The organism is Nocardia grenadensis, assembly GCF_050942415.1.
Taxonomy (GTDB): domain Bacteria; phylum Actinomycetota; class Actinomycetes; order Mycobacteriales; family Mycobacteriaceae; genus Nocardia; species Nocardia grenadensis.
Map to the genome: position 1 here is coordinate 1,374,278 of NZ_CP192054.1, position 56,288 is coordinate 1,430,565.

Here is a 56,288-nt window from a genome sequence, read left to right on the forward strand (position 1 = left end):
CCGCGAGTGGCGCCCCGGCCGCCCCGGCGACTCCGCCACCCGCCTTCACGGCGGCGGTGAATCTGTTCGCGAGCCCGGTGCCCGACGAGCCCGCCTCGACCGAGCCGATCGTGTTCGAATCCGCGGTCGTCGCGGCCCCGCTGTTCCTCTCCCCGGACGCCGCGGCGACCGAACAGCTGCGTCGCCGCCGCAAGCCCGAACCGGAACCCGAGCCCGATTCCGGCGCCGAGTCCGATTCGGATGCCGAGAGCGGAGCCGAATCCGAGGACCAATCCGAGCAGGGCGACTCCGACGATCAGCCGCGGCGGCGTCGTCGCGGCCGGCGTGGGCGTGGGCGCGGCCGGGGCGAGCAGGCCACCGATTCCGAGGACACCGACTCCGAGGGGGATGCGGACGCCGACGCCGAACAGGCTACCGACACCGACGACAAGACCGACGAAGCCGGCGAGACCGACGAGTCCGGGACCGACGAGTCCGGCGATGCGGGCGAGGACTCGGAGAGCGGGTCCAGCCGCCGTCGCCGGCGCCGCCGGCGGCGCAAGGTCGCCGGCGAATCCGGCGACAGCGAACCGGCCGACGACGATCCGCCCAATACGGTCGTGCACGAGCGGGAGCCGCGTAACAAGACCCGGACCCGCGCCACCGTCGACGAAGTGCAGGGCATCACCGGCTCCACCCGACTCGAGGCCAAACGGCAGCGTCGGCGCGACGGCCGCGAGGCCGGTCGCCGCCGTCCGCCGATCCTCACCGAATCGGAGTTCCTGGCCCGGCGCGAGGCCGTGGACCGGGTGATGGTTGTGCGGGAAAAGGAGTTCCCCGGCCATCCATCCGCCACCCAGGTAGCCGTGCTCGAGGACAATATCCTGGTCGAGCATTTCGTCACCAGCACCGGATCGGCGTCCATGGTGGGCAATGTCTACCTGGGCAAGGTGCAGAACGTGCTGCCCAGCATGGAGGCCGCGTTCGTCGATATCGGCCGGGGCCGCAACGGCGTGCTCTACGCGGGCGAGGTCAACTGGGAGGCCGCCGGGCTCGGCGGTAAGGAACGCAAGATCGAGCAGGCGCTCAAACCCGGCGACCAGGTGCTGGTCCAGGTCAGCAAGGACCCGGTCGGTCACAAGGGCGCCCGGCTGACCACCCAGATCAGCCTGGCCGGTCGCTTCCTGGTGTATGTGCCCGGTGGTACCTCCACCGGTATCAGCCGTAAACTGCCCGATACCGAGCGCAAACGGCTCAAGGAGATCCTGCGCGAGATCGTCCCGGCCGACGCGGGCGTCATCATCCGGACTGCCTCGGAGGGGGTCAGCGAGGCCGAACTCACCCGTGATGTGGAACGTCTGCAAAAGGCCTGGCGCAAGATCACCGCGGCCGCCGAGAACGAGTCGGGTGCGCCGAAGACCCTCTACGAGGAGCCGGATCTCCTCGTCAAGGTCGTGCGCGATCTGTTCAACGAGGACTTCTCGCGACTGGTGATCGAGGGCGAACGCTCCTGGAACACCGTCGAGAACTACATCGGCACCGTCGCACCCGATCTGCTCCCACGGGTTTCCCGGCACAAGAACAACGGCGTGGACGTCTTCGAGACGTACCGCATCGACGAGCAGCTGGCCAAGGCTCTCGACCGCAAGGTGTGGCTGCCCTCGGGCGGCACCCTGGTGATCGACCGCACCGAGGCGATGACGGTGGTCGACGTCAACACCGGCAAGTTCACCGGCTCCGGTGGCGGCAACCTCGAGGAGACGGTCACCCGGAACAATCTCGAGGCGGCCGAGGAGATCGTGCGGCAGATGCGGCTGCGCGATATCGGCGGCATGATCGTGGTCGACTTCATCGATATGGTCCTCGAGTCCAACCGTGACCTGGTGCTGCGCCGGCTCACCGAGGCGCTGGGCCGGGACCGGACCCGGCATCAGGTCTCCGAGGTGACCTCGCTGGGCCTGGTCCAGATGACCCGTAAGAAGCTCGGTACCGGATTGGTGGAGGCGTTCTCCACCACCTGCGAGCACTGCCACGGTCGCGGGATCCTGGTGCACAGCTACCCGGTGGATCCGTCGGGCTCCGACGAGAGCGGCGCCGGCCGGGGCCGGGAGTCCGGATCGCGACGCCGTCGCAACCGGGACAAGGGCGCCGCGGCGCCCACGGCGCCGCAGCCGTCCATCCCCGAGGTGTCGGAAGAGGACGCCGCGGCCAAGCGGGCGCACCCCGTGGCACTGGCCATGGCCACCCACCATCCGGAGACAGAGCAGGCCGAGCCCGTTCCCGGGGCAGAACAGGCCGCGGAGCCCGCCGCCATGAGCGAACCGGGCGGTTCCGCTACGGCACCGGCAGCGGTCGGGGCCGGTAAGGCCGGTGCGGCCGAACCGCGGCGCCGTCGTACCCGGGTCCGCCGGTCGGCCGGTGCCGCCGGTACCCCGGCGGAGACTCCGGCCGCGGAAGCGAACAGTAGCGGTACGCCCACCGACTCCGGGGCCGCCGAGCCTGATGTCTCCGAACCGGCTGCCGTCGGAGCAACGGCCACCGAGCCGGTCGCGTCCGAAGCCACTCCGGTGGAAGCGGTCGCTACCGAACCGGGCGCGGTCGAGGACAGCGAAGCTGCCGCCCCGGAGCCGGAGGAAATCCCGGTCGGCGCCGACACCGCGGAGGTTCCCGCCGCGTCGTCCACCCCCGGCGCGGGCCGCAACGGTACGGCCGCTTCGGCGAACGGTACCGCTCATCCGGCGGAGCCGGCCGCCGCTCCGGCGACGGAGACGGTGGCGGCTCCCGGGCCGGCCGCCGCGGCAGATCACACCGGAGACGGTGGGACCGAAACCCGCAGCCGTCGGCGCCGGGTCGCCCGGTCGACCGCCGCACCGGCCGCCGACAGCGCGGGCGCGGTCTTCGTCCTGTCGGCCACCGAGCAGCCCGACGCGCCGGTGACCGATTTCACGGCCGATCCGCCGGAGGTCGAGGTCCCGGTGCGCCGGACGCGCCGCCGGGCCGCGGGTCGTCCGTCCGGGCCACCGGTCGACGAACAGCACTGAATCATCGCGCCGGGTGCCCGGCCCGCGGAATGCGGGCCGGGCACCCGGCGCGTCGGTATCGCCGAGCAGCCGTACCCGGAGGTCGGAGGTCCGCGTCAGACCGCGTCCGGTACTCCGGCGGGTGCGCCGGGGCTCGACGCGGGGACCGGTTTGGTCGCATGTACCGGCATCCTGTAATCTTGGCAGTCGCTGCCCGGCGACAGCATGTGCTGTTCCGTGGCCGGTTCCCGATACCGAGAGCCACCAGTGGCCGAGGCGGCGGATTACCAGACCAGTCGTGCGGTGGACCCCGGTGCGAAACCGAGGTACTACCGTGTGAACGAGTGCCGAGCACTATAGGAAGAAGGGCAGCCGACCGATGGCAACGTACGCGATCGTCAAGACCGGCGGAAAGCAGTACAAGGTCGCGGTCGGTGACCTGGTGAAGGTCGAGAAGATCGAGGGTGCGCCGGGCACCTCTGTGGCACTGTCGCCGGTGCTCGTCGTCGATGGCGCCGAGCTCACCACCGCCGCCGACGCGCTCGCGAAGGTTTCGGTCTCGGCCGAGGTGGTCGAGCAGACCAAGGGCCCGAAGATTCGCATCCACAAGTTCAAGAACAAGACCGGCTACCACAAGCGCCAGGGACACCGTCAGCCGCTGACGGTCCTGAAGGTCACCGGCATCAAGTAACCACCCCGCAGGGCCGCGCAGGCCCGCGCTGAAGGAGTATCAGCAATGGCACATAAGAAGGGCGCATCCAGCTCCCGGAACGGCCGCGATTCCAATGCCAAGCGGCTCGGCGTGAAGCGTTTCGGCGGGCAGACGGTGAAGGCCGGCGAAATCCTGGTGCGGCAGCGTGGCACCCACTTCCACCCCGGCGTCAATGTCGGCCGTGGCGGGGACGACACCCTGTTCGCGCTCGAGGCGGGCGCCGTCGAGTTCGGTAGCAAGCGGGGTCGCAAGACCGTCAACATCGTGGTCCCGGAGCCGGTCGAAGCCTGACCGGCTGACGACTCCACCACAGCGAGCGGGTCAGGGTGATAAACCCTCGGCCCGCTTTTCGCGTTTCCACCCCCGGCGCCGCGCGGGCCGGACCCGGCATCGTTTCCGGCGCTGTGCCTTCCCGATCCCGGGACGCACTCTCGAACGCAGCGTCCATCCCACCCCCGAACGCAGCGTCCATCCCACCCCCGAACCCCTGAGGAGGATGATCCGGCCATGGCCAAGTTCATCGACCGTGTCGTTCTTCATGTCCGTGCCGGCAAAGGCGGGCACGGCTGCGCGTCGGTACACCGGGAGAAGTTCAAACCGCTGGGCGGACCCGACGGCGGTAACGGGGGCAACGGCGGAGATGTGATCCTCGAGGTGGACGCCAATGTGCACACCCTGCTGGACTTCCACTTCCATCCGCACGCCAAGGCCGGTAACGGCAAACCGGGCGAGGGCGGCAACCGGGACGGGAAGAAGGGCGGGGAACTGCTGCTGAAGGTCCCCGACGGAACCGTTGTGTTGGACGCCGACGGGGAGGTCCTGATGGACCTGGTCGGGGCCGGTAACCGGTTCGTCGTCGCCAAAGGTGGCCGGGGCGGTCTGGGAAATGCCGCCCTGGTGTCCCGGGCCCGGAAGGCACCCGGTTTCGCGTTGCTCGGTGAAGAGGGCGAGGCCCACGATGTGGTCCTCGAACTCAAATCCGTCGCCGATGTGGGGCTGGTCGGGTTTCCGTCCGCGGGGAAGTCGTCGCTGGTCTCGGTGCTGTCCGCCGCCAAACCGAAGATCGCCGACTATCCCTTCACCACATTGGTGCCGAACCTCGGCGTCGTGAACGCGGGCGATACGACATTCACGATCGCCGACGTCCCGGGACTGATTCCCGGCGCCAGTGAGGGCCGCGGCCTCGGCCTGGACTTCCTCCGGCATCTGGAACGTTGCGCGGTGCTGGCCCATGTGGTCGACCTGGCGACGCTGGAACCCGGCCGCGACCCCCTCTCCGATATCGACGCCCTCGAAGCCGAACTCGCCGCCTACAAACCCGCCCTGCGCGGTGATGTGGGCCTCGGCGACCTCGCCGACCGGCCGCGGGTGGTGATCCTGAACAAGGCCGATGTGCCCGAGGCGGACGACCTCGCCGATCTGGTCACACCCGAACTGCGCGAGCGGGGCTGGCCGGTGTTCCGGATCTCGGCGGTCGCCCATTCCGGACTGCGGCAGCTGACCTTCGCACTCGCCGAATTGGTGCAGGCCTACCGCGACGCACATCCCCCGGCCGCACCGAAGCGGCCGGTGATCCGCCCGGTCCCGGTGGACGATTCCGGGTTCACGGTGCGCGCCGACCCGGAGGAGCCGGGCGGGTTCATCGTGCGCGGGGTCCGGCCCGAACGCTGGGTGCGCCAGACCCAGTTCGACAACGACGAGGCCGTCGGATATCTCGCCGACCGCCTGGCGCGGCTCGGTGTGGAGGACGAACTGGTGCGGCTGGGCGCGGAGCCGGGCGCGCCGGTGACCATCGGCGAGGTGACCTTCGAGTGGGAGCCGCTGATCGCTGCGGGTACCGATATGGTCCCGACCGGCCGCGGTACCGATATCCGGCTCGAACAGACCGATCGGGTCAGTGCGGCCGAACGTAAACACGCGTCGCGGGTGCGGCGCGGTCTGGTCGAAGAGGAAAGCGAGGAGTAGGCGGGTGAACCAGGGCAACCACGGAGCAGGGGCACGGCCGTGACCCAGGTCTCCGCAGAACTGAGTGACGCCCGGCGCGCGATCGCCGGGGCCCGTCGGGTGGTGGTGAAGATCGGCTCGTCCGCGCTCACCAGCCTGACCGGTGGACTCGATATCGCCCGGCTGGACCGGCTCGCCGATGCCATCGAGGCCCGAATGCGGGCCGGTTCCGATGTGGTGGTCGTATCGTCCGGCGCGATCGGGGCGGGGCTGGCCCCGCTCGGCTTGGCCAGGCGGCCCCAGGACCTCGCGACCAAACAGGCCGCGGCCAGCGTCGGTCAGCTCGCGCTGGTCCATGCCTGGGGCACCTCGTTCGCCCGCTACGACCGCACCGTCGGTCAGATCCTGCTCAGTGCCGACGATTTCGCCCGCCGGGAACATCACCGCAATGCGCAGCGCACCCTGGACCGGCTGCGTTCGCTGGGCGCGGTGGCGGTGGTGAACGAGAACGATACCGTCGCCACCGAGGAGATCCGGTTCGGCGACAACGACCGGCTGGCGGCGCTGGTGGCTCATCTGGTGGGTGCCGACGCGTTGTTCCTGCTCTCCGACGTGGCCGGGCTCTACGACGGTGATCCGCGCAAGGGCGATGCGAATTTCATCGGTGAGGTGCGCACCAGCGCCGATCTCGACGGTGTGATCGCCGGGAGCGGCGGCGTGCTCGGCACCGGCGGGATGGCTTCGAAACTGTCGGCCGCCCGGCTGGCCGCGGACGCCGGCGTCCCGGTCCTGCTGGCCGCGGCCGCCGAAGCCGCCGAAGCGCTCGGGACCGGCACGGTCGGTACCGCTTTCGCCGCCCGCCCGGTGCGGTTGTCGGCGCGCCGGTTCTGGGTCCGGCACGCCGCCGACAGCCGGGGCGCGATCCTCATCGATTCCGGGGCGGTCGAGGCCGTGGCCAATGCCCGGCGTTCGCTGCTCGCCGCCGGAATCATCGGCGTCCGCGGTCGTTTCCACGGCGGTGATGTGGTGGATCTCGTGGGCCCGGATCGCACGGTCGTGGCGCGGGGAGTCGTGGAATACGACGCCGCCGAACTCGCGACGGTGCTGGGCCGATCGACCCGGGAGCTGCCGGACGGTATGCAGCGTCCGGTGATCCACGCCGACGACCTGGTGCGCGTCTGACCCGCCGGAACGGCTTCGCCGGTGCGGGTCCGGCCGCCGGGTCAGGCGATACGGCCCAGATGGTCGGCGGTGCGGGTGGTTTCCGGGAGCCGGTAGCGCGGGGCAAGCCGCAGCACCAGCGCGCAGGCGGAGTCGAGGGTGAAGCGATGCCCGACCGAGACGAACAGTGGTTTGACTCCGGGTCGGGTGCGCAGGGCGCGGCCGACGACCTCCCCGTCCACGGTGACCGGGCCGGAATCACCGCGGTCCGGGCCGGGCTCGTGGTATTCGCCGGAGGCCTTCTTCGCGACACCGACACTCGGCAGGTCGGTGAGTACACCCAGATGCGCGGCGAGACCGAAGCGGCGGGGATGGGCCGGCCCGTGACCGTCGCAGACGAGCACATCGGGCTCGATGCGCAGGGCTTCGAGCGCGCGGGTGAGCGGGGGGATCTCCCGGAACGCGAAAAGACCCGAGATATAGGGGAACTCGATACGTTCCCGGACGACGGACCGGTCCACCACGGTCAGCGAATCCACATCCAGCACGGTGACCACGCCTATCGCGATATCGGGATCGCGGTAGGCGACATCCAGTCCGGCGGCCCGCCGGACCGGGCCGTGCTCGTCGAGCACCCGCACCCGGTCGCGCAAGCGCTGCTGCACGGCGACGGCCTCGTCCGCGCTGACCGCCCATTCGTGCATCTGCCGGACCCGTACCATGCCGGCAGCCTATCCGGCCTCGGGGACCACCGCGTAGGTACGCAACCGTTCGGCGGCCCGTTCGTCGGCGAGCTCGGCGCGCAGGTCGGGGTTCTCGTGGTAGAAGCGGATCAGCCAGTATGTGGCCGCCGACCCGATCGAGAGTTTCTCCGCGTGGATACATTTCGTGACCCGGCGACCGGGTTTGCGGCCGGGGCGGGATATGCGGATGGTGCCCTTGGAGTTGTTGCGCGACACCACCTCGAGCTGTTCGATCGAAGTCCAGCTCACCATGTTCGCGATCGAGGTCTTGGTGGGCAACACGATATGCATCGGCGTGAGCACCAGCCGTCGGATCTCCGGACGTCGCGCGTACACACAGAGATAGAGCAGCACCAGCCCGGCAGCGGTGAGAGCCACCCACGGGGGAATCGGCGGGTGCGGGTTCAGGGTGAGCGTGCCGGTCCAGGTGCCGATACCGAAGATCGCGCACAGGGTCGCCAGGCCGAGGAAACAGACCACCAAGGCGACCTCGTAACCGAGGGACCGGCGGATCACCAGCGTGTCCTGCTCATTGGCGAATCGCGCGCCTTCGATCCGGATTCGCGAACGGCCCCGTGAGGTCGCCGAGAGCATCGGCAGGTAGGAGGCGACCCAGGCGGCGGCCGCGATATGGAACGCCGGCTGCAACGGTTGCCCGGAGTCCAGCGCGAGCGCGGCCTGGGCCAGCAGGAAAGTGGCGAGTACGGCTACCAGGAACACCGCCGGATAGGTCCAGCCGTTCAGGTTGCCCCACAGCTCCCGTGGGGGCGGGAAATAGTCCCGGTCCGGAACAGGTCGCGGATCGGCCACCGCGTCCGGCCCCGCAACGGCGTTCGGCTTCGCGGGGGATACGGTGTGCGGCTGGCTTGTCATCGGTACTACCTGTACTTCAGATTCGATCGGGCGCCTGCGATGATATCGGCAATCGAAGGGCAACTCCGCCTCGCGCACCGTGTCGTCTGTGCGTCACCGCTCGGCTCGGCCCCGGACCCGCCCTCGCGTCTCCGTCCCGGCCGGTGCTCGTGGCGTATCGCGCCGCGAGTACCGGCCGGGAGATGTTCGCGTGGTTCAGGCTGCGACGGAGACCGGGGTGAGCGTCCGCGGCGGCCGGAACCGGTCGATCAGCGTCACGACGATCAGCGAGACCACACCCCAGACGGTGAAGGTGGCGAGGTGGGTGCCCACGATCGGCATCGAAGTACGGGACCGAGCGCGCCGATTCGACCGCCGCGGGCATCGGGAGAACGTCGCGCGGTATCCGGAACAGCTGGGGTTCCAGGTAGATCGATATCGCTCCGTGGGAGGCCCGTACGCCGAGGAACATCAGCGCCGCGGGAACTAACCGTCGGCTCCGTATCGGGTTCGTCGGCCGGGCCGAGTGGTGACGGCAGGGCGCCGATAGCGGACGACCGGCACACCGCCGTCGATCGCGATCGTGGCGTCCACACCGTAGACGTCGCGCACGAGTCGTTCGGTGAGGGTTTCGGTGGGGCTGCCGTGCGCGGCGACCCGGCCCCGGTCCAGGATCAGCAGATAGTCGCAGAACATCGCGGCGAGATTGAGATCGTGCAGGGCCACCACGGTGGTGAGAGGCAACCGCGTGACGAGATCGAGGATATCGAGCTGATGGGCGATATCGAGGTGATTCGTCGGCTCGTCGAGCAGTAGTTCACCGGGCTCCTGGGCCAGCGCCCGGGCGATCTGGGTGCGTTGCCGTTCACCACCCGAGAGGGTGTTCCAGTAGCGGTGTGCGTGGCCGGCGAGCCCGGTATCGCGCAGGGCCCGGTCGATCGCCGCTTCCTCATCGCCGTCCTGGCCGAACACGTCGCGGTGCGGAATACGCCCGAGCCGCACCACATCTCGCACGGTGATATCGACCTCGGTGTGCGCGTGCTGCCCGACCATCGCGATCCGGCGGGCCAGCGGGCGGCGGCCGAGGCGGTGCAGGGGGGTTCCGTCCAGGGTGATGCTGCCGCGATCGGGCCGGGAAACACCGGCCAGTAGGCGTAGCAGCGACGATTTACCGGAACCGTTGGGTCCCAGCAGCCCCACTGTCTGCCCGGGTTCCGGGTGGACGGTCACCGCGTCGACAACGAGGTTGCCGCCGCGGGTCCAGGACAGGTCCTGTGCGTGCAGTGTCACCGTGCGCTCCGCGGAGGCGAGGTCCGGTATTCGACTGTCCGGCCGGTCACGGCGCGCTCCGGGTGCGGAACAGCAGCAGGGCGAAGGCGGGCACGCCGATGAGGGCCGTGACGACGCCGACCGGTACCTCCTGCGGCGCGAATACGGTCCGGGCGAGCGCGTCGACCCAGACCAGCAGGATCGCGCCCAGGACCGCGGTCACCGGGATCAACCGGCTGTGCCGGGGCCCGACGAGGAACCGCGCGGCGTGCGGTAGCACCAGGCCGATGAAACCGATCGCCCCGGCCGCGCTGACCAGGACCGCCGTGATCAGTGCGGTGATCACGAGCAGGATCGGCCGGGTCCGGCCGACCGCGACGCCCAGGGTCGCGGCGGTCGACGAGCCGAAGGTGAACGCGTCCAGCGCGGAGGCATACCACCCGCATAATACCAGCCCGGCGGCGCAGACGGCCGCGGTCGTGCCCACATCGGTCCAGCCGGCGCCCGCCAGCGAACCCAGCAGCCAGAACAGGATGCCGCGGGTCCGTTCGGCATCGGCCGAGGACAGAACGATGAACGAGGTGAGCGCGGAGAACAGCTGGGTTCCGGCGACCCCGGCCAGCACCACCTTCGCGGTGCCACCCCCGGCTCCCGCGGCCAGCACCAGCACCAGCCCGAACGAGACGAGTGCGCCGAGGAAAGCGCCGGTGGACAACGAGATCAGGCCGCCACCCACACCGAGGACCGCCACCAGTACCGCACCCGTCGAGGCGCCGGAGGAGATCCCGAGCACGAACGGATCGGCGAGCGGATTACGCAACAGCGACTGCATGACGACTCCGCATACCGCCAGACCTGCCCCGCAGATCGCGGCCAGCAGGGTCCGGGGCAGCCGCAACTGCCAGACGATGCCTTCGCGGATAGGCGAGACGGCCGCGGTACCGGCACCGAGTTTCTCGAACAGCACGGCGTAGACCTCGCCGACCGACAGCTCGGCCGGACCGATCGTGATGGTGAAGGCCATCGAGACGACCAGCACGACCACCCCGGACACCACCAGCGCCACCGTCGCGGGAGCGCGGGCGAGCCGGACCGTGGTGCTCGGTGCCGCCGACCTCACGAACCGTAACCCCACCGCGCCAGGGCGTCGGCGACCTTCTCGATCCCGTCGACCGTCCGGATCGAGGGGTTCAGATCGGCGCCATTGACCACGATGTAGCGCCGCTCGCGGACCGCGGTCAGCTTCGCCGTCACCGGATTCGATTCCAAGAACGCGATCTTGCTGTCCAGTGCGTCCCCGGCGAGGCTGCGCCGGCTCAGGTCGGCCAGGACCAGGGCGGTCGGGTCGCGGTCGAGGACGGTTTCCCAGCTGACCTGCGGCCATTCGTCGGTGGTGTCGTCGAATACGTTCTTCGCGCCGACCGCGTCGGTGATGATCCCGGACGAACCGCAACAGCCCGCCACGTACGGCGTGGCGGTATCGGCGAACCAGTAGGCCAGCGAGACCCGATCCGCCGCGATCCGACCGGACGCGGCAGCGTAGCGGTCGCGGAGGTCGGTGACCAGCCGCTCACCCCGGTCCGGGATATCGAAGATCGCGGCCAGGTCGCGGATCTCCCGGTACACCGAATCCATGGTCAGCGGTGCGGTACGGGCGCCGTCGGCATTGACGCTGATATCGGTTTTGTCGGCGCAATCGGTCGGTGAGAGGTAGGTGGGTACGCCCAGCTCGGTGAACTGCTGCCGGTCGGCCACGCCACCGGGACCGAGGGTGCCGCCGAAGGAGGCGGCGACGAAATCCGGTTCCTTGTCCAGGACCACTTCGAAGGAGGGGCGATTGTCGGCCAGCCGCGGCACGCGCGTGTTGTCGGCGGCCAGGTTCTCTCGGACCGGATCGGTCCAGGTGGCGGTGCCGACCATCCGATCGGCCAGACCGAGCGACAGCAGGATTTCCGCCGACCCCTGATTGAGCGCGACCGCCCGCTGCGGCGGTGCCGCCACGGTGACCTCGACGCCGCAGTTCTCGATTGTCAGCGGATAGCCGGCGGTGGACCCGGCGGCCGGACCGCCCGAATCGGGTGTACCGGCACATGCGGTCATCAGGAGGGTGGATACCACGGCGGTGACCGCCAGGGAAATGGACCGCGTCACGGCGTGGACTCCTTGCGTCTGGGCCTGTGCGCGAGGCCGGGAACCGAGCTCGGCGGATGAGTGATCGGACTTCACCCGCGGGTGTCACCGTTGCGCGCCAGTCCCGGATTTCCACCGGGTTCCCTCATCACGTCGTGACCGCAGAGCGGCCATCGCCCATGCTATCCGACAGGGAACTGGACGTTCGACCGGTTCGAACCGGCCGCGGGCGAATGCGACGGCGATTTTCTGCCAGCGTGCACGCTATGCCCTCACTGATGCTCATAGGGCACGAACGGAAATCACGAAAGGAACGAACATGTCGGAGAAGATCGTGGTGGTCACCGGAGCGACCCGCGGGCTCGGACGCGCCACCGCGACGGCATTCGCCCGCGCGGGTTACCGGGTGATCGTCACCGGGCGCCGCGCGCCGGCGGTGAACGCCGTGGTGGACGAACTGCGGTCGGCGGGGTCGGCGGCCGAGGGCGAAATCCTCGACGTGTGCTCAGCGGACAGCGCGCGGTGCCTGCGTGATTCCCTCGGCGAACGGTACGACCACATCGATGTGCTGGTGAACAATGCCGGCATCCTGCCCGAGGCCACCGCCACCGGCACGGTGAACTTCGCCCACCCCGGCGCGTTCACCGAGACTTTGATGACCAACACCTTCGGCCCCGCCAATGTGATCGAAGCGCTGCTGCCGCTGGTGCGCCGCGCACCGGCCGGGCGGATCGTCAACATCTCCAGCGAGATGGGCTCGCTCACCGAGCAGCGGAACCCGGAGTCGGCGTACTACTCGATGGTGGTCCCGGGCTACCAGGCGTCGAAGGCGGCACTGAACAGCATCACGGTAGGCCTGGCGAAATCGCTCGCCGATACCGCCGTCCGGGTGATCTCGGTATGCCCCGGTTTCGTCGCGACCGAACTGGCGCCCGCGGCGGCCGACGCGCCGACGACGCCGGAACAGGCCGCCCAGGTCGTCCTCGCGGCGGCGGAATCGCCGCAGGTGTGCACCGACGGCTCCTTCGTCGGTGCACAGGGGGCCATCGCCTGGTAGGAGGTGCCGGTCGCCGCCGATCCGCCGCTCCGGTTCCGGGCCCGCGTACGTGCCGCCCCGATCCGGGGCCCCGGTGTGGCGCGGACCGTTCAGCGCTGTGCGCGGCCGGTGACCGCGGCGGCGGCCGTGATTCCCGCGGCGGCATACCGCACGAAGGCCGCGGTCTCGTCGCGATACCGGGTCCAGTCGTCCACCGCCACACCGAGATAGCCGTCCCGCGCGCGGTGCAGCAGCGCGGCGTGCGGGGCCGGCGCCCGGGCGGCGATGCGCTGGGCGGCTTCGGCTTTGGAGACCACCTCCCCGGTCTCCGCGGTGACCCACATCCGGGCCAGCGTCAGGACGGTATTGCGCTCGTCACCGTCCACGCCCGCGATCAATGTGGGCAGGCTCGCCGTGATCGCGCGAACCAGATCCTCCGGCGGTACCGGATCCAGTAACCGATCGGCGGGCGGTCCGGCCAACGCCACGGACGAATCGCGAACCACACCGAGCAGTATCGCCAGATCCGGGTCGGGCGCCGGCGGCGGGACCGCGCCGTGCTCGAACTCCGTCCGCAACCATTCGCCGTACACGAACTCGCCGCGCGGCGGGAAGCGCCACGGTACGACGGCGTCGCGGGCCACCACGGTCAGTTCCACCGGTCTGGCCCCGCCTGTGCGTGGCCACCGTCCCGACTGCCGGAGCAGTCCCTCGGACAGACGCGTACGCAGGTCGTCGTCGAGGGCGACGGCGGTGACCGCCAGGAAATCGAGGTCGCTGTCGTACTGCAGACCGCTGGTCACCGCCGACCCGTACAGGTACAGGCCGAGTAGATCGGCGCCGAACAGATCGGTGACGAATCGCGTGATCGGCCCGGTGTCCGCGGCGAGACCGGTAGGTGGTGTGGGCACGGATCCACGATAGGCGGCGAGGTGCCGACAGCGGCCGGGCACGAGCGGGGCCGGGATGTATCACGCCGAAGACAGCGCCCGCGGTTCGGTTGCGGGTTCCCCTGAAAGGCCTCGTCGCAGTGGGCGAACTCGTGCGAAGGGAGGATCGGAGAATAGGGGTTGTCACGGAGGCGCCGGGCCCGGCAGGTGGTCTAGGTTCGAGTGGGGCTCCGGGTCGGGGTGGGTCGTCGAACAAATCGGAACAGCGAGGTCGTGGTATGGGTGCGGTTCGGACGGTCACCGGTGCTGGGCGAGAGCTGTCCGAACCCGAGAACCCGCGGCCGGTGCGCTGGTCGTGGCCCGCGCGGGTGGCGTTCCGGTTCGGCGTCGTCTACAGCGTGATCTTCTGCGTGATGATCGGGCAGATCCTGTTCGTCTTCACCGGGTTCACCCACCAGTTCCTGCCCGATACCGCACCGATGTGGCCACTGCTGGCGGTGGAGTCGGTGCTGAACTGGGTGGGACGGACGGTATTCGGCATCGACGTGCAGTTGCACCGGGACTCCGGCAGTGGCGACCAGGCGATCATCTGGGTGATGGTGTTCACCGCGCTGGTGGTGGCGGCCCTGGCGGCGACGCTGTGGTCGGTGCTCGACCGGCGGCGCCTCGCGTATCCGCGGGCTGGCGCGTGGTTCCTGATGCTCCTGCGGTGGTGCGTCGCCGGGCAGATGCTGTTCTACGGCATCGCCAAAGCGGTGCCGACCCAGATGCCGCCGCCCCCGTTCTCGGCGCTCGTCCAGCCCTACGGCCAGCTCACTCCGATGGCGGTGCTGTGGTTGCAGGTGGGTAGCGCGCCGGTGTACGAAATCCTGCTCGGGGTGGCGGAACTGCTCGGTGGTCTGCTGTTGCTGGTACCGCGCACGGCCACCCTCGGCGCGATGCTGAGTGTGGTGAGCATGGCGCAGGTGTTCGTGCTGAACATGACCTTCGATGTGCCGGTCAAGATCGTGTCGTTCCATCTGCTGGTCTTCTCGCTGCTCCTGCTCCTCCCACAGGCCCGCCGTTTCGCGGACTTCTTCCTGCTCGCCCGCCGTGCCGACCCCGCCGTGCAACCGCCGTTGTGCACCAGTCGGCGGGGCACGCGGATCGTGGGGTTCGCCGAGGCGGCGGTCGGCATCTGGCTGGTCGTCGGAGTGGCGGTACTCGGCTGGTCGAGCTGGCGGGATTACGGCGGCGGTGCGCCGAAGCCCGAGCTGTACGGGCTGTGGGAGGTCACCGAGTTCCGGATGGACGGCCGGCCGGTACCCCCGCTGCTCACCGACCCGGACCGCTGGCAGCGGCTGGTGATCGAGACCGAGGGTGCGGTGTCGTGGCAGCGGATGGACGGGGCATTGGTGACGGTGCCCGCCCAGGTCGACGCGACCGCGCACACCCTCACGGTCGCCGCCCCGGTCGGCGCCGATCCGGCGGGCATGCCGACCGCCGACTTCGCCTATACCCGTCCGGAACCCGGCGTCCTGCGCTTGGCCGGAGAACTGGACGGACGGCCGGTGACCGTCGAGCTACGAGCGGTGGATCCCGGTGCCTTCCCGCTGAACGGCCCGCGGTTCCACTGGGTGCAGGATTATCCCGCCCGGTAGGGCACAGCGGCGCCGCCTCAAGATCGGGGTGGAATGACCCCGGGCTGATCCGGGGCGCGCTGTCCGGGTACCGGCCCCGTGATACCGGGCTGACCGGCCGGATCCGAGAGCGGCGCCGCGGTCGGACCCGGTGGCGCGGGCGACTCCGGCTCGGCCGGATTCGCGGGAGCGGGCGGTTGTTCGGCGGCGGGCGGTGCCGGTGTGGTATCTCCGGGAGGGGGCTCCGCGGGGGGCGCCGAGCCGTCGGTCGGCTCCGGAACCTCGCGGGCCGGTGGCCGCGGGGGTCCGCCGTCGTTTCCGGGGGACGGCGCGGGGTCACCGTCCGGTGCCGCGGGGCCGTCCGGCGCGGAATCCGCCTCCGGCGTAGGACTTCCCGGCGCGGGAGGCGTCGGGGCCGAGTCGCTCTGTGGCGCCGGTTGATCGGCGGCGCCCCCGGACTCGGTGGCCTCGCCGCCGGGTGCGGTGGAATCCCCCACGGCCGGGGCCGAGTCCGCGCCGACCGCCGAATCGATCCGGTCGCGGGGTGCCGGCGGCGGACCGAGCGGGGGCAGCGGACCCGGGGCGGCCGGCGGTTCGGGCAGCGCGGGCACCGCGGTACCCGCCGCCAGATAGGCGGGTTTGTAGACCATATTCATGGTGAGGATCGCTTCTTGGCGCAGCACCTCCTGCACCATCTGCGCGTCGATCACCTTGGCCGCCTCCAGCAGCCGGGCCAGCGCGCCGACCGGGCCGGAATCACCGGGCGGAACCACCGCGATCTTCACCGCTTCCGCGGCCGCGGCCACCGCACCCAGGCGCAACCCCACCTGACCGAGCACACCGGCCAGTTCCTCCACCGAATCGGCGAAACCGCGGGTGCTGGCGAAGGCGGCGTCGGCGGCCTCCCCGTCCCATTCCATCGCGTTCATCACCCGGTCCGCGCCGGCGCGGGTCAGCGGCAGCGAGGTCTGCAAGGTGGTGGCGGCGTGCACCCAGGTGCCGGACATCCGCAGGATCTCACCGGCATCGATCTGCTGGGTGGCCCGATAGATGTCCTCATGGCGCATGGCTTCGAAATGCTCCATGGCGCTGATGTAATCGGGATCGGTCCCTGTCATGAGGCCTCCTTCGAAGCGAGTACACGCGGTCCGCGGAGGCCGGAGCCGCGGCGGAGGTATCGCATCATCGATCGAGCCTCGCTTCGAGGGCGCGTACCGCGGCGGCGTTCGCGGCGTCGGCCTCGTCGTAGAGCCCGCCGCTGACCAGGAACGCTTCCTTCATCCGATAGGCTGCTTCGATGTAGTGATCGAGCAGGGCGGCGGCGGCGCGAGCCTTGTGCCCGAACCCGGCCTGGAGCTGCTGGGCCGAGATCAGGCCGCCGAAACCATGCGGATCCGAGGCGTCTTCCAGGCGCTGTCGCAAGTAGATGAGCCGATCGGCCTGACGGTCGTAGAGTTCCGCGCAGCGGCGTGCCGCCTCCGGATCGAATTTGACCGTTCCCGCATGGGCTGCCTGGCGGAACCGGACGATCTCGGCGCGGCTTTCTTCGATCTTCATGACTGGCGTCCCCTCCGTCGGTCAGGCCCAGCGTAGCCGGAAGCGGTCGCCCGGGGCAGCCGGTCCGGTGCGATATCGGCTCAGCCGGGTATCCGCTTCTGGAGATGCGCGGCCAGTTGTTCGGGGGAGGCGGGCACCATGTGCACGTTCTCCTCGGTCTTGAGCAGATAGCGGCCGTCGTTCTCGACGTCGAGCCAGGTGTAGTGCAGTGGCGGCGGCGGATTCGGCCGGTCCAGATGGGGTTCGATCCGGATGTGGCCGTCGGCGGTATGTGGGGCGCACAGCAGTTTCCGGATCAGCGGTGCGGCGCGTTCTTCCTGGATGACGGTTTCGGTATCGCGGACCGCCGCGGCCGAGGCGGTGCGTGCCGGGTAGCGACCGGCGGGTGCTTTGGGCAGTAGGGCCGCCAGCCGGGCGCCGAGTTTCGTCCTGTGCCCGATCGAGAGCTGGACCGGTCCACCGAATTCGCGGGTGCGTCCGGGTGCCTGGACCGCCAGGACCGCGCGGTCGTAGACGACGCAGCCCAGTACACGCAGTTCCCGGCCCGGTTCGGGCGTGCCGCCGATGGCGATCACCCGAGTCTGCGGTATGGCGAGAATGCGCAGGCAGGCGTCGAGATCGGGGTCGGGTGGGAACCGCTGGGCGAGTTCGGCGCGCAGGAGCCGGGCGTCGCGTTCGGTGCGCGGCGATTCGAGTACCCGCAGCGGATAGGGGATCCGGTCCAGGTCGGCGCGCCGCCATACATGCGCGAACTCGTCGGGGGTCAGGCTCCAACTCACGCGGAATCACATCCTCACCGAAACCTGCGCGGGCCCTCTCAGACTATCGGTTGTTCCGGGCTGCCCCGACCCCGGTTCGGCCGGGACCGTGACCCCGCGGCCGGACACAAAACCCGAATACCCGGTGGACGAGGTCGTTCTCGGGTTTACTCGTCGGCACGGACGACGATGTCCTGTTGTGGCAGATCGGGTTGGAGGTCGGTTCTTGCGGGTGCTCGGGACGGACGACACCGAGACTGAGATCGTGGCGCGGCGTGGTGCGGCCCGCCGGCCCTACCTGCCGGGGGTACGACTACCGGGATGTGCGGCGGCCGGCGCCGCGGGCGCTTTCCGCCGTGGGAGCGGGCGATGGCGGGGGTGATCCGGGGCGCGGGCGAACCGGTGCCGCCCGGTGAACCGCGGATCTGGGACGGTGCCACCACCGCCGAGACCTTCCCCGGGGCCACCGCGCCGCTGACCTTCACCCTCGCCGCCGGAATCCACGGGCGGGTGTGCCGCGAATACGCGCGTTCGCTCGGTGTCCCGGCCGACCAGCTGGCGCAGTTGGACGCGTGGACGCCCTATCTGCTGGGTAGTTTCCACGGGCGGGTCTATCTCGATCTGCCGCACTGGTATCGGCTGGCGGCGATCGGGCCCGGCCACCGGTTGAATCGCCGCGGGCTGGAGGCGGCGCTGGGCGCGGCCGACCCGTTGCTCGAGGAGATCGCGGAAACCCTGCGACCCTTCACCTTCGAGTCGCGGGTGCGCCGGATCCGATCGCGGATCCGGACAACCGGGGCCTTCGTCCACTGGGCATTGCGGATGGAATCGATGATGCGGGAGTTCCGCACCGAGTTCGACCGCGTCTGTGACCGTTACGAGGCGATGGACTACGTGCACGGCGAGCACGCCTACGCGGAGTACCGGCGCCTGGACCGGGAGCTGATTCTGCTGTGGGGCCCGGTGACGGTGCTGGACGCCCTCGCGCTGATCCTCACCGGCGCCGTGGCCGCGCTGACGGACGCCTATCTGCCGGAGGCACCCGCGTCGTTCCGGTACATGGCACTGCGGCCGCCCGTGGACACCGGATCACCCGGCGCACCCGAGACCCCGGTCGCCGGGGAGCCGGTCGTGACCGGAGCGGACCCGGTGGCCTATCTCGACCGGACCCTGGGCGGTCCGCGCCGATGGCTCTACGACCTGGTGCGGGTGCGGGCGGCGCGTTGTACCGCGCACCGGGAGACCATCCGGTCGAGCCGGGCCCGGGCGGCGGGTCTCATCGCGGCCATGATCCGGGTGATGGCCCGCGACCTCGCCGGACGCGCGCTTCTCGACGATTCCGCCGATATCCGGTATCTCACCGCCGGCGAACTGCGCGACTGCTACGACCGGGTGTCGATACCGGATCTGCGGGCCCGGATCGCGGCACGAAAGGCGGCCCACGTCAGCGGCGAGCTCTCGGCTCCGGTACGTTTCAGTACCGAAGGACCGAATTTCTCGGATAGTGAACTGGCGGAACAGGGTTGGGCGCCGCGCGCCCGGATCGCGGCCGCTCGCGAAGGTGATGTGCTCACCGGGACGGCGTCCGCCGCGGGTGTGGCCGAAGGGACCGCGGTGGTGGCGGACCGATCGGGCGCCCCCGCCCCCGGGGTGCTGGTCACCGAGGATGCCGATCCGCACTGGGTGGCGGCCCTGCCATCGGCGTCGGCCCTGGTGATCGAACACGGTGGCCCGATCACCGTGGTAGCGACCGTCGCCCGGGCACTCGGTGTGCCCACGGTGGTACGGGTGCCGGGATGTACCGCGAAACTGCGGACCGGTATGCGCCTGCGGGTGGACGGATCCGCGGGCACGGTGACGGTGTTGTCCGGGGTGGGCCGGAGATGAGGTGGAACAGATGACCGATCCGCAGACCGCGCGACCTGCCGCGCCGCCACCACCGGACCCGCTGGCGGCGCTGCTGGCGGCGCTCACCCCGGCCGAGGACAAGGCCGGCGCCTACCGCAGCGACACCTATGTGCTCGAATGCGTAGATCAGCTGCGGGGGCTGCGGATAGACCCCGCCGCGTTCGCGTCCCGCCATTCGCTGCTGCTGCTGACGCCCGGCGCCATCGTCTCCCGGGCGGTGGAGCCCACGTTGAAATGGCTGTCCGATAACGGCTTCCGGGTGGTCGACGCGGCCGCCGTGCCGTTGAACCGGCATCTGGTGCGCGCCCTGTGGCGCTACAACTGGAATACCGCTTCGCCGGAGCGGCGCCGGCTCACCGATCTGCTGGCCGGAATATCCGAAGCGCTGCTGTTGGTCGTCACCGGACCCGACGGGGAGTTCCCGGCCCCGGTGCGGCTGGCCGAAGGCGCCGGTCCCGACGATCCGACGCTGCGGCGCCCGGGACAGCTGCGCTATCTGCTCGGACAGCGCGGCACGATGCTCGATCCCGTGCACACTCCGGAAGACCCCGCCGATGTGGTGCGGGAACTGGCCGTCTTCTTCCCCGAGACCCGCCGGGCCGAGGTGATCTCCCGGGCCTACACCGGCGCCGACAGCGCCGAGACCGCCCGGACCCTCGCCGACGCCCTCTACGCCCGAACACCGTGCCGTTCCTTCGACACGACCGTCGCGCTCGATCGCATCCTGCGTGATCTCGATCGGGTGGGCGCTGCCGCGCCGGCGGATTTCGACGCCGGATCCCCCGACGCCTGCGCCGCGCTGCTGACCCGGGCTCTGGGGTCCGGACTGGATATCGACCCGTGGTCGGCGATCGTCCTGGGTGCCGAGGTGCTGCCGATGCGGGCCGGTACCGGGCCACGGACCCTGCGCCCGGTGACCGCGGCCGACTGGCGGACCGGCGCGCGCTGATCCCCCGGCGCGCGCCGACGAGCGTGTCAGCGGTAAGCGGCCACCTGCGAGAATTCGCGAATGCACATCGCGATCGGCCTGGTTGTCCTGGTGGCCTCGGCGGCGGCCGTGGCGGCGCTGGCGCGCCGGGCCGGTATCTCCGAGCCGCTCGCCCTGACCTTGGCCGGGGTCGCCGCGTCGTATCTGCCGTTCGTCCCCGAGGTTCATCTGGAACCGGAGGTCGTGCTGCTCGGCTTGCTGCCGCCGTTGCTGTACACCGCGGCGATCCGCACCTCGCTGGTGGATTTCCGGGCCAATATCGGCGCGATCGCGCTGCTGTCGGTGGGGCTGGTCCTCTTCAGTACGTTCGCGGTGGCCGCGGTGGTCTGGTGGCTGCTGCCGGTGCCGTTCGCTGTGGCCGTGGCGCTGGGCGCGGTGGTGGCGCCGCCGGATGCCGTGGCCGCGACCGCGGTGGCGCGGCGGATCGGGATGCCGCGGCGGATCGTCTCCATCCTCGAAGCCGAGTCGCTGTTCAACGACGCGACCGCGCTGGTGGCGTTGCGGACCGCGATCGCGGCGTCGGCGGGAGCGGTATCGGTATGGAATGCCGGGGGCGATTTCCTGCTCGCCGCCGGTGGCGGCGCGGTGGTGGGGATCGCGGTCGCCTACGCGCTCGCACTGTTGCGGCGGCGGATCACCGACCCCGTCCTGGACACCACCCTGTCCTTCCTCGCGCCGTTCCTGGCCTATCTGCCGGCCGAGGAGATCCATGCCTCCGGGGTGATCGCCGTGGTCACCTGCGGGATGATCCTCGGGCACGGGGCGCCGGTGTGGCAGAGCGCGGCCTCGCGTACCGCCGAACGCATCAACTGGGGCACCGTGCAGTTCATCCTGGAGAGCGCGGTATTCCTCATCATCGGGCTGCAGGTGAACACGATCGTCCGGGATGCGTGGGCGAGCGGGCTGGATCACGGCACCCTGATCGTCACGGCGATCGCGGTCCTGCTGGCGGTGATCCTGGCGCGGCCGGTCTGGATCTTCGGCTATGCCCTGTTCCAACCGGTATTCGGGCGGTCGCCGGCGCCCGCGGCCCATTCGACCGTGGTCTCCTGGGCCGGGATGCGCGGGGTGGTGACCCTGGCCGCCGTGCTGCTGCTACCCGCGGACACTCCGCAGCTGCCGGTACTGAAACTGCTGGCCCTGGTCGTCGTCGCGGGCACTTTGCTGCTCCAGGGCACCTCGCTGTCGTGGCTGGTCCGCAGGTTGCGGCTGCGTGGGCCGAGCCGGGCCGAGGACGCGTTGCAGAAGGCGAATCTGCTGACCCAGGCCTCCAACGCGGGCCTCGCCACGCTGGACGCGGCGGTCGGTCCGGACACTCCGGAGGAGGTCGTGCACTCCCTACGTGACCGGGTCACCTGGCGGACCAATGCCGCCTGGGAGCGGCTGGGCCGGCCGGAATCCGAGCTGGCGACCCCCACCGCCGAATATCGCCGGTTGCGGTTGGAGATGTTGCGGGCCGAACGGGAGACGGTGCTGCGGGTCCGCGACTCGGGTGGGGTGGACTACGAGATCCTGCAGCACGTACTGGCCCGGCTGGACCTCGAGGAGTCCATGATCGACCGGTTCGACGAGGGCGACGAGGAGGAGCGGCAGGAGCCGCTGGCGGTTCCCGGCGGCGCGGCCGAGGACTGCGCGCATCTGCGGGCCGCCCCGCTGGTGTGCGATTCCGACAGGCCGGATGTGTGCGCGCAGTGTGTGGCGGAGGGTTTGACGTGGGTACACCTGCGCATGTGCCTGACTTGCGGGAATATCGGCTGCTGCGATTCCTCGCCGGGGAACCACGCGGCCCGGCACTACACATCGACCGATCATCCGGTCATGCGCAGTGTGGAGCCCGGCGAGGCGTGGCGGTGGTGCTACGTCGACGAACTTCTGGGCTGATCCGCACAGACCCGTATCGGCGTCGTGACCGGGCTACCGGAACCGTCCCGCGGCCGCCGTGCCCGGTGACGCGAACGGCGCCACCCGCCGGTTTCCGGGATCGCGTCGTGGCCTGTCACCGGGGTGACCAGGAGTGATCCCGGCAGCTGTCGGGAGAACCAGGGAGCGGGCGGACCGACTGCTGTCGGTGGCCTGCGGCAGTATGGGCGCCATGTCGACAGCACCGGGCAGCACCATGGGCGGGGCCGGCGAAGTCGCCGGCGAACTACGGGAGCACGCGGAGGCACTGCTACGGGAGCTCGCCGGGCCGGGCGCCCGCTTGCGGGAGGACCAGTGGACCGCGATCGAAGCGCTCGTGGTCGGTAAACGCCGGGCCCTGGTGGTGCAGCGCACCGGCTGGGGTAAATCGGCGGTCTACTTCATCGCGGCGAAACTGCTGCGCGCGCAGGGGCGCGGGCCCACCGTCATCGTCTCGCCCCTGTTGGCCCTGATGCGCAACCAGGTCGCTTCGGCCCAGCGGGCCGGAGTGGTCGCGGCCACCATCAACTCCGGCAATGTCACCGAATGGGATGAGATCCACCAGCAGGTGGCGACCGGCTCGGTGGATGTGCTGCTGGTCAGCCCCGAACGACTGAACAACCCCGATTTCCGGGATCAGGTGCTGCCCCGGCTGGCCGCCGACGCGGGGCTGGTGGTCATCGACGAAGCGCACTGCGTGTCCGACTGGGGCCACGATTTCCGTCCGGACTACCGCCGCATCCGCACACTGATCGCCGACCTCGGCGCCGACGTACCGGTTCTGGCCACCACCGCCACGGCCAACGACCGGGTGGTGACCGATGTGGCCGGGCAGATCGGCACCGACACCCTGGTCCTGCGCGGGGATCTCGACCGTGAGTCGCTGCACCTGTCGGTGGTCCGGTTCGACGACGCGGTGGAACGCACCACCTGGCTCGGCGATCAGCTGGACCGGCTGCCGGGTTCCGGGATCGTGTACACCCTGACCGTCGCCGGCGCCCACGACCTCGCCGATGTGCTGAACTCGCACGGCCACAAGGTCGCCGCCTACACCGGCCAGACGGACCCGACCGAACGGGAAGCGCTCGAGGCCGCGCTGTTGAACAACGAGGTCAAGGCTCTCATCGCCACGTCCGCGCTGGGTATGGGTTTCGACAAGCCCGATCTGGGTTTCGTGGTCCACGTGGGTGCGCCGTCCTCGCCGATCTCCTACTACCAGCAGGTCGGCCGTGCCGGACGCGCGACCGAACGCGCCGAGGTGGTGCTGCTGCCCGGTCCCGAGGACACCCGCATCTGGAGCTACTTCGCCTCGGTCGCCTTCCCCCGCGAACATGTGGTCCGGTCGGTCCTCGAAGCGCTGGACCTGGAGCGTCCACAGTCCACCGCCGCCCTGGAACCTCTCGTCGAACTGAACCGCTCCCGGCTCGACATGGTGCTGAAGGTGCTCGATGTGGACGGGGCGGTCCGCCGGGTGCGTGGCGGCTGGCTCGGCACCGGCGAGTCGTGGACCTACGACGCCGACCGGTACGAACGACTCGATGCCGCCCGCACGGCCGAACAGCAGGCCATGCTCGACTACCAGCGAACCACCGGTTGCCGGATGGAATTCCTGCGCCGCCAGCTCGACGATCCGGCGCTGCTGGCCGCCGCGCCGGGTACGGGCGCCTGTGGCCGCTGCGACAACTGCACCGGCGAGTATCGCGAGACCACCGTCGATACCGCGGCGGTGGCCGCCACCCGGGCCCGGCTCGACCGGCCCGGTATCGATCTCGCGCCGCGTAAACAGTGGCCGACCGGGATGGCGAAACTGGGTGTGCCGCTGTCCGGCAAGATCGCCGAGGGTGCCGAGACCGGCCGGGTGCTGGGCCGGCTCAACTCGCTGGGCTGGGGCCGGCGGCTGCGCCCGATCCTGGACGGTCCCGACGGTCCGGTGCCCGACGAGGTGGTCGACGCGTGCATTCCGGTGCTGCGCGAATGGGAGTGGGCCGTTCGGCCCACCGCGGTCCTGGCCCTGGAATCCGAGACGCATCCGGTCCTCACCGGGTCGCTGGCCGAACGCCTCGCCGGGATCGGCCGGCTGCGCAACCTGGGCACCCTGCGCATTCGTCCGGACCGGCCACCGGTATCCGCCGTCAACTCGGCCCACCGGGTCGCCGCACTGTACGACGGGTGGGAGGTCCCCGACCTCGGCGCGGCGGACGGTCCGATCCTGCTGGTGGACACCCTCACCGACACCGGCTGGACCTTCACCGTCGCGGCGTGGGCGCTACGCCGGGCGGGCGCCCCGGCGGTTCTCCCGTTCGCCCTGGCGACTCCGGCCTGACCGGCGCGTCCGGGACCGGGGCCGGCCGGGTTCGCCCCCGGACGGTGGGCACCCGGTCGAGCAGTGCGAACAGGCCGATCAGGACCATCGCCAGGACGACCACCAGCAGTGTGTTGATCATCGTCATCGGGTATCCCTGCCGGACGACGTCGAGGAACGGATACGGGTACCAGTCCGTCACCGCGCCGTGAGCGAAGGTGTAGCCGATCCAGACGACCGGCCAGGCCAACGCGGCGGCGATGGTGCGCCGGTCGATCCGGGGCCGGGGCCCGAACACCAGCCAGGCGGCCAGACCGGCCCAGGGGGCGAGGTAGTGGAAGCCGAGATTCGCCCACCACGCCGCGCCGGTGAGATGTACCTCGTCCGCCAGCACGAGGACGAAGACGAGGCCGGTGATCACGACCCCGAGCAGGGAGTCCAGCCGTAACACCCGCCAGAGGCGCCCGTCCCGTACGGGATTCAGGGCCAGTCCCGCCGAGGCGACCAGCAGGAACAGGTTGCTCTGGATGGTGAAATAGCTGAATAGTCGGACGAGTCCTGTTCCGATACCGGCGTCCGGTTCCGCGCGTCCCGAGTTCGTGTCCGGGCCGCCGGTGAACAGCAGTGTCAGTTGGGTGACCAATGCGGCCGCGATCACCAGGGCGATCGCGAGATGGCAGGCTCGGGCGGCGAAATCGGCCGCGGGGGCGCGGTCGGCCGGCCGGATATGCGCGTTCACACCGGTCCATCCTGCCGTCGCCGGCCGCGCCCGGACCGGCGACACGCGACAGCGGATGCGTATCCGGGTACGGGTACGGGTACGGGTACGGCAGGATCGATGCGGTGACCACATTGCCCGAGAAGGCCGCCGCATTCCTCGCACTCCATCGCCCCGGAGACCCGGTGATCCTGCCCACGGTGTGGGACGCCTGGTCGGCGGATCTCGTCCAGCAGGCCGGCTTTCCGGCGCTCACGGTCGGCAGCCATCCGCTCGCCGATTCGCTCGGTAAATCCGATCACGAGGGTATGGCCTTCACCGATGTGCTGGGCCGCGTCCGGGAGATCACCTCCGCGGTGGACGTACCGGTCTCGGTCGATCTCGAATCCGGATACGGTGTCGAGCCGGCGGCGCTCATCGATGGGTTGTTGCGGGCCGGCGCGGTCGGCTTCAACCTCGAGGACACCGTACACAAGGAGGGCGGGCGGCTGCGCGAACCGCAGGAGCACGCCGATCTCGTGGGCCGGTTGCGGCAGGCGGCCGACGACAGCGGTGTGCACGTCGTCGTGAACGCCCGCACCGATCTGCTGCTCGCGCCATCCGGCGATCCGGCCGAACTCGTCGGCCCGGCGATCGAACGGCTGCGGCTGGCGGCCGCGGCCGGGGCCGATGTGCTGTATCCGGTCGGCCGCTACGGGCCGGAGGTGCTGGCCCGGCTGTGTGCCGAATTGCCGTTGCCCGTCAACGCGGTCACCGTGCCGGAGCAGGCGGACAAGGCCTATTTCGCGAAGGCCGGGGCGGCACGCGTGAGCTTCGGGCCGTTCCTGCAGGCCGCGCTCGCGGTGGAGGCGAAACGACTGCTGGAACCCTGGAAATGATCCTGCGGCGGTGACCGGCGGGGCCGGGACCGGTCAGGATTCCGGTACCGGATCCTCGTCGAGCTCCACCTCGTCGCGGTCGGCCCATTCGATGAGCTGCCGCAGATCGAACACTGCGTCGTCGATGCCCGCGTGCAGATCGCCGAGGCGGCGGTACCGGGCGGGCACGGTGGCGACGGTGAAATCACGGGGGTGGATATCGTCGATCTCCGCCCAGCTCACCGGGGTGGAGACCGTGGCGGCGGGGTTGCCGCGCACCGAATACGCGGCGGCGATCGTGTGATCGCGCGCGTTCTGGTTGTAGTCGATGAACAGCCGGCCCGGATCGCGGTCGCGCCGCCACCAGGTCGTCGTCACATCGTCGGGAGCCCGGCGACGGACCTCTTCGGCGAAGGCCAGGGCGGCGCGGCGCACCTGCTGGAATCCGTGCTCCGGCGCGATCCGCACATAGACGTGCAATCCCTTGCCGCCCGAGGTCTTCGGCCAGCCGACCGCGCCGATCTCGTCGAGCACCTCGCGGACCACCCCGGCCACCCGCTGCACCCGTGACCAGGGACAGTCCGGCATGGGGTCGAGGTCGATCCGCCATTCGTCCGGACTCTCGGTATCGGCCCGGCGCGAATTCCACGGATGGAACTCGACCGTGGACATCTGCACCGCCCACACGACCTCCGCCAGTTCGCCGACACAGAGTTCATCGGCGTGCCGGCCGTAGCGCGGGAAGTACACCCGCACGGTCGATACCCAGTCCGGTGCGCCCGCGGGCAGCCGTTTCTGGTGCACTTTCCCGCCGGTCAATCCCTTCGGGAAGCGGTGCAGCATGCAGGGCCGATCCCGCAGCGCGTTGACGATCCCGTCGCCCACGCTCAGGTAGTACTGCACCAGATCGAGTTTGGTCACGCCGGACTCCGGGAAGTAGACCCGGTCGGGGTTGGAGATACGCACCTCGCGTTCTCCGACCGTCAATTCCACCGCCGCGCCCGCGCCGCCAGCCATGGTCCGACCCTAGCCGCCGCAACCGGTTCGGGGTCGGTTGTCCGGGGCGCGTCGGTCGCGCGGCCGCTCTGTGGGTACCGATATCCGGCTGTCGGCCGCCGCCGAGGTCCCGTTGCGGTGCTGCTCAGTGGACGACGGGCGCCACCCAGCGGCGCAAAGCGTCGATGGTGGTTTCCGGGGAGGTGTTGAAGCACAACCGTATGCCGGGCACGAGCTCGACGATCACGTTCACCAAGTGTTCGAACAGTAGCGTGTGCTCGGCCGCCATGCGTACGCCCGCGCCGATCATCGCCACCCCGAACGAGCGGCCCGCCGCGCCTTCGCGTAATTTCGCCTCGGCCGCGTCCGGATCCGCGGGTACCCGGCAGGACACGAGGTCGAATCCGGCGTCACGCAGAGCCGTCTCGCCCGCGGCTATCCGTGCGGTGAGGGCCGCCGCGTCGATGTGCGGATGGCGGCCGTAGTCCACGGCTCCGGGATCGAGGCCGATCGACAGTACGGTCGTCCCGTCCGATTCCGGTCGTTCCATCGAGTGGTCCTCCGATCTGAGGTATACGAACTGGGGTTTCGCGGCGGGATCCCGCCGGCAAGTGCCCGGGCTCCGGCGGGAGGAAGTCGCGCAACTGGCGGGGCTCAGCGTCGATTACATCGTCCGGCTCGAGCAGGGCCGCGGCTCCAAACCTTCCGATCAGGTGCTCGGCGCTTTGACGCGGGCGCTGCGGTTGAGCGAATCCGACCGTGATCTGATTTTCCGGCTCGCCGGGTCCGAGCCGCCGGGGATCGGACGCATTCCCATGTCGGTCCGGCCGAGTGTTATGCGGCTGCTGGACCGACTGGGCGGCCTGCCCGCGCTGGTGTTGTCCGCCAAATCCGATGTGCTGGGCTGGAACCCGCCGGCGGCTGCGCTGCTCGGCGACTGGTCCGCACAGCCGCCCGAGCAGCGAAACCTTGTCCGGCAGCGCTTTCTCGGGGTCGGACCGGACCGAGCGGTGGAGACAGGAGATCACACCGGCGCCGCAGACTGCGTCGGTTGTCTGCGTACGGCGCAGGCCAGATACCCACAGGATCCCAGTCTTGCCGGGCTGATCGACGAACTCCGCTCCGGCAGCGCATGGTTCGACGAGTTGTGGCGTAACGGGCGCTCCGGACGGCTGCGTAGTCGCACCGCTTCCGTCGTCCATTCGGAGCTGGGAACCCTCACTCTGGACTGCGATGTTCTGTCGGTGCCGGAAGCGGATCAGACGGTCATTGTCTACTCGGCCGGAACCGGCACCGCTACCGCCGCGGCTCTCGAACTGCTCCGCCGCACCGACCCCACATGACCGGCCGGCGCGGCGCGTGGTATCGAGAACGTCGTACCGGGGCTCTGCTGCCGACGTGCCCGGCAAGCTACCCGAGCGTCGTATCGATGGCCCGGCCCGGCTGCGTCGCGGGCGGCGGAGGCGGGCCGGCGCCCGCGGGTTCCGCGGCCGTCAGGCTGCCCAGCAGCGACAATGCGCGTTCGGACGGTGAACCGGGTTCCGCGTGATAGACGATGAGCGTCTGTCCGGGGACACCGTTCACGGTGAAGCTCTCGTAGGAGAGGGTCAGTTCGCCGACCATCTCGTGGTGAAAACGTTTGGTTCCGGCGGTTTTGGTGCGCACATCGTGCCGGGCCCACAGCTGCCGGAAATCCTCGCTCTTCAGCGAGAGTTCGCCGACGAGTTCGGTCAATTGCGGATCGTCCAGATCGGCGCCCGCCGTCGCCCGCAGGCTGGCGACCGTATCCGCGGCGATCGAATCCCATTCGGGATACACATCGCGTGCCCGCGGGTCGAGGAAGACCATCCGCACCTGATCGATACCGGGGACCGAGCACGCGTTCACCGCGACCGCCAGCGGGTTGGCCGCCAGGACGTCGAGGCTGCGCCCCAGGAAGAGGGCCGGCGTCCGCTCCCACAGATCCAGGAGCCGCAGCAGTCCGGACGCCACGCGTTCGGGCCGCCGGGACCGCTTCGGCCGGGCCGGCGCCGGGCGAGCCAGCTCCCGCAGATGGGCCGTGCCTTCGTCGTCCAGCGCGAACACCCGGGCCAGGGCGCTGATCACCTGTTCCGACGGATGTTTGTCCCGGCCCTGTTCGAGCCGGATGTAATAGTCCGCGCTCACCCCCGCCAGTAACGCGATCTCCTCTCGCCGCAGACCGGCGACCCGCCGCTGCCCGCCGCCGGGCAGCCCGAAATCCTCCGGCCGGACCAGTTCACGACGGGCCCGCAGGAACGCGCCCAGGCGGTTGTCCGAATGCATGTGTTCCAGGGTAGGTGCGGACCCGGCCCGGCCGGGTGGCCCTCCGACTACCAGGAAGTCCGCGACCTGGCAGCCCGCCCGGCTCGGGCCGAGGGTTGAGGGCATGACGAACAACGAGAATCCGAACGGACGGGTGGCAGTGGTCACCGGAGCTTCCAGCGGAATCGGCGCCGCGGTGCCACCGCGGCTGAATGTGGCCGAGTTGGTCCTGGTGCCCACGCAGCAGGGCTGATCTCTGCTCCCTGAAGGCCCCCGTTCCCGCGGCTGCGCCGCAACGGGGACCGAGGGGACGGGTTCAGCGCGCCGTGGCCGCGAGCGACCGCTCGGTGCCGCGATCCCGGCGTACCGCGGGTAGGAATCCGCCCACCCAGAGGGCGAGGGTGAAGTACACGATCTGTTCGGGTATCCGGAACCACAGCGGCGTGGCCGCTTCACCATTGAGCGGAATATCGTTCAGTGCGGCATGGATATTCGCCGGGATCATGATCACGAGCAGCGCCGCGAGACCCAGGCCGGCCCAGCGGCGGGTGGCGGCCACCACCAACCCCACGGCACCGGCCAGTTCCAGGACGCCGGTGGCGTAGACCGCGAAGTCCGCGAACGGGATGTAGGACGGGACCATGGCCGTCAGGTCATCGTGGCTGGGCATCACGGTGACCGAGTCGGGGATGAAATGCGCCAGTCCGGTCATGGTGAACAGGAATGCCAGCCCGTGCGCGGCGCTGACCCGCCAGGTGTCGAAGCGGCGGACGCCGATCCGGCCGAGTAGCCGCAGGACCAGCGTGGGGACCACGAACAGCATCAGGGTGTCGAACATGCGGTTCCTCCGAGGCGGGAGTCGGTTGTCCGGTCGCACGGCGCCGGGCAGTTTCTTGTTGTTATCGACTGATAACAACAAGATGGTATGCATCGACTGATAACTAGTCAATATGTAGCTCCGCCGTGGTGCCCTGCAATCCTCCGGCGGCTTGTCGGCCCGCTGCTCTCCGGCGGTTGGACACCCGGTTCGCCGGACGGCGTAGTGGTCGGCGAACCTCGGATATGCGAGGGTGCGGGGCAGCGCGCGGTGTGGAACCGGACCGCCCGCACCCGCCGACCGGCCCGGAGGAGTGCGAATGACCTCTCGACCCGAACAGCCCACCGCGCCGTCACCGCCGGGCGAGCCGGCCGAGCGACCCCGGCCGGCTGCAGCCGCACAGCGGCCGCGGCCGGATGAGATCGATGCGCCGCTGCGGCCCGAGGGCGCAATCGCACAGGGGCCGCGGGGTGACGATGCCGCCGGGCGGAAGCCGGGGAGGCCGGGTGCCACGCGGTACCGGCAGCGGGAGTCGTGGCGCACCGCGCTCGCCGCGCTGCTCGCGGTCGTGATCACCCCGGTTGCGGTCGGTATCGCGGCCAACGGCGCGGCGACCGCCGGCCGATGGTGGGACACCACCGACCGTTGGCTCTCACCCGCGCAGTCGCTGCTCGGGGCGGCTTTGCTATTGATCGTCGCCGGACTGGCCGCGTACGAACCCGCGGCAGCGGTGATCGCCGGGCTGATCTGGGGCGCACTGCCGGCCGCCGTCCAGATCGCCGCGCCGGGACAGACCTATCGGCTGATCTCGTCGCTGCCCGGCCTGTCTGCCGACCTCTCCCGGGTGCTGCACACCTGGCTGTCGAGCGGGGTGATGCTGTTGGTCGGCGTCCTGCTGGCGGGGGCCGGGCTCGCCGTGGCGCTACGCCGACGCGGACTGCCCGGCTGAGACCCGCCGCCGACGTCCCGCTGCACGATCACCTGGGTGGCGGAGCGGGACGGGATCGTTGGTGCGCGTCGTCCGGACCGGCGCCGCGCCCGGGCGGAGCACTGCGTGATTGTCCGCGCGTGATATCCGAACCGGCGCCGCGCCCGATACACCGGAAATCGCCCGCCCGCTACCCGGACGCGTCCGCCGTCCGATCCGGTGCCACTACCGGCCTACCGGGGCATACCGGCACCGCGGACCGGGTCCGTGCTCATCCCGGCCTCAGCCCTTCACGCACAGCACCTGCCGCAGCGTCGCCACCACATCGACCAGATCGCGCTGGGCGTCGATCACCTCGTCGATGTCCTTGTACGCGGCCGGGATCTCGTCCACCACGCCCGCGTCCTTCCGTGACTCCACACCCTCGGTCTGGGCGATCAGATCCGCGACGCTGAATTGCCGCTTGGCCGCGTTACGGCTCATCCGGCGGCCCGCGCCGTGGGACGCGGACTGGAACGAATCCGGATTACCCTTACCGCGCACCACATAGGACCGGGTGCCCATCGAACCCGGAATGAGCGCCATATCGCCGGCGCCCGCCCGTACCGCGCCCTTCCGGGTCACCAGCATGGGTACACCGTCGATCTTCTCCTCCGCCACATAGTTGTGGTGGCACGACACCGGCGTATCGAACAGCACCTCCCGGGTAGAGAACTGCTTGCGCACCGCCTCGCACACCAGTGCGAGCATGACGGCGCGGTTACGGGCCGCGTACTCCTGGGCCCAGGTCAGATCGTGTCGGTAGGCGGCCATTTCCGGGGTATTCGCCAGGAATACCGCCAGATCGCGGTCGACCAGGTTCTGGTTGTGCGGCAGTTTGCGCGCCACCGCCATATGCCGTTCGGCCAGTTCCTTGCCGATATTGCGGCTCCCCGAATGCAGCAGGATCCACACCTGATCATCCTGGTCCAGGCATACCTCGATGAAGTGGTTGCCCCCGCCGAGCGAACCCATCTGCTTGTGCGCTTTGGATTCCCGCGACGCCACGGCATCGTCGAGATCGCCGAATGCCGACCAGAACCGGTCCCAGCCGGTGCGCAGGGTCGCGGTGGCGACTCCGGACCGTCCGGGCGCCAGCTTGTTCACCGGGACCGGGTGCTGGTGGGCCGCGAAACCGACCGGCACCGCCGCCTCGATCGCCGATCGCAGGGCGCGCAGATCATCGGGGAGGTCGGCGGCGGTCAGATCGGTGCGAACGCTCTCCATCCCGCAACCGATGTCCACGCCCACCGCGGCCGGGGCGACGGCGTCACGCATGGCGATCACCGAACCGACCGTGGCGCCTTTCCCGAGGTGCACGTCCGGCATGACCCGAACGCCGTGGACCCATTCCAGCCGGGCGATATTGCGCAGCTGTTGCAGCGCCTGCGCCTCGATCTCGTGCTCATGGGCCCACATCAACGTCCGTGCCCGGGTGCCGGACAGCTCGACGGGAAACATTGTCTCGTTCCTTCCCTCCGGGGCGGACCGATATCCGCCGCCGTAATTCCACGGTAGGCCGCCGGATACGAGGAGGCGATCGATTTTCCAGGTGGGTGCCGGCGGGCTGTCCGGGGTCGTGGCGTGCGCCGACGGCAGCGGGAGCGAAGACGTCTCACGGAGGGGGTTCGCCCGGCCCGGCGGACAGGGCGGCCTCGATATCGGCGCACCACGGAATGGCGGCGCTGGCGCCCAGCACGGTGGTGGCCAGCGCCCCCGCGGCGCAGGCGAAACGCAATGCCGCGGCCGGGCCCCGCGACCAGCGGACGGCCAGGGCGCCGGCGAACGTGTCACCCGCGCCGGTGGTGTCGACGACATCGACCGCCGGTCCGGCGACGGTCGTCTCCACGCCGTCCGGCCCCCGGTGGCGCGCGCCGTCCGCGCCGAGCGTGACCACCAGGTGCGGCACCCGGTCGAGCGTGCCGCTCAGGTCCTCGGCCTCGCCCCGGTTCACCACCGCCACATCCACCCGGCTCCACAAATCCGCCGGAAGGCGTTGGGCCGGAGAGGGATTGAGTATCACAGTGGTGTCATTGTCCCGGGCGTGCCGCACCGCTTCCGCGATGGTCGGGATCGGGACCTCGAGCTGGCACAGCAGGATATCGGCCGCGGCGACGGCGGCGAGATCGCCGGCGCGCAGGCGGCGCAGCCCGGTATTGGCACCGCCTACCACGATGATCGAGTTCTCGCCACCGGCATCGACCACGATCGAGGCGATCCCGCTGGGGCCTTCGATCGTGCGCAACCCGGTGGTATCGACCCCGGCCCCGGTCAGCACCGCGCGCAATCGCGGCGCGAACACATCGGTGCCGATCGCGCCGAGGAACATCACCTGCCCGCCCGCCCGGCTCGCCGCGATCGCCTGGTTGGCGCCCTTCCCGCCGGGCACCATCGTGAAGCCGCGGCCCAGGACCGTTTCGCCGGGTGCGGGCCGGTGATCGGTGGTGGTCACCAGATCCATGTTGATACTGCCGAGTACGGCGATCAGTGGGATGGTCACGGGGAGAACCTAGCGCGGTGAGTGCCGGTAGAACCGATTTTTCCGCTGCGTAGGCTGTAGGCCATGACGGTAGAGACCACCGCTGAGTTCGATATGCGTGCGGCCGTGCACGAAGCCGCCCGCCGGGCGCGGGTCGCTTCCCGGGTCCTCGCCCAGCTCACCACCGATCGGAAGAACGAGGCGCTGCACGCCGCCGCGGACGCGCTGCTCGCCGCCGCCGACACCGTGCTGGAAGCCAACGGCGAAGACCTGGTCGCGGCGAAAGCCGCCGGCACCGAGGATTCGCTGCTGGACCGGCTGCGGCTGACCAAGGACCGGATCGACGGCATCGCCTCGGGGCTGCGCCAGGTGGCCGGACTGCCCGATCCGGTGGGTGTCGTGGAGCGCGGATCGACGTTGCCGAACGGACTCGAGATTCGCCAGGTCCGGGTGCCCCTCGGCGTGGTGGGCATGGTCTACGAGGCGCGGCCCAATGTCACCGTCGACGCGTTCGGACTGGCGCTGAAGTCCGGCAACGCGGCGCTGCTACGCGGCTCGTCCTCGGCGGCGCGGTCGAACGCGGCGCTGGTCGCCGTACTGCGGGACGCGCTGAACGGGGTCGGCCTCCCGGTCGACGCGGTCCAGCTGCTGCCGAGTTCGGATCGCTCCAGCGTGACCCACCTGATCCAGGCCCGCGGCCTGGTGGACGTGGTCATCCCGCGCGGTGGCGCGGGCCTGATCAACGCGGTGGTGCGCGACGCCCGGGTGCCGACCATCGAAACGGGTACCGGCAACTGCCACGTCTACGTGCACTCCGGTGCCGATCTGGATATGGCCGAAGAGATCCTCGTCAACGCCAAGACCCGCCGCCCCAGTGTGTGCAATGCGGCCGAGACGGTGCTGATCGACGCGGCCATCGCCGATACCGCGCTGCCACGGCTGAGCAAGGCACTCGCCGACAAGGGCGTCACCCTGCACGGCGATCTCGACGGGATGGTCCCGGTTACCGACAAGGACTGGGGCGAGGAGTACCTGACCCTCGATATCGCGGTGAAGGTCGTCGACGATCTGGACACCGCGATCGAACACATCAATACCTGGGGCACCGGGCACACCGAGGCCATCGTCACCGGGGAACTGGCCGCGGCCGACGAATTCTCGCGCCGGGTGGACGCGGCGGCGGTTATGGTGAACGCCTCCACCGCCTTCACCGACGGCGAGCAGTTCGGTTTCGGTGCCGAGATCGGCATCTCCACCCAGAAGCTGCACGCCCGCGGCCCGATGGGGCTGCCGGAACTCACCTCCTCGAAGTGGGTCGTGCGGGGTTCGGGGCAGATCCGCCCCGCCTGACGACCCCGGCGACGAGAACGCGGGGCCTCGCGTCTCACCTCCGGTCCCGTTGCGCCGGGGGCGGGATCTCTCGCGGCCCCGGGGGGCGACGCCGGTCGGGTAACCGCCCGGTAGCGTGGGGTGGAGAGTTCAACGGAAGGACGGCCCGATGGAGCCCGCGAGTACCCCCTCCCCGCCGGTTCAGGAGCCGATCTTCGCATCGGTCGATGATGTGGTGCACCGCCTCGCCGAGACCGGATACCTGGCCGACAAGTCCACCGCGACCTCGGTCTTCCTCGCCGACCGGCTCGGCAAACCGCTGCTCATCGAAGGTCCGGCGGGTGTCGGAAAAACCGAACTGGCGCGGGCCGTGGCGCAGACGGCGGATGCCGAACTGGTGCGGTTGCAGTGCTACGAGGGTGTCGACGAGGCGCGGGCGCTCTACGAATGGAACCACGCCAAACAGATCCTGCGGATCCAGGCCGCCGGCGAGAACGACTGGGCCGAGACCAAATCGGATGTATTCACCGAGGAATTCCTGCTGTCCCGGCCCCTGCTCACCGCGATCCGCCGGGCCGACCCGACGGTCCTGCTCATCGATGAGACCGATAAAGCCGATGTGGAGATCGAGGGTCTGCTGCTCGAGGTACTGAGTGATTTCGCGGTGACCGTGCCGGAGCTGGGCACCATCACCGCCACCCGGAGACCGTTCGTGGTCCTCACCTCCAACGCCACCCGGGAACTGTCCGAGGCACTCAAGCGGCGATGCCTCTACCTACACCTGGACTTCCCGGACGAGGATCTCGAACGGCGGATCCTCGCGAGCCGGGTCCCGGAACTTCCCCAGGCGGTGGCCACCCAGCTGGTGCGGATCGTGCACGTGCTGCGCGGAATGCAGTTGAAGAAACTGCCCTCGGTCGCCGAATCCATCGACTGGGCCCGCACCCTGCTCGCGCTCGGGCACACCGAACTCGACGACACCACCGTCCGGGAAACGCTGGGCGTGGTGCTCAAACACCGCAGTGACCACCAGCGGGCGCTGGCCGATCTGAAACCGGCCTGACCGTGGTGGCCACCGACGACCAGCCCCTCGCCCCGCACGGTCTGCCGGGGCATCTGGTCGGTTTCGTGGAGGCGCTGCGGGCGCGGGGGATACCCGTGGGCCCGTCGGAGACGGTGGACGCGGGTCGGGTGCTGTCGGTGCTCGACCTGCTGGACCGCGAGTCGGTTCGCGAGGGACTGGCCTGCGCCCTGTTGCGGCGCACCACCCATCGCGGCACCTACGACGGACTCTTCGACCTGTGGTTCCCGGTGGCCATCGGAGACCGCGCCGGCGCCGCGGAGGCCGAGATCCCGTACCGCGACGACGGCCAGGTCGATATCCCCGGACTGCGGCGCATGCTGGCCGAAATGCTCGCCGACGAGGGTTCGGGTCAACAACAGGCGCTGATGGCCGCGCAGCTCGTCGAACAGCTGGGGCAGTACCAGTCGGCGCGGGGCGCGTCCTTCTCGTCGTATCAGGCGTTGAAGGAGGTGCAGCCGCAGACGTTGCTCGCGCAGATCCTGGCTGCCATGGCCACGCCCGGTATGAGCGATTTCGATACCGAGATCGCGCGCCGGGCCGCTCGCTCCCGCATCGAGAGGTTCCGGCGCACCGTGGAGGCGGAGACCCGGCGGCGGGTTGCCGAACGCATCGGTAAGGAACGGGTCGCCTCCTATGGGGTCCCGCGGCAGGCCGAGGAAGTCGATTTCCTGCGGGCCTCGCAGGCGGAGCTGGCCGAACTGCGACGCAGTACGCAGCGGCTGGCCCGGATCCTGGCATCGCGGCTCGCGGTGCGCCGCCGGCACGCCAAGCGGGGTGAGATCGATCTGCGCAAAACCCTGCGCAAGTCCATGTCCACCGGTGGGGTACCGATCGATCTGGTGAACCGCAAACCCCGGCCCGGCCGCCCCGAACTGGTCCTGCTCTGCGATGTATCGGGTTCGGTCGCGGGTTTCAGCAATTTCACCCTGCTGCTGGTGAGCGCGTTGCGTGAACAGTTCTCGAAGGTCCGGATCTTCGCCTTCGTCGATCACTCCGACGAGGTGACCAGGTTCTTCGATCCGCACACCCAGCTCGACGAAGCCATGCAGCGGATCTTCGCCGAGGCCGATATCGTCGGCTTCAACGGCCACTCCGACTACGGCAGTGCGCTGACGAGCTTCGCCGAGACGTTCCGCGACGCTGTCACCAGCCGAAGTTCCCTGCTGATCCTGGGTGATGCCCGCACCAACTACCGCGACCCCGAGCTTGCCACCCTGCGCGAGCTGGTCGAGGTCGCCAAGCACGCGCACTGGCTGAACCCGGAACCGCGCACCAACTGGGGATCCGGGGATTCGGCCGCCGACCGGTACCAGCAGGTCATCGAAATGCACGAATGCCGGTCGGCGGCGCAGCTCACGGCGGTGGTGTCCCGGCTGCTACCGGTCTGACCGGAACCCGCCGCGACCCCACCGTTAAGCTCGACACTCATGCACGGAACGGGCCGGGGTGGACGCAAGCTGGGTGTGATGGGTGGCACCTTCGACCCCATCCACCACGGACACCTGGTCGCGGCCAGTGAGGTCGCGCACCGGTTCGACCTCGACGAGGTGATCTTCGTACCCACCGGACAGCCGTGGCAGAAGACCGATCGCCAGGTCAGCCCGGCCGAGGACCGGTATCTCATGACGGTGATCGCCACCGCCTCCAACCCGCGGTTCTCGGTGAGCCGGGCGGATGTGGACCGCAGTAAAGTGACCTACACCGTCGACACCCTGCGCGATCTGCACGCCCAGTACCCGGGCGCGGAACTGTTCTTCATCACCGGGGCCGACGCGCTGGCCAGCATCCTCACCTGGCAGGATTGGGCGGAACTGTTCGAGCTGGCGAAATTCGTGGGGGTCAGCCGGCCGGGGTACGAGCTGAACATCGACCATCTGGCCGACCATCTGCGAGGTATGCCCGACGACGCGGTCACCATGATCGAGGTCCCCGCGCTGGCCATCTCGTCGAGTGAATGCCGCCGTCGCGCGGCCGAGGGGCGGCCGGTCTGGTATCTCGTACCGGACGGGGTCGTGCAGTACATATCGAAGCGGCATCTCTATGTGCCCGCTCGAGCGGAAGGTGATGGAAACGTGAACGAGGTGCTGGCATGAGCGGCGCACGCCCGGAGGTAGCAGCATGAGCGCGACGGAAGAGGCGGTGCGGATGGCGACCGTCGCCGCGCTGGCCGCGGACGAGAAGCTGGCCGCCGATGTGGTCGTGCTGGACGTCTCCGAACAACTCGTGATCACGGACTGCTTCGTGATCGCTTCGGCGCCGAACGAGCGCCAAGTCAATGCCATCGTCGATAATGTCGAAGAGAAACTGCGCGCGGCCGGACATAAACCGGTACGCCGGGAAGGGACCCGCGAGGGCCGTTGGGCGCTCTTGGACTACGTCGACGTGGTGGTGCACATCCAGCACAACGACGAACGTAATTTCTATGCGCTGGAACGATTGTGGAAAGACTGCCCCATCGTTCCGGTCGAGGGGATCGGAATGAGCGAGTCGGGCCCGGCGGAAGGAGTGGAGCGTGACCACGCAGGGCCCTCGCTCATGCCGCGTGAACACGGCGCGCCACCGGCCGCCGGAGACGAAAGTGCTGGAGAACCGAGTGAGAGATAAAACCGGTGTGCGCACCTTGATCCTGTTGCGCCACGGGCAGACCGAATGGAACGCAGGCGACCGGATGCAGGGGCAGATCGACACCGATCTCACCGATCTGGGACGGCGACAGGCGAAAGAGGCGGCGCGCGAACTGGTCTCCCACCAGGCGGTCGGATTGATCTCCTCCGATCTCCGCCGCGCCTACGACACGGCGCTGGCGCTGTCGGAGCACTCCGGACTCGACGTGGTCCGGGAGCCGCGGCTGCGGGAGACCCATCTCGGGGACTGGCAGGGTATGGGGGATGTCGAGGTCGATTCCCGCTATCCCGGTGCCCGGCTGGAGTGGCGGATGGACGCCACCTTCACCCCGCCCGGTGGGGAATCGAAACTGGAGGTCGGTGCCCGCGCTCTGCCGGTGGTGCAAGAGTTGTTCGACGAGCGGCGGGATTGGCCCGGCGCCACTATGATTCTCGTGGCGCACGGCGGGCTGATCGCCGCGCTCACCGCCGCGCTGCTCGATCTGCCGCCTCGGAACTGGCCGGCCCTCGGTGGCCTGGCCAATGCCAGCTGGGTGCAGCTGAGCAGCCACGGCCCGAGCCCGGAAAAGCCCGGCTGGCGTCTCGATGTGTGGAACGCAGCGGCGAAAGTAGCACCCGATGTCATCTGAAGACCTGAACCGCCAGATACCGGACGAACTGTTCCAGAAGGTATCCGCGAAACCGGAGCGCGCGCTACCGGACGCCCTGTTCGGCCCGGCGCCCGAACGGGAGGCGGACGAGACCGCCGACGACACCGCGGCCGCCGAGGACGGCGACGTCCGGAAGGCAGTCTGACCTCAGGAGGATTCCGCAGTGACAGCCACGTCCGCGGGTACACATGCGCCCGATCCGGGTAGCGAACCGGGAACGACCGGCCCGGACACGGGTTCGGTCGCGGAGACGGGTACCGCGCCACGGATCGCGCCGAATGTGGAGATCACGCCGGATCCCGCGGTGCCCACCGGATCCGCGGCTTCCGGTGCCCCGCGACCGGTACTGCTGGTGATCGCCGATTCGTTGTCCTATTTCGGCCCACGGGGCGGACTGCCGGCCGATCATCCCCGGATCTGGCCGAATCTGGTGGCGGCCGAACTGGATTGGGATGTCGAACTCGTCGCCCGGATCGGCTGGACCTGCCGGGACGCCTACTGGGCGTTGATCGGGGACCCGCGGGTCTGGGCGGCTGTCCCGCGCGCCGGTGCCGTGGTCTTCGCGGTGGGCGGTATGGATTCGCTGCCCTCACCGTTGCCCACCGCACTGCGCGAACTCATCCGCTATGTGCGGCCGTCGGGGCTGCGCCGGGTGGTGCGCTCGGCCTACCAGTGGGTTCAGCCCCGGGCGGCGAAACTCGGTCGCCCGGTGGCGCTTCCACCCGAAGTGAGCGTGGACTATCTGGAGCAGTGCCGGACGGCGCTGAACCGGCTCCGGCCCGAGCTGCCCGTGGTCGCGGTACTGCCGTCGGTGCACGACTGCGCGGCCTACGGCCGGGTGCACAGTGGCCGCGAACCGGCGGTGCGCGCCCTGCGGGCCTGGTCGCGGCGGTGCGGTGTGCCGCTGGTGGACTTGAAGGCAGCGGTCCACGACAACATTTTCTCCGGCGACGCCAATCCCGACGGGATCCACTGGGGGTGGGACGGGCACACCGAGGTCGCCAAGGCGATGGTGAAAACGCTGCAAGAGGTGGGGTGAGACATGGCGGTCGTGGTCGTCACCGATTCGTCCGCCAGCCTGCCCGCGGAGGTGATCGGCGAGCTGGGTGTCGAGGTGGTGCCCCTGCACGTGCTGGTGGGGGATGCGCAGATCCGGGAGGGTGTGGACGAGCTCGCCGTCGACTACACCGCCGACGACGTCACCACGTCGGCGCCGTCGCCGGGTGAACTGCGCGACGCCTATACCGAGGCGCTGCGGCGCAGCCGCGGCGACGGTGTGGTCGCGGTACATCTGTCCCGGCAGCTTTCGGCGACCTGGGAGGCGGGAAGGCAGGCCGTCCGGGATATGGACGCCGCGGAGTCGGTGCTGCTGGTGGATTCGCTCGGGGCAGGCCTGGCGACCGGTTTCCCGGCGCTGGCCGCCGCGCGGTGCGCGGCTGCCGGCGGCACGCTCGCGGCCGTGTACGAGGCCGCGGTGCAGGCGGCGGCGGGTTCCCACACGTTCTTCGTGGTGAATCGCACCGAGCAATTGCGTCGCGGCGGAAGGCTCAGTACGGCAGCGAGTTTCTTCGGCAGCGAGCTGGTGAGCAAGCCCGTGCTGCAACTGGTACAGGGGCGGCTGGAACTACGGGACAAGGTACGTACCCGGTCGAAGGCGTTCGCGAAGCTGGTCGCGGCCGCCGAGGAGGCCGCGGGTGCGGGCCCGGCCGCGGTGGGGGTGCAGCATCTGGCGGCCGCCGAGGCCGCCGAGACGGTGACGAACCAACTGCGCGAACGTCTCCCGCAGGTCGACGAGGTTGTCGTCGCCGAGTTCGGGCCGGCGCTGGCGGTCCATCTCGGGGTCGGCGCGGTCGGGGTACTGGTACTCCCCGGCGGGTGCGGCTGACCGGTCGCGGTATCTGTCGCGGCCACCGGCCGTCCACAGGCCGGAGTTGTCCACAGGTCTATCGAAACCCCAGGTGGGTCCATGCGTTCGGCGTCCGGCCGGGCCTAGCGTCGCGGGCATGGCACCACACGACGAGCGCGAACGGGTACGCAGACAACTGGGCGGGCACCTCGCAGAGCTACCGCGGGACGACACGGACCCCCGGGTGCGTCCGTGGCCGGACTCCGCGTTCGCCGAGGCCGATGCCGTACGCACCCCGCGCTGGCTGGACGACGAACCCGCCCCGGCCGGCCGGTGGGACCGACTGATCCCCGACCGGTTCCGCGGCGCGCGCCTGGACACCGGGCGGCGCGGAGTGGCGGCCATGGCGGGTATCGGCCTGCTCGCCGCGCTGCTGACGGTCGTGATGGTGCTGTGGGATCGTCCGGTCGCGCAATCGGTTCCCCCGCTGCCCGCGGTCCAATCCGCCGCGCTGCCGGTGGATTCCGCGGAAGCCGGGCCGGTGCCTCGCGCGGCGGAGCCGACGCCGACCGGAACGCAGCCCGCCGAACTGGTGGTGAGTGTCGTGGGTCTGGTGCACCGGGCAGGTCTGGTGCGGCTGCCACCCGGCGCCAGGGTCGCCGACGCGATAACGGCGGCGGGCGGTGCGCTCGACGGCGCGGATCTGGCGGGACTGAACCTGGCCCAGCGGCTGGCCGACGGCGACCAGGTCCGGGTCGGTCCCGGCGAACCCGGCGGGCCGCTACCGGGCAGCGCGACGATCGGCGGCTCCGCGGGGCCCCCGCCCGATCCCGGCACGAACGGAGGTGGGGCCCCGGCGGGTACCCCGGTGGATCTGAACTCCGCCACCGAAGCCGAACTCGACGCGCTGCCCGGAGTGGGCCCGGTGACCGCGAAGGCGATCATCGCCTGGCGCGAAACCAACGGGCGGTTCACCGGTGTGGATCAGTTGGCCGAGGTGGACGGTATCGGCCCGGCCCGGCTCGCGCGCCTGCGCGAACTGGTGACGGTATGAAGACGCTGCCCGTGCGGGCGAGCGGCGTGGGCGTCGAACCGGTGCCGGGCCGCGGTGAGATGTCGATACGAGGCCGGTGCCACGCGCGGGTGGTCGGCGGTCGGTGCACCGGGCACACACCGGGCGGTCGTCAACCAAACCCGCGGCGCCGACTCGGCGGCCCGGAGCCCGGAGCCCGGTCGAGGCGGCGGAACCACACACGGGGGACGGGTGCGATCCGCACGGTAGCGACCGCCCCCATGGATGACTTCACCAGCTGCTCTGTCACCCGCGGGCGAGATCGGCGGCTGCTCTGGCGCCTCGTGCGGAAATGGGGGCGGGTATGCCGGTGAACGCGCCGCCGGGCACCGAAGGCCGGCGGCGCGCAGCGGGAGCGAAAGGTGATACGGCGGGTCCGGATACGGTGCTGGATGCGCGGTTGCTGCCGGCGACTCTGTCCTGTTGGCTCGCCACCGTCCTCGCGGTCGGCGCCGGGTGGGTCACGGGGGTGGCCGTCGCGCTCGCGCTGGCTGTGCTCGCCTTGGCGGCCTGGGCACTGCTGTGGACCGGGATAGCCCATCGCAGCGAACGCCGCCGGGTCGTGGCGACGGTGGTGCTGGGTGCCGCGCTGATCGGTTCGGCGTTCGCCTGTGCCGGCGCGTGGCGGGAGCATCAGGTTGGTGCGCATCCGCTGCGCTCGGTACCGGCCGCGGCGACGGTCGAGGTGGTGATGGTGCCGGGGGACGACCCGAAACCGGTGCGCAGCAGTGGCTCCGGGCGCGGCCGGCTCTGGGTGGTGCGCGGCGAGCTCCGGGAGTTCCGCTATCGCGACCAGGTGGTACGCGGCGGTGGCGCGGTCGTCGTGCTGGCTGCGGGGCCGGCCTGGGCGGAAATGCTGCCGGGGCAGCCGATCGAATTCCGGGCCCGGCCCGCGCCCCCGCGCAGTCACGATCTGACGGTGGTCACCCTGCGGCCGGTGGGCGAACCGAGCACCGCGGGCCCGTTGCCGTGGTGGCAGGCGGCCGCCGACTCGGTGCGTTCGGATCTGGTCGCGGCCGCCGGCCGGGCACTCGCACCGGATCCGGCCGGCCTGCTGCCCGCGCTCGTCGCCGGAGACACCTCGGCGCTGAGTGACCGGGTGCACGACGATTTCGTCGCCGCAGGCCTCCAGCATCTGACGGTCGTCAGCGGGGCGAACTTCTCGATCTTGCTCACCGCGGTGCTCGCCACCACCCGGCTGCTCACCCTCGGTCCGCGTCTGTCGCTGTTCTGTGCCGCGGTGGCGCTGGTGTCGTTCGTGATCATCGCCCGGCCCGATCCGAGTGTGCTCCGAGCCGCGGCCATGGGGTCGGTGACGCTGCTGGCCTTGCTGACCGGCCGCCGGAAACAAGCCTTGCCCGCCCTCTGCGCCGCGGTGATCGCCCTACTGGCGCTGCGGCCCGCGCTCGCCGTTCAAGCCGGTTTCGCGCTCTCGGTCCTCGCGACCGGTGCGTTGCTCCTGCTCGCGCCCAGCTGGGCCGACCATCTGCGGGCCCGTGGCTGGTGGCGACTACCCGCCGAACTGGTCGCGGTGGCGGCCGCGGCCTTCGTTGTCACCACGCCGCTCACCATTGCGATATCGGGGCAGCTCAGCCTGGTGGCCGTGGCCGCCAATATTCTCGTGGCCCCGGTGATCGCCCCGATCACCGTCGGCGGAGCGCTGGCGGCCGCGGCGGCCACCTGCTGGGACCCCCTCGCGCACCTCGTTCTGCGCCCGATCGGGCTGCCGATGTGGTGGCTGCTCACGGTGGCGACCGAGGCGGCCGCCGTACCGGGCGCGGTCGTCCCGGTCCTTGGCGGTACACCGGGCGGTGTGATCGCCGCAGTCGTGGTCGCCGGCGGAATCGCGGCCCTGCGGTCGGCCCGGGTTCGGCGGGTCCTGTCGGCCGCATCCCTCGGAATCCTCGCCGCCTACCTACTACTGGTTTTCTTTCCCGGCTGATGAGCCTTCCCGGAACCGCCCCCCATGGACCCGTGGCAGGCCGTATCCCGGGCGTGGAATCGGCCACCCGCCATGTTCGCGCAGCTCGAAACCGGACGACCGCGTCGCGACGCAATCGGCCGTGGACTCCGCCCTGCTGTCGACCCGCCCTCGCCCTGCTCCTGCGAGATCGCCGGGCCCTCGGCGTCCGCACCACCCGGGCTGCGACCGGTGGCCGGCGGGCAGCCGTACGATCGGAGCCGTGAGCGAGCGACCTGCGGCCCTGCACCTGGTGCTGGGCGATGAGGAACTGCTGATCCAGCGTGCGGTGGCCGGGGTGACCGGGCAGGTGCGGGCGGTCGCGCCGGACCCGGACGCGGTCCCGGTCGACCGATTGCGGGCCGGTGATGCCAGCAGTGCGGAATTGGCGGAACTGCTGAGTCCTTCGCTGTTCGCCGAGGACCGGGTGATCATTCTGGAGGCGGCGGATCAGGCCGGTAAGGACGCCGTCGCGGTGATCTCCGAAGCCGCCGCGGCGCCACCCGAGGGGGTGGTACTGATGGTGGTGCACTCCGGCGGGGGCCGCGCCAAGGCCATGGTGCCCGAATTGCGGAAGGCCGGGGCGGTGGTACACGAATGCGCGAAGCTCACCAAGGCCTCGGAGCGGTCCGAATTCGTCCGGGCCGAATTCCGGGGGGCCGGGGCGCGGGTGTCGGCCGATGTAGTGCAGGCCGTACTCGACGCGGTGGGGTCGGAACTGCGTGACCTGGCGGCGGCGTGCTCGCAGCTGGTCGCCGATACCGGGGGCAAGCTCGATGTCGCGGCGGTACGCCGGTACTACTCCGGCAAGGCCGAGGTGTCCGGCTTCGAGGTCGCGGACCTGACCGTGGCCGGGAACCGGGCGGGTGCGGTGGAGGCGCTGCGCTGGGCGCAGGAGCGCGGGGTTCCGCATGTGGTGCTGGCCGACGCGCTGGCCGATTCCGTGCACACCATCGCGAAGGTGGGATCCGCTGGGCGCGGGGATCCGTTCAAACTGGCGGGTCCGCTGGGTATGCCGCCGTGGAAAGTGAAGAAGGCGCAATCGCAGGCCCGGGGCTGGACCCCGGCCACGATCGGATCGGCGCTACAGGTCGTGGCGACGCTGAACGCTGATGTCAAAGGAGGCGCCGCCGATTCCGGCTTCGCACTCGAGGACGCCGTACTGAAGCTGCTCGCCCTGCACGGGCGCAGCTGAGGAGCCGGCGAGCGGACGGCCGCTATTCGACCGCGCTGAGGCCCAGTGCCTCTTCGGCCGCTTCGTCGTAGCGGCCGTCCCACTCCTCGTAGACGGGGGTCTCCTCGTCCCGGGTGACCATCCAGACCACCACCGGGCCGCCGTCATCATCGGCCGGGACCAGCACGTTCTCGATCTTGACTCCGATACCGAGGACTTCGGCGGCCCGGATCACACCGGGCAGGTCCTCGGCTTGGACTACCGATTGGTTCGCATACACCGTAACCATGGGCCGCATGCTACGGCAGGAAGCACGCGACCGGTCCGGCGCCATCCGGGAACGGCCGGAAAAGCCGCGCCGACCGGGGGCCGGGAACGCCAAAAGCCGCCGTGGTCCTCAATGCCGCGGCGGCCGGTCGTCGAAAGGGATCAGTTGGTCAGAGCTTGTTCAGCGCGGTCGCCATCGCCGACTTCTTGTTGGCGGCCTGGTTGGCGTGGATAACGCCCTTGGAGGCGGCCTTGTCGAGCTTGCGGCTCACGAAACGGAGGCGCTCGGCGGCGGATTCCTTGTCACCGGACGCGGCGGCGGCCCGGAAGGCGCGGATGTAGGTGCGCAGTTCGGACTTGACCGACTGGTTGCGCTGCCGCGCCGCCTCGTTGGTGCGGATCCGCTTGATCTGGGACTTGATATTGGCCACGCCGGTATCCTCTGGTTCCTGTCTGGTTCGGTCGGAAAGTCTGTGTGCACCCCCGCCCTGGTGCTCGTCCATCGAAGGGAACAGCCGGGCACGGGGTAGGCAACGCCGATTGGCCAGGTTACCAGCACGTGGCGGCGCGACGAAATCGTGGGCGGATCGTCACATTGCGGGCGAGGCGATGTCGTTGTGCGCGTCGTTCGCCCCGCGTAACGTCCCCCACGATCGGCAGAGCGGTTTTCCCAGCAGGACCCAGGTGTTTCCCGGTGTGCGCCCCGGCACCAGGCGGCGGCGATCCTCTCGGAAGGCGGACCAGTATGTCTCCCACTGCGCAGGAAAAGGAAGCGATCCTCGAGGGCGTCGAACCGGCGGCGCCATCCGATCCCAAGAAATGGGCCGCCGAGGCGCTCGGCACGTTCGTCCTGGTGATGGGTGGAGTGGGAACCGCGGTACTGGCGGGAGAGAAGGTGGGCCCGCTGGGTGTGGCGCTGGCCTTCGGTTTGTCCCTGTTGCTCCTGGTCTACGCCATCGGGCCGGTATCCGGATGCCATGTCAATCCGGCTGTCACCGTGGGGCAGTTCCTGATGGGCCGATTGGCCCCGGTCAGCGCGGTGGGCTACATCGTCGCGCAGGTGGTGGGCGGTCTGGTGGCGGGTGTGGTGCTGTTCGCGATCGCGAAGAACCTGCCCTCCTACGATCGCGCGGCCGACGGCCTGGGTGCCAACGGCTGGGGTCCGCACAGTCCGTCGGCGGTCACCGGCCCGACCGGGCAGGCGGTGATCCAGGACGGATACGGCATGGCCGCCATGATCATCGTGGAGGTGATGCTCTCCGCCCTATTGGTCTTCGTGGTGCTGGCCTCGACCGACCGGATTTCGGAGATTCCGCAGGCGGGTCTGGCCATCGGTTTCACTCTCGCGGTCATCAACCTGATCGCGATCCCGGTCGACGGCGCTTCGGTGAATCCCGCCCGGAGCCTGGCGGTCGCGCCCTTCCAGGTCGGTGCGATGGGGCAGCTGTGGGCATTCATCGTGTTCCCGCTGATCGGCGGGGTGCTGGGCGCGCTGGTGTACCGGCTGCTCTTCGGCCGCTCCCGGAGCTTGGAGGTCTGACCCGGCGCCGTCAGTTCCAGTGGTACTCGCGTACGAGTCGGTGGGCGACCAGATCGAACAGTTTGCGCGGCAGGATGGCACCCTCGCGGCGGATCCCGTCCTCGGGGACATCGAGCACCCGGTCCAGCCGGACCCAGCTGTCCCGGCCCTGATGATCCCAGGTGCCCGCGCCGATCCCTATCCAGTCCGGATCGTCGGCGCGCACCGGGTTGGAGCTGAGCATGAGCCCGAGCAGCGTATGCCCGTCGCGGCCGACCACCAGCACCGGACGGTCCTTGCCGTTGCTCGGGTCCTCTTCGAAGGGGACCCAGGTCCAGACGATTTCGCCGGGGTCGGCGCGGCCGTCCAGTTGGGGGGCGTACACCACGCGCCGCGCGCGGTGGGCGGTCGGTACCGGAGTGGAGGCGGCGGGCCGGACCGGGACGCCGCCGGGCGCGGCGGGCCGCCGGCCGCGGCCCGAGCCGTCGCGGGTACCCCGGCGGTCCAGTAGGGCCCCGACCAGTCGCGGCGCCTGCCGCTTGACGATCTTCGGACCCTGTTGTTTCGCGATCGCGGTGAGTTGCTTGCCGGGACTGTTCCAACTTCGGGCCATCTCAGGAGGATAACGTCACGGCGCCGCCGGGGATATCGCCTCCGGTGGGCCGCGGCGGGACCTGGGCGGCGGCGGGCGGGGTCCAGCATGGGACGATGGTCGTCAGTACGCCCGATACCCCATGAGGAGTGGAGTGCCCGCCAGCTTCGCCGATACGACGTTCACCGATCCGTCGCGGATCCGGAACTTCTGCATCATCGCGCATATCGATCACGGCAAGTCGACGCTGGCCGACCGGATGTTGCAGCTCACCGGTGTCGTGGAGGACCGGCAGATGCGTGCGCAGTACCTGGACCGGATGGATATCGAGCGGGAACGCGGGATCACCATCAAAGCCCAGAACGTGCGGCTGCCGTGGACACCGAAGTCCGGGGAGCACGAGGGTGAGGATTTCGTCCTGCACCTGATCGATACGCCGGGCCACGTGGACTTCACCTACGAGGTGTCGCGAGCACTGGAGGCGTGTGAGGGCGCGATCCTGCTGGTCGATGCCGCGCAGGGGATCGAGGCACAGACCCTGGCGAATCTGTACCTGGCGCTGGACAAGGATCTGGAGATCATCCCGGTCCTGAACAAGATCGACCTGCCGGCCGCCGATCCGGAGCGTTACGCGGCCGAACTCGCCCATATCGTCGGCTGCGAGCCCGAGGATGTGCTGCGCGTCTCCGGGAAGACCGGGGTGGGCGTGACCGAACTGCTGGATCGGGTGATCGAGCGCGTTCCGGCGCCGGTCGGGGAGGCGGATGCCCCCGCGCGGGCGATGATCTTCGACTCGGTCTACGACACCTACCGGGGTGTGGTCACCTACGTCCGGGTGGTGGACGGCAAGCTGACGCCCCGCGAGAAGATCAAGATGATGTCCACCGGCGCGACGCACGAGTTGCTCGAGATCGGCATCGTCTCTCCGGAACCCAAGCCCACCCAGGGCCTCGGGGTCGGGGAGGTCGGTTATCTGATCACCGGTGTGAAGGATGTCCGGCAGTCGAAGGTCGGCGATACCGTGACCGCCGCCCGCAACGGCGCGATCGAACCGCTCACCGGCTACCGCGAGCCGCGTCCCATGGTCTACTCGGGCCTGTACCCGGTGGACGGGTCGGACTATCCGGATCTGCGTGACGCGCTGGACAAACTCCAGCTCAACGATGCCGCTCTGACCTACGATCCGGAAACCTCGGTGGCGCTCGGGTTCGGTTTCCGCTGCGGGTTCCTGGGTCTGTTGCATATGGAGATCACCCGCGAGCGCCTGCAACGCGAATTCGGCCTCGACCTGATCTCCACCGCGCCGAACGTGGTCTACCGGGTGGTGATGGAAGACGATACGGAACATATCGTGACGAATCCGTCGTACTGGCCGGAAGGCAAGGTGCGCGACGTCTTCGAGCCGGTCGTCAAGGTCACCATCATCTCGCCGAGCGAATTCATCGGCGCCATCATGGAGCTGTGCCAGTCGCGACGCGGCGACCTCGGCGGGATGGACTACCTGTCGGAGACCCGGGTCGAGCTGCGCTACACCCTGCCGCTGGCCGAGATCATCTTCGATTTCTTCGATTCGTTGAAATCGCGGACCCGCGGCTACGCCTCACTCGACTACGAGGAGTCCGGAGAACAGCAAGCGCAGCTGGTCAAGGTGGATATCCTGCTGCAGGGCGAGGCGGTCGACGCGTTCAGTGCCATCGTGCACCGTGACGCCGCCCAGGCCTACGGGCACAAGATGACCACCAAACTGCGCGAACTGATCCCGCGCCAGCAATTCGAGGTGCCGATCCAGGCGGCCATCGGGTCCAAGATCATCGCCCGCGAGAACATCCGCGCCATCCGTAAGGACGTGCTGGCCAAATGCTATGGCGGTGACATCAGCCGTAAGCGCAAACTGCTGGAGAAGCAGAAAGAGGGCAAGAAGCGGATGAAGACGATCGGCCGGGTCGACGTCCCGCAGGAGGCCTTCGTCGCGGCGCTGTCCTCGGACGCGCAGTCCGATAAGCCGAAGGACAAGAAGTAGCGGCGCACGCGCCCGCTCACGGCAATATCGCTGTGCGATAGCGGGATCTGTTCCGGCGACCCCCTCCGGTCCACGGAATCGGCTGATAACGAAAATGTGACAGCCGCAGATGTCGACAATAGGCTGAGAGCCGATCCGCGCCGAGGCGGCCCCGGCGCGGTTGCTGTTGAACGCGAGAGTGGAGTTTGGAATGGCGCGTGATCTGCCGTTCGACGGCGACGAAGAGGTCACCGAACGCGGTGGTGACACCGCCTATCGCATTGCCAGCGCCACATCGCGAGTCGCCCGCGGCGGCGCCTATGTGACCGGCGGCGCGTTGATCGCGAACAACGGCGGCGGGGTTCCGGCGCCGCCCAGTGAACTGGACAGCCGGAACGCCGGCTGGGCCTACAGCGCCGATCCCGATCCCGATGTCCCCAGTCCGGTGGTCACCTTCCCGGATCCGGAGCCGGTGCTGCCCGCAGCGCCGGGTTCCGCCGGCGATGCGAGCACGACCATGCCGCTCCCGCACGGCTCTACATTCGATATCCAGGTCGGCCGGCCCGGCGATTTCGATCTCGACGACTACTATCCCGGTGTCCACACCGAGGACATACCGGGACTGACACTGGTACCCGGCGCGCCCGAAGGTGGCGTGCCCGGGTCGGAGTTCATGCCGGGCACCGGGGTACCCGAATCCAAGATCCCGGGTATGCCCGAGTTCGGCGCGCAGGATCCGGGTCTGCCGCCGAACAACATCCCGGGTTTCGACGGTATCCCCGGATGGGGGCAGGGTTTTTCGCTGCCCGGTAACGAAGGTTTCGGTGCCCCGGGTGAATTCGAACTGCCCGAACCGGGCGATGCCTTCCAGACCGATATCTTCGACCTGCCCCGATTCAACCTGAGCCCCGATTCCTCGGCGCAGTCGGTAGCGCGTAGCGCGGACGACGGCGACTGGGGTTTCGATCTCGCCGATCTCCTGGCCCGCCCGGCCGGTGATCCGGCGTCCGGCTGGTACGGAGACTCCGCGGGAGGCCCGACCGGTGAGCTGATCATCGACTACGGAGTCGACGGCGGGATGGTCTTCGCGGACGGTTTCGGCCATGCGGTGGCCATCGATTCGCATATGGGACTGGACATCTCGGCGGGAGCCGACGGGTTCTGGGCCGCCAGCGACTGGGACCTCGATATCACCGTCGGTGACGGCAACCTGCTCGACGACCGGCTGGACCAGTACCTGGACTGGGCGCAGTCCGGCGCCGCCGCATCCGATGCGTTGCATTCGGCCGGGCGTGATCCGCTGGACGCCGCCGCTCGGACGAACGCGGGTGCGGAGACTCGCGGGGCAGAGCCCGGTGTCGCGGCGGACGCCGCTGTTCCCGGCGCGGCCTCCGGTACCGGTGCGGTCTCCGGCACCGGGGCAGCGGTGGCGCCGGGTGTGGCGGCTCCCGGTTCGATCCCGGCCGCCGCGATGGCCCCGGGCCCCGGCGTACCCGCCCCGGTCGCTCCGGCCCCGGTCGCCCCCGCGCCGATGGCCGCGGCCCCGGTCGCGCCGGCCCCGGTGGCTCCCGCGCCCGTCCCGCCGCCGGTCGTCGCACCGGCCGCCATGGCACCGGCGGTGCAGCCGGTCGCGGCGACCCCGCTGCAGACCACAGTCCAGCCCGATGCGGCGACCACCCCGATGGCCAATGTTCTCCATGCGCCGGCGGGACCGTCGCCGCTCACCGCGCCCGCGGCACAACTCCCGGATCTGTTCCACCGGCCGCCGCAGGCGCCGACGCCGGACCGGCAGTCGCCGGCCGAGCCGACCCTCCCCGGATCCGCCACGCCGATCGTGCCGACGACCACCGTGCCGACGACCACCGGCGACGCCACGTCCACCACCGGTCCCACGACCACCGGCCCCGAGGGCAGTACGACCACGTCCCCGGACGGCAACACCACGGTGGACGGCAGCACCACACCGTCGATCGGCGGGACCACCAGCACGTCGCCGGACGGATCGACCACCTCGCCGGAGACCACCACCGGCACCGAGGGACCGACCACCGGGAGCACGTCGCCGGAAACCGCCACCTCCGAGGGCGGGTCCACCGGCAGCACCGGCGAATCGACCGGCGTCACCACCACGAGCCCCGGGTCCTCCACCGGTGAGACGGTGACCGGCGGTATCACCACCGACCCGATCGGTGGGACCAACCCGAACGGCCCGGGCACGGGCGACCCGACACCGGACGGGACCCCGTCCACGGTGGATGTCCCCACCCAGCAGGTGCCCACGCAGCAGGTTCCCACCGCGGATCAACCGTCGGCCCCGGTGCCCACCGTGAGCGTGCCGACCCAGCAGCCGACGCTGCCGGACGCCCCGGCGCCGGTGACGCCACATCCGCTGCCGACACCGCTCCCGGTAGCGCCCCAGGTGCAGCCGATCGCCGACCACATTTCGCCGGTTCCGTACGATGTGCACGCGGTGGCCGTCACGCCGTATACCGAGCACACCGCGTTCGGTATCGCGGGCGGTGGGCTGACCGGTGATCTGTCCGGCGGATTGCTGCCACATACAGTGGCGGTGACCGAGGACCCGATTGCCGATCACGGCCACTGGGTAATCATGTGACAATGCACGACCGGCGGGGGGCTGTTCGGTCGTACGGGGGGAGATTCGACCGAATGCGGTCGATGACGGGATGTTGTGACCGAGAGTGAGGAGCAGGCCTTGTCTGCCGTAGCCGGACCGCGGGCCGCCACGGTGAAGAACCCGGAGGTGATGGCCCCCCTCGTCCAGATCATCGATGAGCTGCGGGATGTCTCACGCACCGCGAGCCGTAACGATCTGCGGGGACGGCTCGGAATGGTGCGGGCCCGGGTGGCCGATACGAGGGTACGGCTGGTGGTGGTCGGTCCGCCGAAGAGCGGGACGAGCACCCTGGTCAATACCATGGCGGGGGCACCGATCAGCGCCACCGACAGCGCGATCAGCGTGCCGGCGATAGTGGAGTACGGCCCGGAACCTTCCGCCACCCTCATCCGCCGTGAGGGCGGCGGGCGGATCCGCCGGCAGCACGTCGATCCGCTGAATCCGGCTCCGGCGCTCATGGCGAAGGGGGTGATCCGGGCCGATTTCACCCAGCCCAGCCCGCTGCTGGCCGAAGGGATCGTCCTGATGGACGCGCCCGGCGCGGCCGTGCAGGACCGCAGTACCTGGTCGATGATCGCGGCCGCCGACGCCGTGCTCTACGTGAGCGACGCCGACAGCGAGTACAGCCGGGAGCAGATCGAGCATCTGCGCCGGATCGGGCAGGTGTGCCCCACGGTGATCTGCGTGCTCAACAAGATCGACCGGAACCCGAACTGGACGCATGTGCAGGAACGCAATCGCGAACTGCTCGACGCCGCCGGTCTGGGTTTCGCGGTGGCGCCGGTCTCGGCCGCCATCCACCAGGAGGCGCAGCAGTCGGGCGATCAGCAGCGGGCGATCGAATCGGGTCTGCCGCAACTGGTCGAACATCTGCGCGCCTACGTGGTCGCCCACGCCGACGCGACGGCCGTACAGTCCGCGGTGCGCGATATCCGGCTGGTCGGCGACCATCTCGGTGTCACGCTGCGCACCGAGGCCGACGCGCTGCGCGATCCGCGCCGCCGGGCACATGTCACCCAGCAGCTGGCCACCGCCCGGGACCAGGCCGATCAGCTGCGCCAGCGCACCGCGACCTGGCAGATCACACTGGCCGACGGCAGTACCGAACTCATGGCCGATATCGAACACGATCTCCGGCACCGGCTGCGGATCCTGGTGCGCGACGCCGAGGCCGAGATCTCACGTACCGACCCGGCGGTCCGCTGGGCCCGCTTCGGTACCGACCTGGAGGCCAGGATCGCCGAGGCGATCGCGGAGAATTTCGAGACGGCCAACTATCGCGCCGAGGAACTGGGCGAACAGGTGGCCGCGCGGTTCCCCGCCGACCACCGCCGTCCGGATCTGCCCGATATCCGTCCGCAGTATCCCGCCGAACTGCTGGAGAACGTCGCGCCGCTGGAGCCGCTCCAGAGCGCGAAAGCCGGTGTCACCGAGCAGTTCCTGTCCGCGCTGCGCGGTTCCTACGGCGGTATCCTGATGGTTGGCCTGGTCACCAGTCTGCTCGGTATGTCCCTGGTGAACTGGTATTCGGCGGGCGCCGGCATTCTGCTCGGCCTGCATGCCCTGTGGGAAGGCCGGCGCACCCGCCGACAGCGGCGGCAGGCCGAGGCCAAGGTGGCGCTGGCGCGGCTGATGGACGATGTGGTGTTCCAGGTCGGCAAGGAATCCCGGACCCGCCTGCGCGAGGTGCAGCGGGTGCTGCGGGATCATTTCACCGATATCGCCACCGACGCGTTGCGCACCGCGGACGAGGCGCTGCGGGTCGCCGAGGAAGCGGGCGCCCAGTACGGCGACCGGGGTGCGGAACGGCTCGCCCGGTTGGACAGCGAGATGGGTAAACTGCGCGACCTGCGTCAACAGGCCGACCGTTTCGTCGCTGCCTGACCGGGCCGGTTCAGCGCCGGGGGCGGCTGCGCCACGGGGTGCCGCCCCCGGTCTTGCTGTGGGCCGGCTGGAACGTTCCGGTCTCCTGCGAGCCCTCGGCCCGGATCAGATGGGTGACCGCGTTGATCAGCGCGAGGTGGGTGAACGCCTGCGGGAAGTTGCCCAGATGCCGGCCGGTGGACGGGTCGATCTCCTCGGCGTACAGCTTGAGCGGGCTGGCATGGGTGAGCAGCCGTTCGCACAGTCTGCGGGCGCGACCGATCTCGCCGATCTCCACCAGCGCCGATACCAGCCAGAACGAGCAGATGGTGAAGCTGCCCTCGGGGCTGACCTGCCCGTCGTCGGTGGTCTCGTTGCGGTAGCGCAGCACCAGTCCGTTCTCCGTGAGCTCCTCGGCGATACCGAGCACCGTCGCGCGGACCCGCCGGTCGTCCGGGGGCAGGAACCGGGTGAGTACCACCAGCAGCAGGGAGGCGTCGAGGGTGCTGCCACCGTAGACCTGGGTGAAGCGACCGCGGTCGTCCACGCCGTGGGCGAGCACATCGGCCCGGATCTCTTCGGCGATCCGATGCCATTCCTGGGCGGAATGCGACTGACCGTGCAGCTCGGCGATTCGTGCCCCACGGTCCAGCGCCACCCAGCACATCACCTTCGAGGAGGTGAAGTGCTGGGGTTCGCCGCGGACCTCCCAGAGGCTGCGGTCGGGTTCGCGCCAGTGGTCGATGGCGGCGCCGACCTGGCGTTCCAGCATGGGCCACAGTGTTTCCGGAACGTGCTGACGGGATTTCACGTGCAGGTAGACCGCGTCGAGCATGGTGCCCCAGATATCATGCTGCTCCTGGTTGTAGGCGTCGTTGCCGATCCGGACCGGCCGGGCGTTGCCGTACCCGGACAGATGATCGAGGGTGCGCTCGGTGAGCTCACGCTCCCCGCCGATCCCGTACAGCACCTGCAGGGGTACCGCTTCGCCGTCGGGTCCGGTGGTGGCGTCGTGCAGGAAGGCGAAGAAATCGTCGGCTTCGCGGTCGAGGCCCAGGGTGTACAGACCCCAGAGGGCGAAACTGGCATCGCGCACCCAGGAGTAGCGGTAGTCCCAGTTGCGTTCCCCACCGGGGGACTCGGGCAGCGAGGTGGTGGCGGCGGCCATCAGAGCGCCGGTGGGTGCGTAGGTGAGGCCCTTCAGGGTGAGGGCGCTGCGTTGCAGATAGCGTCGCCAGGGATGGTCCGGGAAATCGCCGAGGGTGACCCACTGCCGCCAGCATTCGATGGTCGTCCACATTTTGTCGGCGGCCTCGGCGAAGGTTCGCGGCGCGGGCAGTTCCGACCAGGTGAGCGCGACGTAGGCGCAGTCACCCTCGCGCATCCGGGTCCGCGCCCGGGCCTCGCGCCCCTCCAGGCCCAGCCGCAGATCTGTGGTGAGTACCAGGGTGGGCCCGGCCGTGGGGTCGGCGGCACAGACCGCCGAGGCCTCCTCATACACCTTGCCGGTGTATTCCCAGGTGGCCGAGGCCCGGTGGTAGTCGAACGACGGTTCACAACTCAGTTCGAGTTCGACCGTGCCGCTCACACATTTCACCGTGCGCAGCAGCATATGGGCGGCGTCCCAATCGGTCGGCGTGCGGCGATGGGTGCGGCTGCGCTGGTCGGTGTTGTGCCACGGACCCAGTACCAGCGCGTCCCGGACGATCAGCCAGCCCGCTTCGGTCTGCCAGGTGGTCTCCAGGATCATCCCGCCGGGCAGGTAGCGGCGGGCGGCGGGCACGGTC

52 protein-coding genes and 1 riboswitch (2 of these 53 running past the window's edge) are annotated in these 56,288 nt (G+C 69.9%); of the genes, 31 read left to right on the top strand and 21 right to left on the bottom strand.

Annotation, left to right across the window (positions count from 1 at the left end):
• The 5 genes from ACQPYS_RS06080 to proB all read left to right on the top strand — a co-directional run.
• Window positions 1-3,020: the 3' portion of a translation initiation factor IF-2 N-terminal domain-containing protein gene (locus ACQPYS_RS06080; protein ID WP_433491928.1), read on the top strand. Its footprint begins 538 nt before the window's first position; only the last 3,020 of its 3,558 coding nucleotides appear in the window; its start codon lies off the left edge, out of view; the stop codon is at window positions 3,018-3,020.
• Between the two features lie 358 nt (window positions 3,021-3,378).
• Window positions 3,379-3,690 carry a 50S ribosomal protein L21 gene (rplU, locus tag ACQPYS_RS06085; RefSeq protein WP_030523233.1) on the top strand — a complete coding sequence of 104 codons (312 nt, stop codon included), beginning with the start codon at window positions 3,379-3,381 and terminating at the stop codon, window positions 3,688-3,690.
• A 45-nt stretch (window positions 3,691-3,735) separates the two neighbouring features.
• Window positions 3,736-4,002 carry a 50S ribosomal protein L27 gene (gene rpmA / locus ACQPYS_RS06090; RefSeq protein ID WP_063037944.1) on the top strand — a complete coding sequence of 89 codons (267 nt, stop codon included), beginning with the start codon at window positions 3,736-3,738 and terminating at the stop codon, window positions 4,000-4,002.
• A gap of 216 nt (window positions 4,003-4,218) precedes the next feature.
• Window positions 4,219-5,676, top strand: a complete 1,458-nt coding sequence (gene obgE, locus ACQPYS_RS06095; protein ID WP_063037942.1) for a GTPase ObgE — start codon at window positions 4,219-4,221, stop codon at window positions 5,674-5,676.
• Between the two features lie 60 nt (window positions 5,677-5,736).
• Window positions 5,737-6,837, top strand: a complete 1,101-nt coding sequence (proB, locus tag ACQPYS_RS06100) for a glutamate 5-kinase (protein ID WP_433492979.1) — start codon at window positions 5,737-5,739, stop codon at window positions 6,835-6,837.
• Window positions 6,838-6,878: 41 nt separating this feature from the next.
• Here proB and ACQPYS_RS06105 read toward each other — a convergent pair whose 3' ends face one another.
• The 6 genes from ACQPYS_RS06105 to ACQPYS_RS06130 all read right to left on the bottom strand — a co-directional run bounded on the left by ACQPYS_RS06105 (window position 6,879) and on the right by ACQPYS_RS06130 (window position 11,780).
• Window positions 6,879-7,538: an endonuclease V gene (locus tag ACQPYS_RS06105; protein WP_433491929.1), complete on the bottom strand. Its 660-nt coding sequence runs from the start codon at window positions 7,536-7,538 to the stop codon at window positions 6,879-6,881.
• Window positions 7,539-7,547: 9 nt separating this feature from the next.
• Window positions 7,548-8,432 (bottom strand): hypothetical protein, encoded by an 885-nt coding sequence (locus tag ACQPYS_RS06110; RefSeq protein ID WP_433491930.1) that lies wholly within the window; start codon window positions 8,430-8,432, stop codon window positions 7,548-7,550.
• 195 nt (window positions 8,433-8,627) lie between these two features.
• Window positions 8,628-8,753, bottom strand: coding sequence for a hypothetical protein (locus tag ACQPYS_RS06115; protein ID WP_433491931.1), 126 nt, complete (start codon window positions 8,751-8,753; stop codon window positions 8,628-8,630).
• 144 nt (window positions 8,754-8,897) lie between these two features.
• A complete protein-coding gene (locus tag ACQPYS_RS06120) occupies window positions 8,898-9,701 on the bottom strand; it encodes an ABC transporter ATP-binding protein (protein ID WP_063037931.1) in 804 nt (267 codons plus the stop codon).
• Between the two features lie 46 nt (window positions 9,702-9,747).
• Window positions 9,748-10,800 (bottom strand): FecCD family ABC transporter permease, encoded by a 1,053-nt coding sequence (locus ACQPYS_RS06125; RefSeq protein WP_433491932.1) that lies wholly within the window; start codon window positions 10,798-10,800, stop codon window positions 9,748-9,750.
• Complete coding sequence (locus ACQPYS_RS06130) at window positions 10,797-11,780, bottom strand: ABC transporter substrate-binding protein (RefSeq protein ID WP_433492980.1); 984 nt, start codon at window positions 11,778-11,780, stop codon at window positions 10,797-10,799. Before ACQPYS_RS06130 ends, ACQPYS_RS06125 begins: the two co-directional genes overlap by 4 nt.
• A 69-nt stretch (window positions 11,781-11,849) precedes the next feature.
• Window positions 11,850-12,000, bottom strand: a riboswitch (cobalamin riboswitch).
• Window positions 12,001-12,129: 129 nt separating this feature from the next.
• Between ACQPYS_RS06130 and ACQPYS_RS06135 the strand changes: the two genes are divergently transcribed.
• Window positions 12,130-12,867, top strand: coding sequence for an SDR family NAD(P)-dependent oxidoreductase (locus ACQPYS_RS06135; protein ID WP_063037929.1), 738 nt, complete (start codon window positions 12,130-12,132; stop codon window positions 12,865-12,867).
• 89 nt (window positions 12,868-12,956) lie between these two features.
• Here ACQPYS_RS06135 and ACQPYS_RS06140 read toward each other — a convergent pair whose 3' ends face one another.
• Entirely contained in the window at window positions 12,957-13,757 is an 801-nt protein-coding gene (locus ACQPYS_RS06140) for an aminoglycoside adenylyltransferase family protein (protein ID WP_433491933.1), read from the bottom strand.
• Between the two features lie 257 nt (window positions 13,758-14,014).
• Between ACQPYS_RS06140 and ACQPYS_RS06145 the strand changes: the two genes are divergently transcribed.
• Window positions 14,015-15,376, top strand: a complete 1,362-nt coding sequence (locus ACQPYS_RS06145; RefSeq protein WP_433491934.1) for a DoxX family protein — start codon at window positions 14,015-14,017, stop codon at window positions 15,374-15,376.
• Window positions 15,377-15,393: 17 nt separating this feature from the next.
• Here the strand turns inward: ACQPYS_RS06145 and ACQPYS_RS06150 are convergent, their stop codons facing one another.
• The 3 genes from ACQPYS_RS06150 to ACQPYS_RS06160 all read right to left on the bottom strand — a co-directional run bounded on the left by ACQPYS_RS06150 (window position 15,394) and on the right by ACQPYS_RS06160 (window position 17,691).
• The gene (locus ACQPYS_RS06150; protein WP_433491935.1) at window positions 15,394-16,473 is read right to left on the bottom strand and encodes a hypothetical protein; all 1,080 of its coding nucleotides are present in this window, start codon (window positions 16,471-16,473) and stop codon (window positions 15,394-15,396) included.
• Window positions 16,474-16,537: 64 nt separating this feature from the next.
• Window positions 16,538-16,912 carry a hypothetical protein gene (locus ACQPYS_RS06155; protein ID WP_063037921.1) on the bottom strand — a complete coding sequence of 125 codons (375 nt, stop codon included), beginning with the start codon at window positions 16,910-16,912 and terminating at the stop codon, window positions 16,538-16,540.
• Window positions 16,913-16,992: 80 nt separating this feature from the next.
• Window positions 16,993-17,691, bottom strand: a complete 699-nt coding sequence (locus ACQPYS_RS06160; RefSeq protein ID WP_433491936.1) for an ESX secretion-associated protein EspG — start codon at window positions 17,689-17,691, stop codon at window positions 16,993-16,995.
• Window positions 17,692-18,039: 348 nt separating this feature from the next.
• Here ACQPYS_RS06160 and ACQPYS_RS06165 point away from each other — a divergent pair, with 348 nt between their 5' ends.
• The 4 genes from ACQPYS_RS06165 (at window position 18,040) to ACQPYS_RS06180 (ending at window position 24,788) form a co-directional block, all read left to right on the top strand.
• On the top strand, window positions 18,040-19,557 hold the full coding sequence (locus ACQPYS_RS06165; RefSeq protein ID WP_433491937.1) for a PEP-utilizing enzyme: 1,518 nt from the start codon (window positions 18,040-18,042) through the stop codon (window positions 19,555-19,557).
• Window positions 19,558-19,567: 10 nt separating this feature from the next.
• Window positions 19,568-20,527 carry a nucleoside-diphosphate kinase gene (locus ACQPYS_RS06170; RefSeq protein WP_433491938.1) on the top strand — a complete coding sequence of 320 codons (960 nt, stop codon included), beginning with the start codon at window positions 19,568-19,570 and terminating at the stop codon, window positions 20,525-20,527.
• A 60-nt stretch (window positions 20,528-20,587) separates the two neighbouring features.
• Complete coding sequence (locus ACQPYS_RS06175; RefSeq protein ID WP_433491939.1) at window positions 20,588-22,447, top strand: Na+/H+ antiporter; 1,860 nt, start codon at window positions 20,588-20,590, stop codon at window positions 22,445-22,447.
• Between the two features lie 211 nt (window positions 22,448-22,658).
• A complete protein-coding gene (locus ACQPYS_RS06180; protein WP_433491940.1) occupies window positions 22,659-24,788 on the top strand; it encodes a RecQ family ATP-dependent DNA helicase in 2,130 nt (709 codons plus the stop codon).
• Here ACQPYS_RS06180 and ACQPYS_RS06185 read toward each other — a convergent pair.
• On the bottom strand, window positions 24,712-25,506 hold the full coding sequence (locus tag ACQPYS_RS06185) for a Pr6Pr family membrane protein (protein ID WP_433491941.1): 795 nt from the start codon (window positions 25,504-25,506) through the stop codon (window positions 24,712-24,714). The two genes, ACQPYS_RS06180 and ACQPYS_RS06185, sit on opposite strands and share 77 nt — an antisense overlap.
• A 104-nt stretch (window positions 25,507-25,610) precedes the next feature.
• On the opposite strand from ACQPYS_RS06185, the gene ACQPYS_RS06190 reads away from it, so the two are divergent.
• Entirely contained in the window at window positions 25,611-26,363 is a 753-nt protein-coding gene (locus ACQPYS_RS06190; RefSeq protein ID WP_431938763.1) for an isocitrate lyase/PEP mutase family protein, read from the top strand.
• 33 nt (window positions 26,364-26,396) lie between these two features.
• Here the strand turns inward: ACQPYS_RS06190 and ligD are convergent, their stop codons facing one another.
• Together ligD and ACQPYS_RS06200 are read right to left on the bottom strand one after the other, a co-directional pair.
• Entirely contained in the window at window positions 26,397-27,359 is a 963-nt protein-coding gene (gene ligD / locus ACQPYS_RS06195) for a non-homologous end-joining DNA ligase (RefSeq protein ID WP_433491942.1), read from the bottom strand.
• 124 nt (window positions 27,360-27,483) lie between these two features.
• A complete protein-coding gene (locus tag ACQPYS_RS06200; protein WP_433491943.1) occupies window positions 27,484-27,888 on the bottom strand; it encodes a hypothetical protein in 405 nt (134 codons plus the stop codon).
• A gap of 61 nt (window positions 27,889-27,949) precedes the next feature.
• Between ACQPYS_RS06200 and ACQPYS_RS06205 the strand changes: the two genes are divergently transcribed.
• The gene (locus ACQPYS_RS06205; RefSeq protein WP_433491944.1) at window positions 27,950-28,681 is read left to right on the top strand and encodes a helix-turn-helix transcriptional regulator; all 732 of its coding nucleotides are present in this window, start codon (window positions 27,950-27,952) and stop codon (window positions 28,679-28,681) included.
• A gap of 67 nt (window positions 28,682-28,748) precedes the next feature.
• On the opposite strand, the gene ACQPYS_RS06210 is transcribed toward ACQPYS_RS06205, so the two are convergent.
• On the bottom strand, window positions 28,749-29,642 hold the full coding sequence (locus ACQPYS_RS06210; protein ID WP_433491945.1) for a helix-turn-helix transcriptional regulator: 894 nt from the start codon (window positions 29,640-29,642) through the stop codon (window positions 28,749-28,751).
• A gap of 103 nt (window positions 29,643-29,745) precedes the next feature.
• On the opposite strand from ACQPYS_RS06210, the gene ACQPYS_RS06215 reads away from it, so the two are divergent.
• A complete protein-coding gene (locus tag ACQPYS_RS06215) occupies window positions 29,746-29,874 on the top strand; it encodes a hypothetical protein (protein WP_433491946.1) in 129 nt (42 codons plus the stop codon).
• Between the two features lie 63 nt (window positions 29,875-29,937).
• Here the strand turns inward: ACQPYS_RS06215 and ACQPYS_RS06220 are convergent, their stop codons facing one another.
• Window positions 29,938-30,459 (bottom strand): DoxX family protein, encoded by a 522-nt coding sequence (locus ACQPYS_RS06220; RefSeq protein WP_063037907.1) that lies wholly within the window; start codon window positions 30,457-30,459, stop codon window positions 29,938-29,940.
• Between the two features lie 298 nt (window positions 30,460-30,757).
• Between ACQPYS_RS06220 and ACQPYS_RS06225 the strand changes: the two genes are divergently transcribed.
• Complete coding sequence (locus ACQPYS_RS06225) at window positions 30,758-31,387, top strand: hypothetical protein (protein WP_433491947.1); 630 nt, start codon at window positions 30,758-30,760, stop codon at window positions 31,385-31,387.
• Window positions 31,388-31,648: 261 nt separating this feature from the next.
• On the opposite strand, the gene ACQPYS_RS06230 is transcribed toward ACQPYS_RS06225, so the two are convergent.
• Together ACQPYS_RS06230 and ACQPYS_RS06235 are read right to left on the bottom strand one after the other, a co-directional pair.
• A complete protein-coding gene (locus tag ACQPYS_RS06230) occupies window positions 31,649-32,866 on the bottom strand; it encodes an RtcB family protein (protein WP_433491948.1) in 1,218 nt (405 codons plus the stop codon).
• Between the two features lie 154 nt (window positions 32,867-33,020).
• Entirely contained in the window at window positions 33,021-33,905 is an 885-nt protein-coding gene (locus ACQPYS_RS06235; protein WP_433491949.1) for a ribokinase, read from the bottom strand.
• 63 nt (window positions 33,906-33,968) lie between these two features.
• On the opposite strand from ACQPYS_RS06235, the gene ACQPYS_RS06240 reads away from it, so the two are divergent.
• The 12 genes from ACQPYS_RS06240 to holA all read left to right on the top strand — a co-directional run bounded on the left by ACQPYS_RS06240 (window position 33,969) and on the right by holA (window position 45,644).
• Window positions 33,969-35,234: a glutamate-5-semialdehyde dehydrogenase gene (locus ACQPYS_RS06240; RefSeq protein WP_433491950.1), complete on the top strand. Its 1,266-nt coding sequence runs from the start codon at window positions 33,969-33,971 to the stop codon at window positions 35,232-35,234.
• A gap of 148 nt (window positions 35,235-35,382) precedes the next feature.
• Complete coding sequence (locus tag ACQPYS_RS06245; protein ID WP_433491951.1) at window positions 35,383-36,276, top strand: AAA family ATPase; 894 nt, start codon at window positions 35,383-35,385, stop codon at window positions 36,274-36,276.
• A gap of 2 nt (window positions 36,277-36,278) precedes the next feature.
• Window positions 36,279-37,685: a vWA domain-containing protein gene (locus tag ACQPYS_RS06250; protein ID WP_433491952.1), complete on the top strand. Its 1,407-nt coding sequence runs from the start codon at window positions 36,279-36,281 to the stop codon at window positions 37,683-37,685.
• A gap of 39 nt (window positions 37,686-37,724) precedes the next feature.
• Window positions 37,725-38,390 (top strand): nicotinate-nucleotide adenylyltransferase, encoded by a 666-nt coding sequence (gene nadD, locus ACQPYS_RS06255; protein WP_063037896.1) that lies wholly within the window; start codon window positions 37,725-37,727, stop codon window positions 38,388-38,390.
• A 25-nt stretch (window positions 38,391-38,415) separates the two neighbouring features.
• A complete protein-coding gene (rsfS, locus tag ACQPYS_RS06260; protein WP_084481214.1) occupies window positions 38,416-38,901 on the top strand; it encodes a ribosome silencing factor in 486 nt (161 codons plus the stop codon).
• Window positions 38,891-39,550: a histidine phosphatase family protein gene (locus tag ACQPYS_RS06265; protein WP_063037895.1), complete on the top strand. Its 660-nt coding sequence runs from the start codon at window positions 38,891-38,893 to the stop codon at window positions 39,548-39,550. Before rsfS ends, ACQPYS_RS06265 begins: the two co-directional genes overlap by 11 nt.
• Window positions 39,540-39,716, top strand: coding sequence for a hypothetical protein (locus ACQPYS_RS06270; RefSeq protein ID WP_157107294.1), 177 nt, complete (start codon window positions 39,540-39,542; stop codon window positions 39,714-39,716). The genes ACQPYS_RS06265 and ACQPYS_RS06270 overlap by 11 nt, the downstream gene beginning before the upstream one ends.
• A gap of 159 nt (window positions 39,717-39,875) precedes the next feature.
• Window positions 39,876-40,610, top strand: a complete 735-nt coding sequence (octT, locus tag ACQPYS_RS06275; RefSeq protein ID WP_063038013.1) for a diglucosylglycerate octanoyltransferase — start codon at window positions 39,876-39,878, stop codon at window positions 40,608-40,610.
• 3 nt (window positions 40,611-40,613) lie between these two features.
• Window positions 40,614-41,456, top strand: coding sequence for a DegV family protein (locus ACQPYS_RS06280; RefSeq protein ID WP_433491953.1), 843 nt, complete (start codon window positions 40,614-40,616; stop codon window positions 41,454-41,456).
• Between the two features lie 118 nt (window positions 41,457-41,574).
• Window positions 41,575-42,471, top strand: coding sequence for a helix-hairpin-helix domain-containing protein (locus ACQPYS_RS06285; protein ID WP_433491954.1), 897 nt, complete (start codon window positions 41,575-41,577; stop codon window positions 42,469-42,471).
• Between the two features lie 322 nt (window positions 42,472-42,793).
• Window positions 42,794-44,431 carry a ComEC/Rec2 family competence protein gene (locus tag ACQPYS_RS06290; RefSeq protein WP_433491955.1) on the top strand — a complete coding sequence of 546 codons (1,638 nt, stop codon included), beginning with the start codon at window positions 42,794-42,796 and terminating at the stop codon, window positions 44,429-44,431.
• A 241-nt stretch (window positions 44,432-44,672) separates the two neighbouring features.
• Window positions 44,673-45,644, top strand: a complete 972-nt coding sequence (gene holA / locus ACQPYS_RS06295; protein ID WP_433491956.1) for a DNA polymerase III subunit delta — start codon at window positions 44,673-44,675, stop codon at window positions 45,642-45,644.
• Between the two features lie 22 nt (window positions 45,645-45,666).
• Here the strand turns inward: holA and ACQPYS_RS06300 are convergent, their stop codons facing one another.
• Together ACQPYS_RS06300 and rpsT are read right to left on the bottom strand one after the other, a co-directional pair.
• Window positions 45,667-45,912, bottom strand: coding sequence for a hypothetical protein (locus ACQPYS_RS06300; protein ID WP_039823397.1), 246 nt, complete (start codon window positions 45,910-45,912; stop codon window positions 45,667-45,669).
• Between the two features lie 148 nt (window positions 45,913-46,060).
• Window positions 46,061-46,321, bottom strand: coding sequence for a 30S ribosomal protein S20 (rpsT, locus tag ACQPYS_RS06305; protein WP_063037890.1), 261 nt, complete (start codon window positions 46,319-46,321; stop codon window positions 46,061-46,063).
• 314 nt (window positions 46,322-46,635) lie between these two features.
• On the opposite strand from rpsT, the gene ACQPYS_RS06310 reads away from it, so the two are divergent.
• Entirely contained in the window at window positions 46,636-47,430 is a 795-nt protein-coding gene (locus tag ACQPYS_RS06310) for an aquaporin (RefSeq protein ID WP_433491957.1), read from the top strand.
• Between the two features lie 10 nt (window positions 47,431-47,440).
• On the opposite strand, the gene ACQPYS_RS06315 is transcribed toward ACQPYS_RS06310, so the two are convergent.
• A complete protein-coding gene (locus ACQPYS_RS06315) occupies window positions 47,441-48,022 on the bottom strand; it encodes a type II toxin-antitoxin system PemK/MazF family toxin (RefSeq protein WP_433491958.1) in 582 nt (193 codons plus the stop codon).
• A 121-nt stretch (window positions 48,023-48,143) separates the two neighbouring features.
• On the opposite strand from ACQPYS_RS06315, the gene lepA reads away from it, so the two are divergent.
• From lepA to ACQPYS_RS06330, 3 genes are all read left to right on the top strand, one after another.
• A complete protein-coding gene (gene lepA / locus ACQPYS_RS06320; RefSeq protein WP_063037881.1) occupies window positions 48,144-50,021 on the top strand; it encodes a translation elongation factor 4 in 1,878 nt (625 codons plus the stop codon).
• A 190-nt stretch (window positions 50,022-50,211) separates the two neighbouring features.
• Entirely contained in the window at window positions 50,212-52,617 is a 2,406-nt protein-coding gene (locus tag ACQPYS_RS06325) for a hypothetical protein (RefSeq protein WP_433491959.1), read from the top strand.
• Between the two features lie 75 nt (window positions 52,618-52,692).
• Window positions 52,693-54,522: a dynamin family protein gene (locus ACQPYS_RS06330; RefSeq protein ID WP_433491960.1), complete on the top strand. Its 1,830-nt coding sequence runs from the start codon at window positions 52,693-52,695 to the stop codon at window positions 54,520-54,522.
• Window positions 54,523-54,532: 10 nt separating this feature from the next.
• On the opposite strand, the gene ACQPYS_RS06335 is transcribed toward ACQPYS_RS06330, so the two are convergent.
• Window positions 54,533-56,288, bottom strand: the 3' portion of a protein-coding gene (locus ACQPYS_RS06335) for a glycoside hydrolase family 15 protein (protein WP_431938743.1). It continues 260 nt past the right edge of the window; 1,756 of the gene's 2,016 nt are visible here — the last part of the coding sequence; the start codon falls outside the window, past its right edge; the stop codon is at window positions 54,533-54,535.

What these genes read in the sequence shown, in the direction of transcription:
- ACQPYS_RS06110 (WP_433491930.1), bottom strand. Translation starts at nt 8,432, where the DNA reads ATGACAAGCCAGCCGCACACCGTATCCCCCGCGAAGCCGAACGCCGTT.
- ligD (WP_433491942.1), bottom strand. Translation starts at nt 27,359, where the DNA reads ATGGCTGGCGGCGCGGGCGCGGCGGTGGAATTGACGGTCGGAGAACGC.
- ACQPYS_RS06285 (WP_433491954.1), top strand. Translation starts at nt 41,575, where the DNA reads ATGGCACCACACGACGAGCGCGAACGGGTACGCAGACAACTGGGCGGG.
- ACQPYS_RS06240 (WP_433491950.1), top strand. Translation starts at nt 33,969, where the DNA reads ATGACGGTAGAGACCACCGCTGAGTTCGATATGCGTGCGGCCGTGCAC.
- ACQPYS_RS06210 (WP_433491945.1), bottom strand. Translation starts at nt 29,642, where the DNA reads ATGCATTCGGACAACCGCCTGGGCGCGTTCCTGCGGGCCCGTCGTGAA.
- ACQPYS_RS06155 (WP_063037921.1), bottom strand. Translation starts at nt 16,912, where the DNA reads ATGAAGATCGAAGAAAGCCGCGCCGAGATCGTCCGGTTCCGCCAGGCA.
- ACQPYS_RS06270 (WP_157107294.1), top strand. Translation starts at nt 39,540, where the DNA reads ATGTCATCTGAAGACCTGAACCGCCAGATACCGGACGAACTGTTCCAG.
- ACQPYS_RS06170 (WP_433491938.1), top strand. Translation starts at nt 19,568, where the DNA reads ATGACCGATCCGCAGACCGCGCGACCTGCCGCGCCGCCACCACCGGAC.
- ACQPYS_RS06145 (WP_433491934.1), top strand. Translation starts at nt 14,015, where the DNA reads ATGGGTGCGGTTCGGACGGTCACCGGTGCTGGGCGAGAGCTGTCCGAA.
- ACQPYS_RS06135 (WP_063037929.1), top strand. Translation starts at nt 12,130, where the DNA reads ATGTCGGAGAAGATCGTGGTGGTCACCGGAGCGACCCGCGGGCTCGGA.
- ACQPYS_RS06115 (WP_433491931.1), bottom strand. Translation starts at nt 8,753, where the DNA reads ATGCCGATCGTGGGCACCCACCTCGCCACCTTCACCGTCTGGGGTGTG.
- rsfS (WP_084481214.1), top strand. Translation starts at nt 38,416, where the DNA reads ATGAGCGCGACGGAAGAGGCGGTGCGGATGGCGACCGTCGCCGCGCTG.
- ACQPYS_RS06175 (WP_433491939.1), top strand. Translation starts at nt 20,588, where the DNA reads ATGCACATCGCGATCGGCCTGGTTGTCCTGGTGGCCTCGGCGGCGGCC.
- ACQPYS_RS06230 (WP_433491948.1), bottom strand. Translation starts at nt 32,866, where the DNA reads ATGTTTCCCGTCGAGCTGTCCGGCACCCGGGCACGGACGTTGATGTGG.
- ACQPYS_RS06150 (WP_433491935.1), bottom strand. Translation starts at nt 16,473, where the DNA reads ATGACAGGGACCGATCCCGATTACATCAGCGCCATGGAGCATTTCGAA.
- ACQPYS_RS06225 (WP_433491947.1), top strand. Translation starts at nt 30,758, where the DNA reads ATGACCTCTCGACCCGAACAGCCCACCGCGCCGTCACCGCCGGGCGAG.
- ACQPYS_RS06310 (WP_433491957.1), top strand. Translation starts at nt 46,636, where the DNA reads ATGTCTCCCACTGCGCAGGAAAAGGAAGCGATCCTCGAGGGCGTCGAA.
- ACQPYS_RS06200 (WP_433491943.1), bottom strand. Translation starts at nt 27,888, where the DNA reads ATGGAACGACCGGAATCGGACGGGACGACCGTACTGTCGATCGGCCTC.
- ACQPYS_RS06105 (WP_433491929.1), bottom strand. Translation starts at nt 7,538, where the DNA reads ATGGTACGGGTCCGGCAGATGCACGAATGGGCGGTCAGCGCGGACGAG.
- rpmA (WP_063037944.1), top strand. Translation starts at nt 3,736, where the DNA reads ATGGCACATAAGAAGGGCGCATCCAGCTCCCGGAACGGCCGCGATTCC.
- ACQPYS_RS06315 (WP_433491958.1), bottom strand. Translation starts at nt 48,022, where the DNA reads ATGGCCCGAAGTTGGAACAGTCCCGGCAAGCAACTCACCGCGATCGCG.
- ACQPYS_RS06180 (WP_433491940.1), top strand. Translation starts at nt 22,659, where the DNA reads ATGTCGACAGCACCGGGCAGCACCATGGGCGGGGCCGGCGAAGTCGCC.
- ACQPYS_RS06290 (WP_433491955.1), top strand. Translation starts at nt 42,794, where the DNA reads ATGCCGGTGAACGCGCCGCCGGGCACCGAAGGCCGGCGGCGCGCAGCG.
- ACQPYS_RS06245 (WP_433491951.1), top strand. Translation starts at nt 35,383, where the DNA reads ATGGAGCCCGCGAGTACCCCCTCCCCGCCGGTTCAGGAGCCGATCTTC.
- ACQPYS_RS06165 (WP_433491937.1), top strand. Translation starts at nt 18,040, where the DNA reads ATGGCGGGGGTGATCCGGGGCGCGGGCGAACCGGTGCCGCCCGGTGAA.
- ACQPYS_RS06220 (WP_063037907.1), bottom strand. Translation starts at nt 30,459, where the DNA reads ATGTTCGACACCCTGATGCTGTTCGTGGTCCCCACGCTGGTCCTGCGG.
- nadD (WP_063037896.1), top strand. Translation starts at nt 37,725, where the DNA reads ATGCACGGAACGGGCCGGGGTGGACGCAAGCTGGGTGTGATGGGTGGC.
- ACQPYS_RS06280 (WP_433491953.1), top strand. Translation starts at nt 40,614, where the DNA reads ATGGCGGTCGTGGTCGTCACCGATTCGTCCGCCAGCCTGCCCGCGGAG.
- lepA (WP_063037881.1), top strand. Translation starts at nt 48,144, where the DNA reads ATGAGGAGTGGAGTGCCCGCCAGCTTCGCCGATACGACGTTCACCGAT.
- ACQPYS_RS06130 (WP_433492980.1), bottom strand. Translation starts at nt 11,780, where the DNA reads ATGACCGCATGTGCCGGTACACCCGATTCGGGCGGTCCGGCCGCCGGG.
- ACQPYS_RS06215 (WP_433491946.1), top strand. Translation starts at nt 29,746, where the DNA reads ATGACGAACAACGAGAATCCGAACGGACGGGTGGCAGTGGTCACCGGA.
- rplU (WP_030523233.1), top strand. Translation starts at nt 3,379, where the DNA reads ATGGCAACGTACGCGATCGTCAAGACCGGCGGAAAGCAGTACAAGGTC.
- ACQPYS_RS06325 (WP_433491959.1), top strand. Translation starts at nt 50,212, where the DNA reads ATGGCGCGTGATCTGCCGTTCGACGGCGACGAAGAGGTCACCGAACGC.
- obgE (WP_063037942.1), top strand. Translation starts at nt 4,219, where the DNA reads ATGGCCAAGTTCATCGACCGTGTCGTTCTTCATGTCCGTGCCGGCAAA.
- ACQPYS_RS06300 (WP_039823397.1), bottom strand. Translation starts at nt 45,912, where the DNA reads ATGGTTACGGTGTATGCGAACCAATCGGTAGTCCAAGCCGAGGACCTG.